Below are 57,023 nucleotides of genomic sequence, written 5' to 3' on the forward strand. Positions count from 1 at the left end.
TTATTTTATTTATTTTATTTTATTTTATTTATTTATTTATGTCATGACTCTTTATTTCCATTTTTACTCTATGTTGTTTAACTTCCTGTTCCTATATTGGTAGTTTAATCTTGCGATACAAAAAGGATAACTTTCGCTATCCAGTTGGCTAGGTTTTCATTACAAAAAGCAGGAGAGTAAAATGCTAAGTTCTTTTAAAAAAACTGGTTCTTATGATTTTCGTCCAAGTAGAGATAATAATCCGGTTCAGGGTATTAAACTTACTCAAGACGCTACACAACAAGTTAGAAATGTAATGCCACCGCGCAATAAGAAAGGAGACGCAAGCGTGGTCACCCCCTCGAGCATGAACAACTCCCATGTAAGGCATACTGCTAGTAGTGTTCAGGCCAACGCTAAAACTCAGACGGAACAACGAAAGTTAGGAGTTAATGCTGAAACTCAGACTAAAAAGACTCCTGAAGAAGATAAAAGATACAAGCAAGAATTACCGTCTAAAAAAACTGAAACTCCCAATACACCTGGCTTAGTGAAACAGTCCCCCTCAGCTCCTGCAGTTGGGTCCGCTCCCTCTAAAATTCTTACTAACACGGCAGATCCAGTTGAGCCTCCCCAAAAACCTGCTGGAACAGATTTTATTGCCAATGGAAAGAAACACACTGATATTCAGAAAGATATAGAACAAAGATTCAAAAATACGCATCAAATCCCACAAAGCAAAGGTGTTATTACAGGCGTGGCACCAGATCAGAGGTTTAATTTTAATTCAGCAAGCAGCGACTCAAATAACCATAGTTGGTCGAGCCAAAATATTGGACATGCCAGCATCCCGAGGGCAGAGATAGCTACAGATAAAACAACGCCGGTTTTTTTTCTAAGTCCAAATGCTTTGGGTGAGGGTATCGCACCCGCTGGATCGGTACACTCATTAGCCGATAAATTTATTCAAGGCGATATAGATCAGAGTAAGCTCCCTACAGAAATACTAAATGATAAAGATAAACTTGCAGCGCTCAACGATATTAGAAGCCGTTTCGATAAAAATTGGACGCTCCAAACATCATTCAACACGAACGGCTATAACTACGTAGATAACGGAAACGAAATATTTGATGGTGAAAGTGACAATTATCACCAAGCGCCGACTCTCCTTAACAATGCAGAGGGGCGAAATTATTCTCGACCAACGGTTGGATCGTATATTCGGACTGAAATTTCAATGCCGAGTAATTGGACAGAATCCGGTAATGAAGCAACCATATATGGTTACAGCAAAGTAACCAATGAAGGAACTGTAGAATTCACTAATGGTCATACTCCCGAAGATGTTCTCATTCGAGCTAACGAGGCAACTACAGTTAACAATACTTCTTCGAGTATAAAGCAAAGCTCTGTAGACACAAATTCAAGTTCCTTTGGCCAAAATCAATCATCGTACGAAAACACATCGAGTCAACAAAGCGTTGGATTTTCGGCTGGTGTTTCTGCTGGCGGTGGTTCACCAACGCGATCAATCAATGGAGAAGCAAGCGTTTCCTATTCCAGTACTAACAGTCAGACAAGTGGTGCACAAACAGATATAAACTCTGGTAATGGTCAACAAAATTCGGTTGGCAGCAATATTGACGTTCAGCCGTTTACAATAAAGGAACGTACAGATTACTACCTTGGAAAAGAAAGAGCCGCAAACATTAAAGATGTAGAATTATCATTACCAAATTGGGATATATTTGATGAATTTCTCGATGATAATCAAGATACAAATCTATATTTTCAGGACTCATTCGATACTTTCAAGCCAAGAGGCGATGAAGGAAGTTGGGTTGGGTTGGGTTGGGTTAGATGGTGTTCGCCGTTACGATGATCGTTCCCATAAATTGAGCGTAGCGGGTGGGAATAAATTTTTCCAAATCGACAGAGATCGTTACCTTGGTCAGGTGTATACAGATACCCCTATAATTTGATGTACAATGAATAATTAGCAAGAAACTTTATTATTAATTGGTTATTGCAAATTGCTAGAGGCTAATGGACCGGGATAAATCCCACCATATTTCGGGAGAAAAGCATCTTTTGTGGTGCTTTTCTTTGTATTTGCTGATGAATTATTGAAGGTCATAAACGAATTTTATCAGGCAAGCAGTATTCCCAGATAGACTGGAATTACCAATCAAAGCAAAGTCAGTGCGCGATTTTACTCTGAGCTATTAACTTTTGACATCCGGATACCTTTACAAATACCTCCTCTTGATTGCTCCCTGATAATCTTTCAAAAAAAGAAACGTCAACAAAATATTTCACTGCGATTAATGGTCTGAAAAACACTGATAATGCCAAAAATACAGCCGTTTATCGCTGTTTTTATAATCTCCATGAAATCCTCATGGTTGAAGGATGAAATGATAATAAATATCATTCTCGAAACGAGTGGAAGAGAAGAGAAGAAAATGGCAGATCAAACAGGGCTTGAGAGCTTTGACCCTAATGCTGCAAATTGGAAAGGTCTGACACTGACGGATAAGGCTGCCAAGCGCATAAAAAAGCTGATTGACGATGACAATCAGATAATAGGGCTCAGGCTGAATGTAAAACCATCTGGCTGCGCAGGCTTTGCCTACGCGCTGTCTTTTGCCAAAGATGAACCGATAAAGGGCGATCTCGAGTTCATCTACCAAGGAGCGAGTATTTTCGTCCCTGAGAAGGCGATGCCGTATCTCGATGGCACAGAAGTGGACTTCATTTCTGAAGGTTTAAATCAGATGTTCAAATACAACAACCCTAATGTGGAGAATGCATGCGGATGCGGTGAAAGCTTCAATGTTCACGACGATTGAGTCGCTGTTTAAAAGACTTTTATCTTCGAACGATCATCTGTCCACATAGCGGTAAATATAATGACACAGAGCAGTACAGAAATTCAGGAAGACGTTAAAGCTTGGGTTGACGACGATAGCTACAAAGAGGGGTTTTATACCGAGGTCTCAAGTGACCGCCTTGGAAAGGGTATTAATGAAGAGGTTGTGAGAGCAATTTCAGCGAAGCGCAATGAGCCAGAGTGGATGCTAGAGTTTCGACTTGAGGCATTTAGAATTTGGCAAACCATGCCAGAGCCCCATTGGTTAAAGGCCCATTACGACCCGCTGAATTATCAAGAGTACAGTTACTATTCAGCCCCAACGTGTAACAGCTGTGAGGGCGAAGGTGACGCAAGTACTGAAGGTAGCCCAGACGATGTTTTTCTTACAGAAGAGGTGGCAAAGGCCTTTGAGCAGCTTGGTGTGCCTGTTGACGAAAAAAGTAACATCGCTGTCGATGCAATTTTCGACTCCGTCTCAGTTAAAACCACTTATAGCGATGAACTGTCAAAACTTGGAATAATCTTCTGCTCATTCAGCGAGGCAATTCACCAATACCCTGATCTTGTTAAGGAGTACCTCGCTCAGTAGTACCGCCCCGTGACAATTTTTTTGCCGCTTTAAATGCCGCTGTGGCCTCAGACGGAACCTTCGTTTATATTCCCAAGGGCGTGACCTGCCCGATGGAGTTGTCGACTTATTTCCGTATAAATGCGTTTAAAACCGGGCAGTTTGAGCGCACGATCTTAATTGCCGATGAAGGCAGTTACGTCAGCTATATTGAAGGCTGCTCTGCGCCTGCGCACAATAGTTATCAACTTCACGCCGCTGTTGTTGAAGTTATCCTGCTCAAAGACGCGCAAGTCAAATACTCCACTGTTCAGAACTGGTTCTCAGGGAAAGATACCGAGGGCGGTATCCTTAATTTTGTCACCAAACGCGCGCATTGCCGTGGTTCTGGGTCAAAAATGTCATGGACCCAATCTGAGACGGGGTCAGCGATTACTTGGAAATACCCCAGTGTCATTCTTCAAGGTGATAACTCTATCGGAGAGTTCTACTCAATCGCCCTGCCTCCGGTAAGCAATTGGCCGATACGGGCACGAAGATGATTCATATCGGTAAAAATACGAAATCAACCATTATTTCAAAGGGCGTGTCTGCGGATAGAAGCGAAAACAGCTATCGCGGGTTAGTCAAAATACTCCCTTCAGCCACCAATGCGAGGAGCTTTACGCAGTGTGACTCGATGTTGATCGGGCCAGACTGTGGCGCTCACACGTTTCCTTATGTCGAGGTACGGAATAGTTCGTCTCAGGTTGAGCATGAGGCAACAACGACAAAAATTGGTGAGGACCAACTTTTTTACTGCTCTCAAAGGGGCATCTCTGAAGATGATGCTATTTCTATGATTGTAAACGGGTTTTGTAAGGACGTGTTTTCTGAACTTCCCCTCGAATTTGCCGTTGAGGCACAAAAACTCTTGGCAATCAGTTTAGAAAACAGTGTGGGATAAAAGTAGATGTTAACGATTAGTAATTTGAAAGCGCAGATTGAAGATAAGCAAATTTTGAATGGCATCAATCTAACCATTAATCCTGGCGAGGTGCATGCCATTATGGGGCCAAATGGCTCTGGAAAAAGTACGTTAGCATCTACACTTGCTGGCCGAGATGATTTCGACGTCACTGAAGGGAGCGTTGTCTTTAAAGACAAAGAAATACTTGAACTCGACCCAGATGAGCGAGCGGGTGAAGGAATTTTCTTGGCCTTTCAATACCCTGTTGAAATACCGGGTGTCAGTAACCATATTTTCCTTCAAGCTTCTGTCAATGCGGTAAGGAAATACCGTGGGCTTCCTGAGTTAGAACGCTTCGAGTTGGCAGACTTAATTGATGAAAAAATCGAGTTGCTGAACATGCCTCAAGATTTATTGTCGCGCTCGGTTAACGTTGGATTCTCTGGCGGTGAGAAAAAACGTAACGATATTCTGCAAATGGCCATTCTTGATCCTTCACTTTGCATTTTGGATGAAACCGATTCAGGGCTCGATATTGATGCGTTGAAAGAGGTCTCAAACGGTGTAAACAGCCTTCGTGACGGCAACCGTTCTTTTATTATCGTGACGCACTATCAGCGGATACTGAATTACATTAAACCCGATTTTGTCCATGTACTTTACGATGGCAAGATTATCAAGTCAGGCGACTTTTCCATGGTGGCAGAACTGGAGGAGAAGGGCTATGGCTGGCTTACTGGTGAAGAGTAACCAAAGCGATCTTCTGAACAGGCTCACATTGGGCAGAGAAGCGGCTCTGGAGAGCCATTCAAGTGAACATTGGTCGCGGGCCGTCTCGTTGGGGCTTCCGGGACCCAAGCACGAAGATTGGAAGTACACACCACTTGATCGTCTTTATTCACTTGATCTTTCCGCGTCAAATTACGCTTCGCTCAGTCAATCGGGTGTCGATAAGCTTAAGTTACCTCTTGATGCTTATGTACTGACGTTTGTTGATGGCGAATTCCGACCATCGCTCAGTCAAATGGATGACATTAACTTCAAGATAACGCCATTAACTGACGAGCATAAACAGGCACTGCCTTTGGCAATTAGTGGTGAGTTTTTTCTGCATTTAACCGAAGCGTTGAACCCATCGGGGGTGCTCGTTGAGATTCCGAGTAATTTAAGTGTCGAAAAACCGATTTACTTGCTGAGTATTGCATCTCAGGGCGAGAGAGGAATGAGCCATGTGCGAAATCATCTTAAGCTGAATACAGGTAGCTCTGCTTGCATCATTGAGCACCATGTTACTCTTGATGAGCCTTACTGTGACAATAATCCTGAGGGGAAAGGGCACCTCGTTGGTTCTCGGCTCACTATGGACGTTGCTGATAATAGTCAACTTGTGCATTACAAAATCATAAATGGCCAAAAAAAGCAGTGCCACTTTGGCCACAATGATATCCATGCTGGGCGCGATACAAGGATTTGCAGTCAAACGTTTTTGCTGTCTGGTGCGTTAACGCGCCATCATACCAGTGCCAGATTAGACGGCGAAAACAGTGACCTCTTCATAAACAGCCTGAGTCTGCCATCTAACGATCAAATCTATGACACGCGCACTTACCTTGAGCACAACGCGAGTCACTGCAATAGTGAGCAGATCCACAAGATTATTGCCCAAGATCAATCAAAAGCTGTGTTCAATGGCCTTATTAAAGTCGCCAAACATGCAATTAAGACAGACGGCCAGATGGACAATCACAACCTCTTGTTAAACGACGGTGCAGAGGTAAATACCAAGCCGCAGCTTGAAATCTACGCTGATGATGTCAAATGTAGTCACGGTACAACAACAGGCTCTCTGAGCAAGGAACAGCTTTTCTATCTCGGTACCCGAGGCATTGATTCTCAAACAGCAGAACAAATGATCACATTGGCATTTGCTGGTGAATTGACTGAGGTCATTGGTATTCCTGAGATTAAGGAAAATGTGTTTAACGCCGTCAGTGAGAAATTGGGAGAACGAAATCAATGAGCCTTGATAACAGCGATATTCGACTCCAATTCCCAACACTTTTGCAAGAAGTTAACCATCGGACGTTGGTGTATTTAGACAGTGCCGCCACCTCGCAGAAGCCAAATCGTGTGATTGAAAGAACAGATGCATTTTATCGTAATCAAAACGCTGCTGTTCACCGAGGTGTTCACCACTTGAGCGCGAAAGCGACGGAAATGATGGAAGATGTCAGGGATCAGGTTAAGACATTTCTCAATGCAGCTAATCGTGAAGAGATTGTTTTTACTCATGGAACAACTCATGCGATTAACCTCGTCGCTAACTCTTTTGGGCAAATGGCGATGGGGCTGGGTGATGAGGTCATTATTACAGAAATGGAGCATCACGCTAACATCGTGCCGTGGCAGTTGTTGGAGAAGTCGATTGGCATAAAGGTGGTTGTTTGGCGAGTCGAGTCAGATGGTACGTTGAACCTCGATACGTTGAGAGACCTCTTGAGCGACAAAACAAAGCTTCTCGCCCTCACTCATATTTCGAATGTTCTCGGCACTGTTAATCCCGTAAAAGAAATCATTGAATTGGCTCAGATCAATGGAACGAAGACACTGATTGATGGTGCGCAGGCAGTGATGCACCAGCGGGTAGACGTTCAGGCACTGGGTTGCGACTTCTATGTGTTCTCGGGCCATAAAATTTATGGTCCCACTGGTATTGGCGTCATGTATGGTCGAAAAGAATTACTCGACATGATGCCTCCTTGGGAAGGTGGTGGCGCGATGATTGAGGAAGTCAGCTTAACAGAGGAAACGACGTTTAACAGCGCACCTTGGCGTTTTGAGGCTGGTTCACCGAATGTCGCAGGCGTGATAGGGCTGGGAGAGGCAATCAGTTTTGTTGAGGAAATAGGCTTCGACTTTATTCAACGCTATGAAAGCAACCTAATGGCCAGTGCTATCCAGCGCTTGTCTCAGGTCCCTGATTTACAAATCTATGGTTCACTGAATAAATCGGGTGTATTGGCCTTCAATCTTGGTGATCTTCATCCCTATGATGTTGGTAGTTTTCTTGATCGCTATGGTGTTGCGATACGGACAGGACACCATTGTGCAATGCCATTGATGAAGCGTTATCGTGTGCCGGGTATGTGTCGTGCCTCATTCGCTATTTACAACAATAAAGAAGATATTAAATCTTTGTGCGAGGGTTTGGAGCGTGTTCATGCACTTTTACTCTCATAAGAGGCAATAAGGAGTTTTGTTTGAATCGAGAAAAACTGGTCAAGAACTTTGGCCGCTGTATTGATTGGGAAGACAAATATCTTTACATCATGTCGTTAGGCGAAAAGTACGCAACGCTTTCTGATGAATATAATACCAAGGAATATCGAATTTCAGGGTGTCAGAGCCAGGTCTGGGTAAAAGTCGAGTTGCAAGATGGCAGGTTGTCAATTGAGGGCAACAGTGATGCTGCGCTTGTAAGAGGCTTGGTTTCAATGGTAATTATTGCGCTTAACGGTCTAATGCCAGAGGAGCTTTTGGCTACAGATATTAAGAAAATGTTTGCTGAGATGGGCTTACAGCAACAACTTACACCTGCCAGAAATCAGGCTTGAATGCCATGATAGCGACCATTTATGAGCGGGTTAAACCAATGACTTAACGTTATAACAAACTCGCTTCCTCGGTTAATAGAGAGAGGATCGTTGCGCAAAATCTGTACACAGTATTTTGGTTCTCTCTTTGATTCCGTAAAGCTCATAGAGGTCACATGTTCGATTAAGTGTTTCTTTTGCGAATTTTCGGCTCAGTATTCTGCATGACAGGGGATTTTGTTTATTGTTGAGCTCCGACATCATCCGGCAATAAACCTTTCTGAGGCCTTCGAGATAGCGAGTATCGTCACCGTTATTTTTACAAAGGTCTGCCAACCTCATACACGTTTCGAAATAATCCATCAACGTCTCTACGCCAGTCCCATGCTTATTGAGCCGGTTTTCAGCATGGAAAAAATCTACTGTCGTATCCTGAAGCTGTACTTTGTAATCTTCAATACTCTGATCAAGCCAATTCATGATATGCAATGTCATAACGCTCCCTCTCAGTTACATTGTTAATGATAATCATTATCATTAACAATGTAAAATGCTTCATTAACGTACTGTGACTTATTCAGAGTTTTCGTGTCACTTTGTTGACATGGTGTGTCTGGCGTCTTTACAGGACGCAGAGCAGAGCAGAGCAGAGCAGAGCAGAGCAGAGCAGAGCAGAGCAAAGCAAAGCAGAGCAAAGCAAAGCAAAGCAAAGCAAAGCAAAGCAAAGCAAAGCAAAGCAAAGCAAAGCAAGTTATGCTCACTGAGAGGGTATTAGGAGATGCTAGGTACGAGTGTCTATTCGTTTTTTGCTCAAGATAAGGAAATGAAGTTGAGTGCAGGTGGCAATCGAAAGAAATAAAAAAAGCACCCGAAGGTGCTTTTATCATGGAGGAGTCGTACGATTAATCGTCGCTACCCATGATACCTAGAATCTGAAGTAAGCTCAGGAACAGGTTATAAATCGCGACATAAAGAGAAACAGTCGCTGAAATGTAATTGGTTTCACCGCCACGGACGATGGATTGCGTGGTAAGCAGAATAACGCCGGTAGAAAACAGAACAAACAAGCCGCTAAGCGCAAGAGACAGCATTGGTAATTGCAGGAAGATGTTAGCAACCATACCTACCAACAACACAACGAAGCCCGCCATAAGCATTCCGCCAAGGAAAGATAAGTCGCGTTTTGTCGTTAGCGCGTAGAATGAACAAGCTAAAAACGTCAGTGCTGTACCGCCCAATGCAGGAGTAATCGCCCACCCCATCCCTGCGCCAATATACATGTTAAGAATCGGACCTAGGGTGTATCCCATGAAGCCTGTCAGCAAGAAGGTGAAGACTAGACCCATTGAGTTGTTTCGGTTTTTCTCCGTGAGGAACAGGAGACCATAAAATCCGACTAGAGTAATGATGATTCCTGGGTGAGGAAGGTTGTAGGCCATTGCAACGCCAGCAACAACTGCGGACCAAAGCAACGTCATTGATAGTAACGCGTAGGTGTTACGCAGTACTTTGTTGGTTGCCAGTACACTCTCTTGTGTCTGATTTCGGGTGACTATACGATCATTCATAGTGTTCTCCGAGAATGGTTTCCTTGTCAGATTAATAATGTCTTATATTACGACAGTTATGGGTGCAAACGTTCACCTTTTCAAGTGTTCAACTCGCAAAATACCACTTTCCTGTCCTCAAAGTAACTTAACGCGCTGATATGACAGACTTTGTTACAAAGTTAGTTTCTGCGAACGAAAAAGCGGCCATTTAAGGCCGCTTCGATAAGTGTATCAATGGTGCAGTATCTGACTGAGGAAGAGCTGAGTTCTGTCAGATTGTGGGTTATTGAAGAATTCATCAGGGACGTTTTCTTCTATAATTTCACCCGCATCCATAAAGATAACCCGGTCAGCAACTTCTTTAGCAAAGCCCATTTCGTGTGTTACACACAGCATGGTCATCCCTTCGTTGGCAAGTTCAACCATCACATCGAGTACTTCGCGAACCATCTCCGGATCGAGCGCAGACGTCGGTTCATCGAACAACATAACGTTTGGATTCATGCACAGAGAACGGGCAATAGCAACACGTTGTTGCTGTCCGCCTGATAGTTGTCCGGGGAACTTGTTTGCCTGCTCGGGGATCTTCACGCGTTCGAGATACTTCATTGCAATTGCTTCAGCTTCTTCTTTGGGCATTTTCTTCACCCAAATTGGCGCAAGTGTGCAATTCTGAAGCACTGTCAGGTGCGGAAAAAGATTGAAGTGTTGGAAGCACATCCCAACTTCTTTTCTCACCAGTTCAATATTTTTGAGGTCATCAGTGAGCTCAGTACCAGAGACGATGATTTGGCCTTTTTGGTGCTCTTCAAGGCGGTTTATACATCGGATCATCGTTGATTTACCTGACCCTGATGGACCACAGATAACTATCTTTTCACCTTTGGTCACGGACAGGTTGATGTTTTTCAGTACGTGAAATTGTCCGTACCACTTGTTTACGTCATTCAGTTCAATAACTGGTGCATTTGGAGACTGCGTCATAATTTCTTCCTTGAACCTGTCCTAGCGTTTATGTCCGGTGTGGAGTTTGTTCTCGAGATAAATACTGTATCGAGACATGCCGAAACAGAAAATCCAGAAAACCAGACCGACAAAAACATAACTTTCGGTCGCGAACCCAAGCCATTTCGGGTCAGTGTTCGCAGATTGGCCAATACCGAGTACATCAAACATCCCGATTATCAGGACCAGACTGGTATCTTTAAATAGGCCAATAAAGGTGTTAACGATCGAGGGAATGGTGATCTTAAGTGCCTGAGGCAGAATGATCAGACCCATCTTCTTCCAATAAGTCAGCCCCAGCGCATCTGCTGCTTCATACTGACCTTTCGGAATCGCTTGTAACCCGCCACGTACCACTTCCGCCATGTAGGCCGCTGAGAACAGCACAACACCTATCAAAGCACGGATAAGTTTGTCAGTTTCAGCTTCCCCTGACATAAATAATGGCAACATGACTGACGCCATAAAGAGGACAGTGATCAGCGGTACACCACGCCAAATTTCAATGTACACAGTACAAAGGCTGCGTATTACTGGCATATCAGAGCGTCGACCCAGTGCCAATACCACACCAATTGGCAAAGAGATGACAATACCAACGATGGCAATGACCAAGGTAATTAATAAGCCACCCCATAGGTGAGTATGAACCTCTTCCAAGCCCAAGACGCCGCCATACAGCAGGTAGGCTGTGAAAATCGGGAAGGGTAGGATGAATACGAGCCATATCAATGTTCGATGTGGTGTCTTCTCATACGCTAACAGGCCGACAAATATGGCGAGCATTGCGTAAAATAGCTGAGGTCGCCACAATTCTGACTCTGGGTAAAAGCCGAACATAAACTGGTTAAATCGGACATTAACAAATACCCAACAGGCCCCCTCTCTGGAACAGTCTGCGCGAGTTGTGCCCGCCCAATCCGCTTTGAGAAATGCCCAATCTACAATGGCGTAGATACCCTGAAATGCCAAGTACATCAGTACCAACGAAATCACGGTGTTTGCTGGAGACGAAAACAGGTTTTGTCTCAGCCAACCTACAACACCGATGGTGTTCGCTGGTGGTGGCAAGTCTGGCTGAAATTCATGTTTATTGGTCATAAATTACCTCTCAACCAAAGCGACTTTCGCATTGTATATGTTCATCAACAGAGACGTCAGTAGACTCAATGTCAGATAAACGGCCATTGTCATTGCGATAATTTCAATCGCCTGACCCGTCTGATTCAATGTCGTGCCTGCAAATACTGATACCAAATCCGGATAACCTATCGCCATGGCGAGCGACGAGTTTTTCGTAAGGTTCAAGTACTGGCTTGTCAGAGGAGGAATGATCACTCTCAGTGCTTGAGGGATAACCACTAAGCTGAGGGTTCGTCCTCTGCTTATTCCCAGCGCCAAAGATGCTTCGGTTTGTCCATGACTCACTGCATTGATACCCGAACGAACAATTTCAGCGATGAACGACGCTGTATAAATTGAGAGCGCAAGTGTCAGCGCTGCAAGCTCTGGAATAATCGTGATACCGCCGCGGAAGTTGAAGCCTTTCAACTCGGGGTAGTCGATTGATATAGGCATACCTGTTGCGAGATAAGCCAGAAGTGGTAAACCAATCAGTACTGCTAACGAGATTGTTACAACTGGTGTTTGCTGCCCCGTAAGGTCCTGTCTATTTTGTGACCACTTTGCAAAGCTAATGCAGAAAATGATTGCAATCACTAGCGCGATCCCAATCCACATTGAACCCTCTTGGAAAGCAGGACTGGCCACGTAAAGGCCACGGACGTTTAGGAACAACCATTCACCAATACTGATACTCTGTCTCGGCGAGGGGAGTGTTTGGAGAACGGCGAAATACCAGAAAAAGATTTGCAGTAGAAGAGGGATGTTTCGGAAAGTTTCGATATAAACGGCTGCGAATCGGTTGACGAGCCAGTTTTTCGATAACCTTGCGATACCAATTATGAATCCGAGGATGGTTGCCAGTGCTATACCAAGCACAGCAACCAATGCGGTATTCAGTAGGCCGACAAAAAACGTACGGCCGTAAGAATGAGTGGAGTCATACTCAATCAGGCTTTGGCCGATACCAAAACCTGCGGTTTCAGTCAGAAAGCCAAATCCCGTCGCGATACCACGTGATTCTAAATTTGTTAATGCGTTATTGACGATGGTGTAAAAAAAGAACACCAGTCCGAGGATGGCAATAATTTGGAACAGAACAGAGCGAAACGTAGGATTGTAGAATAGGTTTTGCTTCTTGCCTTGTTCTTGTTGGATACCAGAGTTTTGAGTTTGCTTTACTCTCATAGAACTACAACCTCTATGCGTTATACCAAAACTGGGCACGTTTCCATGCCCAGTTTGATGTTAGCCGTTAATGAGGCTGCTTAGCGAATTGGTGGCGCATACATGATGCCACCGTCATTCCACAGTGCGTTCAGGCCACGAGAAATCTGTAGTGGCGAGTCTTTACCGACAGTTCGCTCGAAACTTTCACCGTAGTTACCGACTTGCTTGATAACCTGATAACCCCAGTCATCGTTCAGCCCTAGGCCTTTACCTTTAGGTCCATCAAGTCCAAGCAGACGTTTGACGTTAGGATCTTTAGAGCCTTTCATTGAGTCAACGTTGTCAGAGGTCACACCGAATTCTTCTGCGTTGATCATCGTATTAAGTGTCCACTTGGCGATATTAAACCAGTTATCATCGCCTTGACGAACAACAGGCCCCAGTGGCTCTTTCGAGATGACTTCAGGAAGTACAACCGCTGAAGCAGGGTCTGAAAGTTTAACACGTGACGCATAGAGACCTGATTGGTCAGTTGTAAGCGTATCACAACGACCTGCTTCGAAGCCTTTCACCGATGCATCATACGTATCATAAACAACAGGTGAGAACTTCATGTTATTCGCTTTGAAGTAGTCCGCAAGGTTGAGCTCTGTAGTCGTACCTGACTGAACACATACTGCAGCGCCGTCAAGCTCAAGAGCACTTGTAACACCTAGTTTTTTGTTGACCATGAAGCCTTGGCCATCGTAGTAGTTTACACCAGCAAAATTGAGGCCGAGGGTACCGTCACGCTGAAGTGTCCACGTTGTATTACGCGAAAGGACGTCAATTTCGCCCGACTGAAGCGCAGTAAAACGCTCTTTAGGCGTGAGAGGAACATATTTTACTTTGCTCTTGTCACCGAGTGCAGCAGCGGCAAGTGCCTGACAAAACTCGACATCCAAGCCTTCCCATTCGCCTTTAGCATTTGGGTTTGAAAACCCAGGAAGACCAGTACTAACGCCACAGCTAACGTAGCCTTGTTTTTTCACTTTGCCGAGAGTGTCTTCTGCTGCCATGACGCTTGTTGACATCATTGCAGTAGTTGCTGCTATGGCCGCCACTAAGACTTTCATTTTATTTGCCATCGGAACTTCCTTCCTTTTATTCCTTGTGCTCTTTACTTCTTGCATGACTCCCACTATTTGCAGGAGCCAACAAAATAGGCACGATTGTTGTGTTTGCGAAAATTGGTTTATTTAAATATTTTTATGCTTGTTTTTATTTAGCTTCTAAGAGTATAGGGATTGTTTCTTTCGGTTCCATAGGTTTAACACGCCCACGATCACGTTATAAGAAATATGTTATAAAAATGTGAGCTTTATGATGCTATTGATGAGGTTGGCTGGGTATTTCAGTGCTGCCTTTATGTGATTTAAATTCAAAATAATAGCTAATTATTGAATTTATTTTCATTAATATTGACTGCTTATGTTTTTTAGTTGGTTTGCTTGTTGATGTGTTACTTTTCTGATTATGTACACATTTTATTGGCTTGAGAAATGAGGTATCAGCTATATCTATTTCAAAAATGCGGGCTAGAACATAATTTCGTTCTGTTAAGTCCTAAATGTTAGAATAATAAAAAACAGGATATCGATACTATGGTTGCTGACTGTTTGTTTCGTTATTGATTTAATCTGTTGCGGTTTGTTTATAAACCAGTTGAACCAATAATATATTCTCGATTAATTCGAAATGACTGTTTTGTGATGAACAACAAAAAACATATTAAACCGTTTAATATATATACTAAGCAATTAACAATAATTAAGATGCCCAACTTTAAAGTCATGAAATGAATTCCTAGACCAAGTAATAATGTTATAACTTGCGCTGAGTCAAATTTCTATTCCTCATAACAATCTGTTAATGAGATCTACTTCCAGCAAGATGACAGGTTAATATTTCATCATCTGCCCACCTTTTCTTACGTTTTTATCTAAGCGCATTCTAAATCAATAGCTTGTCTCAGCTACGGGCCAAATTCAGGTTCGATTATCCGTGTAATTTGGAATATTCATTTATTACTGACCAGAATTAACCAAAGAACATACATAAAGTTAGGGGCGCTATGGCTGGGGAACGGGCTTTTTATGTTATGGATAATGTTATTCAACATTATGCGTGGGGAAGTAAGACGGCACTGCCCTCTATGCTTGGGGTTGCAAACACCTCAAAGCAACCTCTTGCTGAGATGTGGATGGGTGCACACCCGAAAGGCAGCTCTATGTTAACAGTGGGCCACTCCTACCTTTCTTTGCACGATTTTATCGCTAGCGATAGATATGCTGTGTTGGGAGAGAGCTTGTTGTCTGCTGGGATTGATGATTTGCCGTTTCTATTCAAAATTTTGGCTGCAGAGAACGCGCTTTCTATACAAGTCCACCCTAACAAACGTGATGCAGAGATAGGCTTCAATCAGGAGGAGCAAGCTGGTATTGCATTGAACGATCCTGCGAGGAACTACAAAGATGCTAACCATAAGCCTGAGTTGGTTTATGCATTGACGCCTTATGAGGCAATGAATGGTTTCCGGCCCTTGAGTCAAATCTTTGGACTTTTCAAAATATTGAAGATAAACAGTCTCCAGAATGAGTTATCAGAGTTTGAACAGGCAATGACACCATATGGATTAAAGTCGTTCTTCAAAGCGCTCCTTTCATTACCGTCGAATAGAAAAGAAGCTTCTGTACATGAGCTGATGAGGCGAGTGAAGCAATACCCCAACAATGAAGTCAGCGGGTTAATCAGAAGGTTAGCGGTGCAATACCCTAGTGATGTTGGGCTTTTTGCGCCACTTTTGATGAACGTAGTGAACCTTCGACCTGGTGAGGCTATGTTTCTATCCGCAAACACCCCCCACGCTTATGTGCATGGCGTGGGGCTAGAGATAATGGCGAATTCAGACAATGTTTTGCGCGCGGGTTTGACGTCCAAGCATATTGATGTGAAGGCGCTGATCGATAACACTCACTTCATACCGAAACTTCCTGATTCACTGGTACTTGAGCCCGAGAACCGTGGGAATGTGCTGCATTACCCGGTGCCTGTCAGTGACTTTAAATTCAGTATTTATAGAGAAGGCGAGCATGACCTCCACACCGACAGTGCTGAAATAATACTCGCCGTGGAAGGTGAGCTGTTGCTGACAACGTCTCTTGGCGAAGTTGTCGCCCTGAATAAGGGACAATCAGTCTTTATTCCTGCCTATGTAGCGATTACCGAGCCTCAACGTCAGGCTTTGCTGCCCGAGCCTATCATTGATAGTCTGGGTGCAAAACGAACCGACGGATACACCATAATGAATCCGCCTATAATCGTCGCAAAAACTAATATTGAAAGGTTTTCGATACTATTACCGTTTGTTTTTGTGTACCAAAAAGACACAGCGGCAATGATGGCACTCAAAGACAAACAAGTTGCGGATACAAAAAGCGCCGGTGGACGGCCGAAGACGACGTCGCGTAGTGTTTGTTTGCTGGCTGCCATTACCAGCCCCATGCCAATACATACTGATGAAGCCAATGCGAACATGGGTTGCAACTGAGAGATGGCTATCGGTAACAGGACAAGAAGCATTACCAACCAAGTCAGTGGGTTAAATACAGAACCCACTCGCTCAATACTTACATTCGACATTGTTCGGCTCACGAGAAATATCATGGTACCCAGCACTGCACCGGCGGTAACATCCATAAGGTAATGAACACCAAGATAAATTCGGCTCAGCGCAGTCAGCAATGCAGCACCTAAAGCCAAGCCAAGAATCCATTTTCCTTTCGTATTTCCAGTCCCAAACCAACTTGCCATAGTGAGCCAGATTGCAAAGGCATTTGCGGTGTGTCCACTTGGAAAGGAGAAACCATTGGCAGTGGCTAGGCCTAGTTCTGGGTAGATATAAAATGGGCGAGGGATACCAAAAAAGAGCTTGCTACCGTAAACACTGAGTATTGTCAGAACTGCCATCATCGCCAACCAGACCAGTCTTTTCACGCCGCCCGTTAAGAGTGCCAATGGGACAAGAAGAACATACAGATAAGTACTGCCGAGGCCTGACGCTGCATGAATGAATGCATCAATGAATACAAAAAGCGGGGCTGGTAGTGCTGTGATTGCTTGCTGGAGAGAGCGGTTTATATCGGCATGTTCAGCCAAGAAAGGTGAAGCCATGTCGCTAAAGTCTGACGAGATGTTTAGCTCACTGTTTTCTGATTTCTTGAGCCATTTTGGAAAGTCAGCCACTTGATCTGGGAAACGAAACTCACTTGCACCCATTGTGCTAGTGTCAAGCCAATTGACCGTTTTGATTTCGCGGCCGAAATGTGGGCTAAACCAAGACGCCACATATCCTTTGTTCTCCATTTCATATGTGGGTACGGCACTTAGCGTCTTACAGTTGTATATTGCTGCCGAGCCACCATCGTCAATGCGTCTGATGACTTCAGCTCTTAGACCCGTTTCTTCGAAAAGCTCCCTTAACGCTGCGTTCTCTGGCGATTCGCCATCATCAATACCGCCCCCGGGAAGCGCATAGCGTCCGGACAAATAGTCCTTTACCATTAAGACTCTGCCTTGTTCATCACCAACAAGGCAAACAGCGCCACGGAGAGGTGTATTTTGAGCCGCGTTTACTGTTAGAGAAGCTAAGGCGATGATAAAGAAAAGTGTGCGAAGGAATATGCGATTCATGGCTAGGCATCTATCTGAAAGATGTGTATTTTAACAATGTCGTGACTATTGAGAACCTAAACTACTGATGAATTATCGGAAATGTGGTCCATTTCTAATAACAGAATTACACGAATAAACACATTTTGTTCGCTAAATGCCCACTTAGGTTAAAAGGGGAGCAGTCGATTGTTGAGCGTTGAAAATAGCTTTACAGCCAATGCCCCGGTTAGTAATATTCCGCCCACTTACGGAGAGATGGCTGAGTGGTTGAAAGCACCGGTCTTGAAAACCGGCATACGTTAATAGCGTATCTAGGGTTCAAATCCCTATCTCTCCGCCACATTTGAGAAAGCCGCTGAATATTCAGAGGCTTTTTTGTACTCAGGCTTCCTGACAGACATTTATCTTAGCCACCATCTCGTTTTCCTCATCAATCCCAATCTCTTCGAAACCAAATTTGGCATAAAAATCCTTGGCGATCGGATTTTTCGGTACGTCGCTTATCTCGATGGTCTCAAGATTCTCATTTTGTCTTATTTCATTAAGCGCCAGTGCAAGCGCTTTGGTACCGGTGCCCTGCTGTTGATATTTGCTGTCTACCATGAATCGCCAGATTTCCGTTTTATCTGGGGAAGGCTTTACCCACATAAAGAAGCCGACAGGTTTGTGTTCAAAATAAATCGCCCTTGTCTCGTACCCATCATTGAACACGGACTCAACAATTGACCATGTATTCATGGCAACAAAATCTTGTTGTGCTTCGCTGGCATCAAGGTCGCAGATAGCCTCGTAATTATGTTTGGAGATTGGCTTGAGTCGTATCGTCATATCTCTTATCTTAATTGATGCTGTGAGAGACCGTTAAATGCATCGGCTGGAAATGATTAGCAGTGAAGAACGACATTATCGCTTCTGTCGTGTATGTTAGTTATCGTGCTTCGCTTTTGCGACTCAACCGTCTTACTTTTTGCTGGTTGATTCATTCGCTGTGTGCCTTAATCATATTACGCACAAAAGGCACAGACTTATTCACGCACCTCTTGATACGCTTTTTACAACAAACTATTGAGTGCCCCGGGTTTGCGACTTTGCAGCTCCTGGGGACAAAAAAGAGAGGGATGCGATATGTTAAGACTGTTAGGAAACATTATTTGGTTTTTGTTCGGCGGTATCATCATGGGGTTAGCCTGGTATGCGTTCGGCATATTGGCCTTTATCAGCATTATCGGGATTCCGTGGGGTAGGGCATGCTTCGTGATGGGTACTTTCTCTTTCTTCCCATTTGGTAAGGAAGCTATCAGCGTGATGTGCTGACTGAAAGAGAAGATATTGGCACGGGCACGTTGGGTATTATCGGCAATGTGATCTGGTTTTTTGTCGCTGGGATTTGGCTAGCGTTGGGCCATCTCGCGTCTGCAGTTGCCTGCTTTATTACGATTATTGGTATTCCTTTCGCCATTCAGCACCTTAAGTTGGCTGTTATTTCGCTGTTTCCAATCGGCCAGACAGTGGTAGATAAAGAAGTTGCAGAGGCAGCGAGAAGCAGCCACGCGCGTGACCGCGTAGCTGAAATACGTAAGGGTAATTAATCTAGTTCAGCACGCTGACTTCAATGTCAGCGTGCGTCTGTAATCTATCTAACAATCTGTCTCCCATTAGACTAGATGTTGTCCAGAAACCGCCTTTGGCACCGCATTTCTCTCCAGAATGGTGAAAATCCAGCGCTAACGAGGCGGCAGCCTGCCCTAGCATTTTTCCTGTTGAGCCATATCCCGGATCTCCCTGACCAACGACTTTCGTTGAAATGACGTCACCACTCGCTGTTTTGCCGATGAAGCGAATATCAAAGAATCCCTCTAATTGCTCCTTCGCTGATGGACCTTCACCGGGTTTGGGCAACACAAATTTTTTCAATAGCCACCGCGTGGGCGGCAACGCTGTGAGTGCCATGAACAGGCTCAAACCGACGATAAATGCATTTGATTTAACAGCCCCAGAGAACCCTTTACCTGTAAGCACAGCTTCGTCGTAGCAGAAGTCTCTGCCATATGGGTAGTCGTCCAGTGCGTTGGAGCGAAGCACTATACGACTATTGATTGCTGCCATGATAAAGGGTGATATCCATGCGTTAAAATCTGGATCACGTGCAGCAATGGCATTTGTCGCCTGACGTGTTGAAAGCTCACCGCTTTCGGGACAAATGAGGTATGGGTTAGCAATCTTTTTGAGTAGCGCTGGGTCTTTAACCACTTCTTCAGTGATATTGATGATGCTGGCAATCGTTCCGCCCGAAGCGCCTCCTTTAAGGGTCTTCACGCGCATTTTGATGGAGTCGCAATATTGTCCAAACAAACGCTTTGCTTCTTTCTGCGTGAAATAAACGCCCATATCTGATGGAATAGAATCAAAGCCACAACAATTCACAATACGCGCACCGCTTTTTGTCGCCAAATGTTCATACTTATAAAGCATTCGGTGTATCCACTGCACTTCACCCGTTAAATCACAATAGTCAGTGCCTGTTTCAGCACAGACTTTAATTAATGTTTCGCCATAAAGGGCATAAGGCCCAACCGTTGAAACAACAACCCGGGTGTATTGACACATTGTTGTGAGTGCTTTCTCATCGTGTGAGTCAGCTAAGATGGTGTCTATATCAGGCGTGTTAAGGCCCTGTTTTACCGTATCGAGTTTATGTTGAGATCGTCCTGCTATCGCCCACTCTAGGGCTTCCTGTCCGGGGTGGTTGAATTGCCTGTCGAGATAACGACAGAGAATTTGACCAACAAAGCTGGTGGCCCCAAAAACAATAAGGTCGTAGTGCTTTTCCATAGCGCATCCTTTGCTAGAGAAGTGAACGTTTCAGCTTCAACCGTTAAGAAATAGGTTATTACTCTAATTTCGCATATGTTTGTTAGCCAATACTGAATCAAGTTTGATACTCAGTGCATAGTCTGTCATCGCAGCAGGCCCAAAGATCGATTCATCGTGTTTTATACGCATGTAGATGATCAAGTTAATTATTTAATTTATCGTGTTTTTTTGTTGAGAAAGCGCAAGTAATCACCACATGGCGAAGAGTAATCATGGCAAGATTCATCATGAACGAAAGAAAAAGAAACTAGTATTCTTTTATCTGTGTTTCAGCGTCTCACCACTTGGATTTTGTAGACGCTGAAAGCACCATCATCGAATGGAGGACTGATGGCTGTAACCATTGATTACTATTCTGACGTATTTTGTATCTGGGGTTGGTTTGGTCATTACATCAATCAAAAGTTTGATGGCCGCTGGACTGAGGATCAAGTCACATGGCGTTTTCGTCACGTGGAATTATACGGGGATGTAAGTGCAAGAATCCGAAAACAGGGAACTGGCGAGAGTGCTTTCTCTCGCTATGCTGAACAATCGGAAAAATTTGTCAGCGAGTTTGAGGGTATGACAATCCATCCTGATGTTTGGCGAAAAGTACGCCCGGGTAGTTCATTAATGCCTCATCAAGTGATCAAAGCGGTTGAGCTTCATAAAGGTCAAAATGAGGCAAACCAATTCTCAGATCGAGTGAGAGAAGCTTTCTTCCGTGACGGTCGCAATGTCGGTCAGTTTGGTGTGTTGAAGGATCTTCTGACTGAAAATCACCTAGCGCACAAAGAGATTCTGGACAGCCTGATGGATGGCACAGCACTTGGCGCAACAGTGGCTGAATTTCGGGCTGCGGAATTAGCGAAAATTCCCGGTAGCCCTAGTTGGATTCTCGATAATCAACGATATCGCTTCTTTGGCCGTGTTGAGCCTGAAGCGATTGGAACGACAGTCGATATTCTATTAGACAGGCATTAATTGTTCAGCGGCGTTATGTATTCAGGGCAGGTGACGTAAGGGTTGTCATTTTTATTTCCTGCTCTGAATCGCTAGACAACACCACCTTTAGCGTATCCAAGTCTTGTAACGAAGAGATATGAGTGCCACCACACGGTATTTCGATTTTTTGTTCATCAATCTCACAGCACCAATACCTAGAGTCAGTGAGGTATTCTCCATGGCGTTTCATGATGATTTCAGCACCATAAGCTTTCCATTGAGCGAGTTGTTGATTCACCTTGTCCTCGATATCTGCCAGATTTGCCAACAGCTCGGCACTGTTTAACCCTCGCTTTCTCAGCGTTTTGCCCAGTCGGTAAGTATCCTCGCATCTATCTTCTGTCACAAAACTCGTTTGTTCGGCATAGGCGTGAAAGTCGTGGTGATCGAGAGGGTCTTTTCGCTGTGCTTCCTTACGCCAGTAATCGCTATGAATGACTTTATTCAATGCCAACGCGGCAAAATGCGCCGCACTGTGGCCACGACTGAGTGAAGCTTGGTACGGTTTATCGACGTCCAAGCGAACATGTTCACCAACTTCGAATTCATCCTCTGAATCGATGGTATGGACAACAACAAATAACCACCCTGGTGTATCTCGCTTAACAGGAATGTCTTTATCAACGAATAATTCTGCCGTTTCCGTGTGATAGGCGCCCGTCAGACAATCAGCGATTGCATAGCTTTTTCCTTTGATGTCAACATAGCCCCTGTCTGCGGGGTGATCGGGCCAAATGTGTGACACCGGGTGAAACGGTGTCACTTCGGTAACAAGGCGCACGCCTCGATCACAGCGCTCACAGATCTGCACTTTACTATCGACATCCCACTGTGGGTGGGTAAATGTTATTTTTGTTGCCGTCACCTGCTTCATGCCATTCACTGTTCGAAAACTGAAAGAGAAACATGATAGCAGGACGATACGGACGACAAAATATGTGTCGACTTATGAGCGAGTTAGATCTTGAATTCGAACCCGACCATCAGGCTTTCTATGTCAGTATCAAAATCGGTTTGACGGTCGCTGAATTTACCTCGTCTGAATTCAACTTTTGCGGTCAGGTCGGTGCGAATGTGGTAGCCCACCTGCACGCCGTAGGTCAATACTGTATCTTTGCTTCTGAATTTGTTAATCGTTCCTGCGTCTGTGGCTTCAGCTTTCATGGTGATATGTTCAACGCCAACTTTAGCGCCGACATAGAATTCGTCATTCAAGTAATAATCAGCCTTTAAATTACCGCCCACGCCGTGCGCGCTTACGACGGTCAAGTTCGTACCGGTTTTCGTTTTTAGCCTTCGGCCTTCGTACTTTTTTGCCTCTACCTCAACACCCACCATCCAGTTCTTGTTTGCAAGCGTTTCAAAGCCTATGTGTCCGGACATACCCGCACCGACACTTTCGTCCACACTGTTTTCTTTGTTGAGACGCTGTTGAGCATCACGGATGTCATATTCTGTTTTTACGTAGTTGAGGCCGCCGTAATATTTACCATTGTTGTAAAGCTCAGTAATGGAATAAGACGAGGCTAAAGCGGTTGTAGAGATGATTGCAAGAAGTTGAAATGCAGCTGCTAAAATAAAATTTTTCATAGGTTGAATGCTTCTTATCCAGATTGTTATTAGGCGTTAAAAGCCATGAGTGTGTTCCATACACTTTTCAATGCGCGTGTCTGCACAGACACAGTGTCTGAACATAGTGGTACACCTATGGTCTCTTCAAGATCTGTTTATGAGACTTTGCTGAGAGTGTCATCTTCTAGGCAATGCTTTCGTGCCCAAGTAAAAATGCAGTGTGTGATATATGAGATTAGATGGAATTTCTGCAATGTCCTGTCTTTCAAACTGATACAAATAGTGCAGAAAAAAACAATATAAAAACGACAGTGCAAAGGACGCAATTACGCTTTTTCTCTCAACGTTAAAGAATGAGATATCAAAGGATTGAAACTGTCAGGGCACGATATGGAGGGTTTCAACGTGAAGAAATTTTGGATTTTAGCGACATGTATGATTCTGCCGAGCACGGCATTGGCTGAGGGAAATGTACTTGGCGTCAATGTCGGTGCAGGAAGATGGATCTGAAGATAAACGGGCAGCCGCTCGATGAAGACGGGATCTTTGATGGTGAAATCTATTATCGTCGGATGCTCTTTGAAAACTTTGGCATCGAAGGCGGATGGCGTCAGTCATTTGAAGTGCCCATTTTTACTGCGGTCGAGAGTATTCTGGGGGCTGATATAAAAGGCGTTGAAAATGGCGGCCCCAGGCTCAGTGCGTATGGCGCGTATCCAATGGGCGGTGGTTTCAGTTTATATGGCAAAGGCGGTTTGACCTATTACAAACTCGAGTACTCCTTCAAAGACCAACAACAAGACAAGTCATCACTCGGTGGAGAAGTCGCTGCCGGACTGAACTGGGATCTTGGTTATGTGGGTCTTAACCTTGAAGCCAACTATGCACGGAGCAGCAAAGTGTCGACAACAACAGGGCGTCTCGGTTTGCATATGAATTTCTAAATTCTTTTCTCATCATTTTCTTGAACGGCCCAGTCGTTGGGCCGTTTCGTTACTTACCTTTGAGCGTTTTAACCCGCCCGTATCCCTGCGTTTAGACTCCTGCCTTCACTCCGCAAGCATGAATAAAAAGATTATGTTTGCAGATCGGAAAGAAAACCTCGGTTGTCGGCATTAGGCATTAATCAGACACTTAGCTCAAACCAAAATAACGTAAAGATGCCGCATTGAGGCTCTGGGAGTGAGTATGTTGATAGTTTTAGCTGGCCTCATTATAGGTCTCACGCTCGGACTTCTGGGAGCGGGAGGGGCGATTCTGACGGTACCCGTGATGGTTTTTGTTGTCGGCATGCCAGATAAGGAGGCTATCGCAAGCGCGTTATTCATTGTCGGTACAATCAGTGCGTTACTCAGTGTAAAAAATGTCATTACTGGTGTTATTTCATGGCGGTATGTCTTGTGGTTTGGTTTACCCGGTGTATTCGGTGCTTACGTCGGTGCACTGGCCGGTAGTGAGGTATCGGCGGCCATTCAAATGGCACTGTTTTCAGCATTGATGTTGGTGGCTGGTATGAGAATGTTGCTGGGGATCAGCGGGACGGAAGGGCCTGCTATTGAAACAGGCATGCTGCGTTTAGTGGTTGTGGGCTCCATCACCGGGGTTTTAACAGGCTTCGTGGGTGTTGGAGGGGGATTTATTATTGTTCCTGCTCTGGTACTTCTTGCGGGCGTCACCATGAGCCAAGCGGTTGTAACCAGCCTTGTGATCATCACGTTGAATGCTTACACCGGATTTTTTGCCTACATGAATGCGTTTACAAAAAACGATTCTGTACTGAACTGGGAAGTCATTGCTTGGTAACGACACTCGGTGTCGTTGGAAGTCTTGGCGGATCATTGGCAGGGAAAGCACTGCCACAACAGGCGATATCTCGTGTATTTGCGATATTTTTACTGGGTTTATCTGGAGTGACTGCCATAAATCAGATTGGAGGGTGAGCGATGTTGTTAACGAGCAATGATTTGGTCAAAAAAGCGAAGTTACGAATTACTGAGATTCCAGATAATGTATTTCTGGCAGACAAGGACAGATTCGTGCTTATCGATGTCCGGGAAAAGAATGAAGTGGACGGTGGTATCATTGAGGGGGCGACGCATATCCCAAGGGGAACATTGGAAATGAATATTCACAAACACCTCAAGGAAGTGACCGGGTCGGATTACATCGATAACGTCGCGATAGCGCTTTACTGCCGCTCAGGTGCACGCTCTGCATTGGCTGCTGAATCACTTCAACAAATGGGTTTTGAAGACGTGTATTCGCTTCGTGGCGGCATTACACAATGGAAAGATGACGGGTATCCATTGGTCAATGTCATTAACTAATCACACTAACTCAACGTGCTGAAAATAATAGCCCAGACAAGTTTGTTTTGTCTGGGCAGTGTTACAAACGCTGTCACGCATACGGCTGGTATAGCCCATATCAATTAGTCTGATTCTTGCTCAGCGATATACTTGAAGACCTGCTTACGTCTGACTTTTTTCTTACTGAATATGCCTCTTTCGACCAGCGTATTCAGCGTCTCGTCAGATTCCTCTACTGATATACCACATTGTTCTGAAACGATATCAGCGGTCAAGTCTGGATAATTTTCCGTTTTCGCCAGGTCGATGATGTTTTGCTCGGTCTCTGAGAAAATGCTCTCAACGATTTCAGTCTCGTCGTTTTCCTCGTAATGTTCCGCAGTCAGCTCGGCGTCAGTTTCTGGACTTTGTTCGCTCATCGCTTCCGCATTATCATCGTTTTCAGTCGCTGATTCGACAAAACCCTCAGAGGTTGGGTCATCACTCAAACTCTCGGCTATCTCATCTAGTTTGTCGGTATTATCATCCTGAGGTTCCCCATTCATCGCGGCAAGGCGCTCGGTTGGAATCGTGTCCGTATCTTCGTCTTCCAACTCATCGATGGTTTCAATTTCTTCGGCGGTTTCCAGCAAAGGTTCAGGATCCTCTGCCTCTGCCTCTGCCTCTGCCTCTGCCTCTGCCATGTCAGGTGTATTCGGCTGAACAAGCGTAACGGGCTCTGGCGGATACTTTTCACCAAATGCAACAAATGCAGCTACGGCCCGCTCAATTGCCGCGCATTGCGATTCAGCAAAGTAGGTAAGGTCAGCATCATCATTCTGGGTATGTTGTGCCGTCAGGTGATAGGTTTCAATGTCGTCATGCAGCGCTTCAGACAATGAAATATAGCGAAATGCTTCATAACCATTTTTGTATAGCGACCAGTAAAATAAGGCGCGAGCAAGCAGTTCGTTATTGGTTGAAAGAGGCTGAATGGAACACACCAAATAATGCAATGCAATCGCTTTGATCACCGGGTGAAGTGAGCCTTCACTGTATTCGACAGTCTGCGGCTGGTTTATCCAGGCGAACAACAGCTTGAGCCGCTTTTCAATCTCGCACGGCTGTGAAGCGGTCAAAAATGCGCTCGTACCATGTTGTTCGGATATGTCATCAGTACGGAGGGTGCCTTGTTGCTCCTGAACCTCCTCCTTTTGGTTCTCAGTGTGAGCAAGAAGTGATGCAAATTCGTTAAAAAGCGCTAACGACATGGGCTGTTCACGCACTTCCCACGCGAAGTCATAGAGTGCATTGCTGATGGCCGCGATGGGTGTGTCGCTTGCCTCATTGCCAGACAGGAGTTCTGAAAGCGCCGCATTAACATCGATGGCATTATCTTGAAGTAACAGTGAGTAAACCGCCTCGGTATGGCGCTTTTCTATCAACTCGTTTCTCGCATCGTCAGACTCAATAAAATGACTACTGGTCAGCGCATAATTGAGCGTGGCATGGGTGGTAAAACGGTCAACTACCGAGAGGCAATGCTGAATCCGAGGCGTGATAAGCATTTTATGGTAGGGGCCAGTGTCTGCTCCCTGCTGAATGTCTTCTTCACTCAGACGCCTGTCGTAATACACGGGGAACGTGTTGATGGCGACATGATGGCGTGCTTTACGCATCATTACCCATGCGGTATTAAGGTCGAGATGCTCCGGCACCGAGGCTTTAAAGGCTCATAGGTAAATAGTTACCCTGGCTATCGAGTGGGCTGGCAAATCCAGCGTATTCGTCGCTGACCAACGATTCCCATAGAAAAGTCAGTTCCTCAAGCGAACCGGATTGCACCTCCGGTGGCTGATTTGTCATATATTCCGCCATTATTATTGTTACTCCTTTAATAGCTTAGCCAACCTATTTTAAAATGTTGTCTGTGCGCCATCGCCAGTAAAGATGTATCAGTAATGTATTAGATATGGCATGGCAGTCTTCGCGATGCTCGTCTAGGCTGTTGGCAGATGACACAGGATGTCCATCGATAAAAACCAATGTTCAGGCCGTTTATAGCAGCAGATCATTGAATAAAAGACAATAAATGGAAGGTGAGTTTGATGGGTGTTGCACCTTACTTTGCGCGGATTTTTCTCAGTGATACAGGGTTACAGTTAACAAGAAAATTTCATGAAGTAAAACGTAAACTACGAAAAGAAAATCATCGTTTTACCGTCTTTCTGGCAATTGATGACCCGCATAGCTATCTGTTGTTGCAGGTATTGCCCGAATTACAGAAACGCTTTGGCGTTGAGCTGGAGTTTCGCACTGTTCTGAATCGTCAGGAAGAGATGTTCCCAGCGCCTGAATTGTGGGATGCAAACGCATTCAAAGATTGTCAGTTCACGGCGAAACTCTACGGCCTATCATTTCCGGATCAGCCACCTTCCTCTGATGAATTACTGAAACTTCACGCTACAGCGCAGCTACTTCACAATGAACTTCAGCCCGAATATCTTGAAAATGCGTTATCAATTTTTGAGAGCTACTGGTTTGGTCGACACCAACAGCTTGATGCCGAAATTGAACCTGTGATCAAGCAGCGTGTAGAGTGCTACCGTCATCATTTAAAAAATAACGAAGACGTATTAAAAAAGCTTCACCATTATCTAAGCGGCACTATCTTCTATGGGGGCGAGTGGTATTGGAGTATCGACAGATTGTTCTTTCTTGAACAAAGACTGAATGTGTTACTGAATACGTCACCCGAGTCGCAGACCCTTCTGTTTGACCGAACCTTTGCAGACTTTCCTGATATCGCTGAAACAAAGGCTGATGCTGGAAGATCGAGTGCCTCTTCACCTAAGGCAATACAAGTATATTGGTCGCTACGAAGCCCATACTCTTACATTGGTCTTGTCAGAGTTCGAAAACTGGCCGAGAAATACGGTGTTGAGGTCGAGATAAAACCCGTATTGCCTATGGTGATGCGACGAATGCAGGTGCCACCTACCAAAAAGTTCTACATCATTAAAGATGTGAAGAGGGAAGCGAATCGCTACGGCATCGAGTTTGGGTTTATTTCCGATCCACTAGGTGCAGGCGTTGAGCGCTGTTACGCGCTTTATCAGTTCGCCAAAGACCAAGGGAAAGGTAATCAATACCTAGAGGCATGCGCGCGTGCTGCGTGGGCAGAAGGGACAGACCTATCGACTAATAAAGGCTTAAAGCGGGTAGTTGAATCGGTTGAGCTTGATTGGCGTGGTGCGTCAACGCAGGTGAATGATCAACGCTGGCGCTTTTGGGCGCAGGAGAACCTGCTTGAACTCTATTCAAAGGGGTTGTGGGGCGTACCTTCCTTTAGCTACGGCGATACATCTGTATTTGGACAGGATAAGTTGATTCGCATCGAAAGCATTGTTCAGTCAACTCGCGTGAACGGCCAATAACGCCGTTAAGGCTGACGCGTTTCTTATTGTTAATGAATAATGAGTGGCAACATCTCATTGAATTTGAGAGTACTCAGTCCCTAACTATTTCCCGTAGTTTGGAAGCGTCTCGATAATTCAACCTCCTGATCCCGCCACTCAGTACTTTTCTTGATGTGTCTGAAATAAGGTACTTCTGCTAATTCAAATAAGTAGGAACCTTACATGGAAGACATCATTCAAAGCGCCATTGCACTTAAACGTGCTGATAAGGCTGACGAGGCAATATCGTTACTCAGTCAGTATCTCGACGACCCTGAAGTCAGTGCATTAGCACATTTCCACATTGCGTGCTGCTATGACTGGCAGGGGAAAGAGAAAGAAGCTATTCCGCACTATCGGGTTTCGCTGACCAACGATGATGAGAGGATTGACCTTGAAGAAAAACTGAGATTCGACGCCTTACTGGGGTTGGGTAGCAGCCTTCGTTGTCTTGGTGAGTACCAAGCCGCCACGGACACCTTTGAAACGCTCTTTGAGGAGTTTCCTGATGCAGACGCCGCTGAACCTTTCTATGCCATGTGCCTTTACAACGTTGGCCGACATAAAGAAGCCTGCCAGCGTTTAATGGCGTTGTTGTTAAAGACGACTAAGAGTGAAGACATCGCTTTGTATCGAGAAGCGCTGTCGCTGTACGCGCAAGATCTTGATCGTACTTGGTAATTTATAAGGGTTGGTATGCAATTTGATAAAAGCTATCACATAGAGGTAGCAGCGAAGGCTGCAGGAACAGTGGTGTTTGATGCTGAAGGGCGTATTTTGCTGGTGCGCGAAAGGTTGAGCGAAAAAGCAGGCTATTGGCACATCCCTTCGGGCAGTGTCGAAAACGGGGAATCGTTGGAAAATGCTGCACTGAGAGAGTGCAAAGAAGAGACAGGACTGGATGTGACACTCGCGCACTACCTCGATACTTATGTCGGTAAATTTGACGATGGTGAACTGGTATTGCGTCATGTTTGGCTTGCTGAATTCGATGACTCTCAGCCTCTAAAGCCTAAACTGGAACACGAGATCGCCGAGGCGATATTTTTCAGCATTGACGAGATTCGTGCGATGTATGAAAAGCGCCAGCTCCGAATGCATCACACTTTGTTGATGTGTGAGCAAGCTGCGCAACTTAGGGCGGATTTGTCACACTAGACCAGTAAAAAAGCCGCAGCTTGAATGCACTTACCTTACTTTCTTTGCTACCAAAAGCCGTCAATTCAAAAGGAAATAACGTTTATGGAAATGCTGATCGATGACCTCTCAGGCCATGAGGTAAAAGCGCTGCTTGAGGAACATTTAGCAGATATGCATGCTACTTCGCCTGCAGAAAGCGTTCACGCATTGGATTTAAGTGGGTTGCTTGAACCTTCGGTTACTTTTTGGACATGCCATTCAGCCGACGGGCTTCTCGGGTGTGCGGCGTTGAAATCGATTGATGCTGATAGCGCTGAAATCAAATCAATGCGAACGGCCTCCAACGCCAGAGGAAAAGGCGTTGCCAGCTTTATGCTGTCTCATATACTTCGGGAAGCAAAAAACCGGAGCATCAGTACGCTCAGCCTAGAGACCGGCACGCAGCCTTTTTTCATGCCCGCTCACAAGCTTTATGAAAAATTTGGATTTACGGATTGCGGTCCGTTCGCTGATTACAAACCCGTTCCGCACAGCCGTTTTATGCGTTTGACGCTGAGCGAGATGGAAACGAAGGATAGAACAATATAATGATCGAACGAAGACAAGGCATTTATCAGGGAAGAAACAAATCATCCGCTTACAAAGATCTGGTTTGGACTGTCGCCACATCATCTGACACAAGTTTGAATATTGCAGGGCAGACCGCGCTGACACTGGAAACGATTCAGGAGAACCTCAGAGAAATCGGTAGTGACAAGTCACTGATTGTCTCTGCTCAAGTTTACATTGCCAATATAGCTGATAAACCCGTCATGGATGCGATCTGGTGTGAGTGGATTGGCACAGTACCTGAACATTGGCCGCAACGTGCCTGTTTGGGTGTCGCTCTAGAGGGGGATGTGTTGATTGAGGTGACGGTAACGGCAGTAAGACCTGAGTAATCAACACAGGCTTCCATCGTTATACGCGTAACTTTTCGAAGTTCATTCGGTTATGTTTTAGTCAGCACGTTTGGCGTTCTTTTCTTCTTTAATGACATGAAGAGAAATAAGACCGCCTCCCAGGCCGCCGCTCAGCATCATCATTTGGAACAATGATTCGATGATTTCATAACTGTCAGACACCACAACGGGATCGACAGTGGCTAATATGAGCGCTTTGCCTGCAACGGCAATGATAGCTCCTGAAAAAATCACCATTACCCCTTTATCAAGCATCGTTTTTTGCGTTTTTACAAACGCCCAGATGACCACGCCGTATACAGAAGCCCAAAGAAATGAAAGGGGAAACAGCAACAGAAATGCTGCCACGGTAAGAACGATAACCAGCCAACCAATAATGCCGACATTGATTTTTTTATTCATTGATACCTCTTGAATAGATTAATAGCTCTGAGCTTGCACTCATAACGATATTGTATCCATTCTTCCTACTACCTTCGGTGTATCGATTGCTGGTATTTAACTATGCAATTCAAACCTAGTGCATTCCCGGATTTGTTAGATAGTGATGATTGCTGTGTATGAGAAGACCTAAGTTGGTGATGTATTAAATCAGATAGGCCGTTGTTGTGGCGTTGTTCGGAAAGTAAAAAACGTCTAGTCTTCCTGTTTTCAAAAGCTCTGGCTCGTATCCTTTAGCTGTTTGCAATCTTTGCTATTGTGGAACCTATATTTATTCCCGCATGAAGGAGGTAGGCACCGATGAGAATGCCTGCCAAAGAAAATAGGGCATACTGGTACACCTTGGGTAGAGCATTCCACCAATTTTTTAATTGATTCATACTGTTATCCTTCTCGAATAATCTAAGACTGCCTATAAGTGCCGATCTAAACAGCTACTACTTCCAGTCTGCCTTAGTTAAGAACGTGGAGTAGTTATCAGCGAAAGGTTTCCAATGAAAAGTCTTTAAACCGGTTTCAACGTTGGAAATAACCATAATGGAGAAAGTGAGTGACCTGTGAAATGACACCATCGTTTCGCATCATGAACGTATGAGTAACTGGTAGAGAAATATGGTCCGCCATTCCTTCTACTTTTGTACTTTCTACAGAGACCTTTCCATCATCAGGGTTGGGGAGATATGTTGAAAGTAACGGGTTCATAGTGCTGGTGCCAGCAATAACGCCAAGGTGAAAATTCACTTTACCCAGTGAGTTAGGCACGCTGGTGGAGTCAGTTCCCAACTGGGAGCCGGCTGGTCCATTAATCATTGAGAAACCAGGCACTGACTTTAATGCATCAACCACTTCGCTGCCTTTGTTTGGAGGGCCGAGCATTACAACGTTTTTCAGGTTGTCTATCTCATTGTGTTTGAGGTACTGCCTGACCAGAATACCGCCCATGGAATGGGTGACGAAATGGATATCTTTTCCTTCGTCGCATTGAGATAGGGCTTTTTTGATTGATGTTGCCGCCAACTTCTCTACGGGGAACTGAGTGGAGGGATAGTTGTAGTTTATAGCTTGGTAACCCTCGCGCTCGAGGTGTTGTTCAAGTTTTTCCATTGAGCTGCTGCTGCGAGCCAAGCCATGGAGGAGAACAACACAATCTTGCGCCAATACGGATGTCGACAACAACATAGTTAAAAGACTAACTGACACGCTCCACTTCATTGAACTTCCCTGTTTTGTGGCTGATGGGTTCAGACTATTGCATCAGCACGTATTCGCCAACAGGCTTTTTATTTGTTGCTCGTACAGACGGTAGTCATAATTGCGAGTAGGTTAATTGCGCACTAAAAGGTTTCGCGGCGCAGGCAGCATTCCCGCTCTTAATTCAGCTATTTCGGCATTTGCTTGTTTGGCATTGTGTTGCAGCACATCAAGTCGTGTTTTTAATGCATCGACCTCAGTTTTTAGCAAACTATTTTGTGCGGCCATTTCTTTATTGGTGTGAAATTGAAGTGCGATGAATACCAATAATAGTGAAATGCCCAATACTCTAAAGTTCAATATTTTTTTCATGTCAGCCTCTGAATGCCAATATAATTCAAATGTTTATAGCATAGCTGTGGTTTGCCGAGAGGGTGATATTGTTAACATGAGTGTCGTATCAAAAAAATTGCTGAGTAATTTTCGTTAGTTAAGACGCGTTAAATACAGCGATGAAGCAGCCCGAAGATGCCGGACTGCATGCATATTAGTCTTTGTAACTTATGCGTGGCTGATTTTGCTTTTACTCAGTGGTTCCCATCGATAGCCTGCCAAGATTAGAAGCCCGGCGAGAATGCCAAGGTTTTTGACAAAATTCTGTGTTTCATGTGCCTGAACTATTCCGCTGTAATTCCAGAAATCGTGTAGGTTAAGGTTGATCAGTACCACCATGGCCGCAAGAACAATGGCCATAATCGCGGTGTAACGGTCAACAATGATAAGGATAGCTGCGCCAATCTGTATTAAACCAGCTAGGGGCAACAGGATGCTCGCCATTGGCATGCCATGCTCTTCCATCATTGCAATGTGTTGGTCCCACGCAGCGAACTTCATAATACCCGGCAACAAAAAGTACAATGCAATCAAACACCGCCCTAAATTGTAAAGATTTTGTTTCATTCTAATTTCCTCTGATAAAAAATCGACAGAGATTATATCGCTAGCGATTTAAATTGCTATCTCGTTTGGGTATTTAGAAGGTATTTATTGTTGAGTTGTTGCAGTGGGTCACTGTTCGGCCAGTAAAGGTTTCATTGCGGTTGAAAGAGTGAAGACTTTTAGGGCTGAAAATAAAAAGGGAGGCACACGGGTGCCTCCAAAATTTCAAGGGATAATTTTCTGCTTTACTGCATTTTGAACCAGACGTCGTTGACTGCTTGGTTTTCTTGCCCATTGCGGGTGAAACCTACGCCGACTTGTCTGTGTTCATTGCCGTTCTCATCACGGTTGAGACCAGCTTCCGTGTAGCCGAGGTTAATCTCGGTGATGCCAAGGTCGGCAAGCGACTTATTTTCACCATCAACAATCATGGTTAAACCCGCTTTACGCTCGAGTTCAGCCAACTCGGCTGCACCTAACTTGCCATCAGCCACTGCGGCTTCACCCAAGTGGTGGATAGCAAGAGCACGTAACGCATCGAATCCGTTGGCGAGTTTGTCTCGTATGCCGTCTCCGTCTACGTCAGTGTTGTTACCAAAGAGTTCTTTACCGTTTGCACCAGCAATACCATCGCCATTTGCATCAAAGGCCAGAACACCGTCGCCTTTACCTGCCCATGCCGTGCGGTCAAGTTTACCGTCGCCATCAAGATCGAAGGTTTTACCTATACCTGTGGTATCCACTTTACCGTTACCATTGAGGTCGAACGTCAGTGGCGAGTTGGTTTTGATCTTGTCAAACTCAACAGTTGGGCAGCTTGCGTCACCGCTTGTTTTCGGCTTATACCACCAGTTGAGTGGGTTACCCGATTGCGTACCCGGGTTTGATACTGCACCACCAAAGATCCAACCTTTTTCTAGATAGTTGTTCTTCTGGTTTGAGCGGCTTCCTTTGGCCATTTCCTGCTGTAAGTATTCCCAATCTTTCTTGAAGTTAGCCATACCTTCAGTTGTTTTCAGCTTCTCTTGAAGCTCTGGCGGCAGCTCATGCCACTCAAAATCAAACCCTTCAGGAAGTGGCGGGTGTGCAGGCGTTGTGTTTACGTTGCCAAAAGGCATACCCATACCAAAGTTACCACCAAACAGAGGGTTAAACCCACCCCCATAGGAGGCATACCCATACCTGGGTTAAAGCCTGCCAGCATTGACATTGGCCCCAGTTCATGTGCGAAATCATGGGATTTTGCATCATTGGGTTTTGACCCATCGCACCGCTCTGACCTTGCATGTTCAGGCCTTGTAAGCTTGATAGAAGTTCGCGCCACCCATCAATGCCCATACATCAGGGCCAGTGACTGCTGATTGCTGTGGGAATTGCATTCCCGGCTGTGCAAATTGCTGCATCTGGTTATAGAACACAGGTGTACATGGGTGACAGCCTGGCATTGGCCATTGTACGCAAGGGTTAAAATTACCCACACCGCATGAGTTACCGAACATATGGCAGATTTGATCAAACCAACATTTGATGAGCCAATCACAGAATTGGTTACAGTGATCGGGTTTGATACAGCCCCAAATATCTGCCGCGCCGTTGTAGCCATGCTGTTTCAGTTGAGCTTCAATTTGCTGGATAATGGCAGTATTATCTGCGGCTGTGCTGTCTGTTTTTATCTGATGGTAGCCGCCATCCGGCTTATGAATGAACAGACCGTCTTTTTCGCCAAAGGCTTCTTTAAAACGCAGTGCCTGATTGTAATCTACACCTGTTTTATTGATGTATTCGTGAAGGCTGCCCTTGTTGATGTGCAAGTCGTTTTCGTTTGAAAGCAGACCGCAAATTTGTGTTGCTTTGTTATGACAAGGTTCGAAAATCGTAACGGTGTCGAGGAATGTCTGTCCGCCAGCACTCTTTTCTTTGGTATCCATGTGAATTTGCGTACCGTCGTCAAGGATCAGAACGCTGTCGTGCTTGAATTCGCCTTTGTGAGCAATACCGCCACCGTTATCTTTGTCACCAAGACCAATGTATGGGTCGTTGTATACCCGATAGATTTCACCCGTATGTTTGTTGGTGATTTTCATTGCGCTTTGCGCGTCGGTAAATTCGATTTCGTAGTTGTCGTTTTCCCAGCTAGCTTTGCTTTTGTTATCACTCACTTCACAGTTGCTGCTGTCGCAGTAGTATTGCTGGAATAAATTAACGCCATGGTGACCACCAATGGGCGGATAAACGCTTAGATGACTGGGCGTTGAGCCAAAGGGATTATTACCAAACATATAAAACTCCTGATTATCGATGCTTCTTCCTACTATTCTTATGGACGCAAAGTCAGGATGTTCTGTATCTGCGTCTTCTGTCTTTCATCAATTGAGAAGTGACGTCTCTGAATTGTCACTGATTCGCAACTTTGGAATGCGTAATTGGCGCACCGTTCCAGTATGCTCTCTATTTAATATTCAATGTGATGAATATGTATGAGTGCGGAAAATGAGGTAGGAGTTCCATAAATTTTCAAGTGATTGAAAAGACGAATTAAACGGTTATCTATAGAGTGGCGTTTTAATCTTAATGTGAATAAGAATTCACTAAATTAGAATATCGCATTGATTGATTACTCTAAAAACAGCAAAAAGACCTTCTTTTTATGACATTTAGAACGTTGAGAGAGGCACCTAAAGCTCATTTTCAGGTGCGATATTCAGGTGGAATTCTGTAGGAAAATACTGTGAAGTTGGCTTTCGTGTATTTAATCGCCAGCGCTTGCCGATGAGGCGTTATTGTTCTCAGAACGTCTATCCATGAGCAGGATCACCATAATCACAGCAGTAAACAATTCGTCATCATCGTTTTCTTCCGTGACTTCGACACTGTGCATATCTCGTATAGAGAAAACCTTACCGCATGCTGAGGCTATTCGCCGTTGCTGTGAAGAGATGTTGAATTCATTGGTCCAGAATTTACCGACGGCTGTGACGCCATCATATTGTCCCCCAAAGACAAAAAAAGTCCTCATCCATGACCAGACTTTTCGTTTTACGCGAAAGTTATCGCTATTTGTCGAGACAAGCCAAGTGGGGGACCAAGACCATACCTTACGGGAAACGACAGCAACCTCTTCACCGTTTTGATAGACGCGCCAGGTAAAGCTGAACAAGCTGTCTCCTTTTGCTTCGTAACGAAGTTCGCCATTTTCATCGCTTATTGTCATCTGCCTTTAAGGCTCAGTAATTTATTGCTGATGGTTAACAGCCTTGGCATAGCATAATCCTTTTGCTTGCTTTCGCGCCTTTCTAAATACTGAGGCATTTCATGATATGAATCGATTTCTTCTGACGTTAGTCTCGCAAATTCCCACCCAAAACACGGGGGATCCCGAAGGCGAGCAGCATACTGTCAAAGTCGCTCATTGGCGTTAATCCTTGCTTTACTCCGGCTTGCTTTTTTTTGTGTTGAGGAAGAATAAAGCGGCCAACCCCATTGGCATCGAGTACCACATCGATTCGATGCGTCTTGTTTCTCAACAACAAGTAGGTGGCTGTTGCATCTTCTATAGCAATCAGTTCAAGCACAGAGTCTGTGGCTGTATTCGCCATGGTTATCGTTTTAGTGTCATCGGTCAATTGTTCAGCCTCGATAACCTTGAGAGTGAGGTTTTGACCGAGAAAAGGAAAGGAAACGTGGTTGCCAACTGCAAGTGTTGTTAAGTATCCAAGGTCGAGGCTAATTTCACCGCTTGTCTCGCCAGTAAAGCTGAAGGGATTGAGTGCAATGGTGTGGCTGTTGGGTAGTGTGTTGTTTGAGGCTTCAGCTTGAATGACGTCGGACGCTTGCCCGCTCTCCGTGCCCTTGGCTTGGTATTTTTGAACAACAGAGTGGCTTTCTAAAGTTAACGTTTGTTTTTCGTCAGGTATCGCTTGATGCTGAACTTCAATATGCCGCATAACTTCAGGAGCATAAAAAAATGGGTCGGTATTCCAGAGTAAGAACGTGAAAATTGCCATACTGCATAGCCAGAAGGTATTTCTCACGTTCTCTTCCTCATATTGCCAAATATCTTTGAGGTTTTATTGACGACGTAAAATGGGTAACCAATGCAGGAACCCAAAAATCATCGTCTGGACAAAGCTGGTTTCTTTGTTGGAGTTATATTTGACAGCCACATGTTCGAGAAAATGAATGACCAGCAGCGCGATACCGATAAGGGTGACAGGTATATTCCAACCTTCCGGCAAAAATGAAAATATACTGAGAATAAAAACGGCCCAAAACGCGATTAAACCCAATTTCATTCCCTGAAAAGCCAGTTGCAACATAGTTATTCCTTAAACATTTCTGATGGAATTTGCCGACATAAACCGTGAATGTCGCCGATTTGTTGCCATAGAGAGTAAGGCACTGGCTCCGTTTGAAATGTCTCGACTATGAGACAAGGCATTTGTTAAACACAGGGCTGGTTATTTCAGCCCTGTGGCATTGCGAGTGTCGGTTAGAAAACCATTGAAAGTTGATGATGTGTTATTTCGCCATCAAGTACTCAGCAACAGCCTGGTAAGCGGGCAGGGATGTTGGGTCAATTTTACTGTTACTGGCGACAGGAAAAGACGCCACACGAACCAAAACCATTTCTGCTGCCGGGTCAATGTAAATGGTTTGCCCGTGAACACCGCGCGCGGCATAGGCTCCATGGCTGTTGTGAAATACCCACCACATACTCTTGTAGCTGCCGCCAGCCAATGCGGTATAGCCCGCCTTCGCAAAGGCGTTTTTGTTACCGCCTTTTTCAATACTCTCTACCACTTTTACAGGGAATAACTGAAGCCCGTTGTACTCACCTTTATCCAGCATGATCTGACCAATGCGTGCCATATCGCGTAATCCAGCTGTAAGACCGCCGCCAGCGAAGGGTGTTCCAATTGCATCGACTGTCATATAGGCGTCCAACTCTGCGCCCATTTTTTGCCAAATTCGCTCAGAAAGAAATTCGGTGACTTTTTTGCCTGTGACCCGCGAGATTATCCAACCAAGCGTGTCACTGTTGATCGTCTTATAGCCAAATGCCTCGCCGTGTTTTCCTTCTTGTTTGACTGTCTCCAAGTACTCAAAATAGCCTATTGGGCCTTGGTATTCCTTTGACTTTGGCAGTGGGTCGGCGGCGGATGTGTAAGCCCAGATATCAGCATTTGGGTCTGCGTAGTTTTCGCTGTAGGCGAGGGAGGTGGTCATATTCATCACCTGTCGCACGGTCGCGCTTCCAAATGCGCTGTCTTTGAGCTCCGGAATAATAGTGCTGACCAACGATTTTTCATCCAGCTTTCCTTCAGCAACCAGAATTTCTGCGAGCAAGCCTGTTAACGATTTAGTCATCGACATTGCCGTGTGCTTACCCAACTGATTGAGGCAGCCGAAATATTTTTCATAAACGACTTTACCTTTATGCATGATCAACATGCCGTCGGTGTAGTTTGCAGAGAGTGACTCCTCCCATGTCATGCGTTGGTCTGAGCCGGTTGGCGTAAATGTCAAACGGTCAATGGCATCGTCTAATGCGTAATCCAATGGTAGCGGGGCACTGAGTCCTCGGCTGACTTGCTGTGTGGGCATTAGTTCCCGAATATGGCAGAGCGTCCAGCGCAATTTGGGGAAGCTGAAATAATCTGACTGGGGCTGCATGATACGTTTGTCTGCTGGTGGTGGAGTGCCTACCATCCAGTCAAGCTTTCTGGGTTCAGAGGCTTCTGCGCTGAGATAATTTTCATATTGAGCAAAAGTTGGCGTGCCGATAATCGACAATCCAAAAGCAAGAAAGGCCACTGGCATAGAGCCAATAAAACGTTGTGACATGATGTAATCCTTGTTCTTATTTTGAATGTTTGTAACCTGCGCTTACCCGTTATTAGAACACCTTGAAGTCGCTGAAAAGGCGGTGCTGAAAGCGTTTGGCTCAATAGCGTTACTTTCAGACCAGAGTCTATGCGTAAGTCGAGATTATCTTCTATTTAAGTATTGAGATTTTCAGCAGCATAGTGGTTGGCGTGCCCATTAGTCGGAACAAGAGTGAGAAAATCGTCTCAAATACCACTGCGACGTTTTTGAAGTAGCGCGCAGCCCAGACTCACGTTTATAAATTTATTTCGGAAGTGTGTTTTCCTGACTGCTTGTTTCTCATCATATATGGGCTGTAATTTATGGAAAACACACTTTCTTTCCCGACCCTTTCAGCACTCATTGCACATCTGAAAAATATCTCTGACGTGCTGGGTATTTTTGAATATGGTGGACGATCCCACGAAGATATGTTGTTAGGTGGGGATTATGACCTGACGCTGGTAACGGAAAGTAGTGTGTCCGACAACGTAAACGGTATCCATTTCCATGTTCAAGGCATTCCAGTCGATTGCATGATGGTGACGCTTGACGAGCTATCAACAGAAAAGCCTGCTCACAGTCTTCTTCTCGCCCATATGGACGCAAGAATATTGCATGATCCATTTGGAAAGTTGGAACACGCACAAAAGAACATGCAGTCATGTTGGAAGAAAACCGCACCCGTGACGGATTCAGACATTAACTTTTATCGTTTTGTGCTGAAACACAACATCGACAAGCTGGAACATCGCTTAACGGATGACCTTGTTTTTTCGAGGTATACGATCCATCTCAATTCTCAGTTTTTGCTCAGTATCTATGAGAAGCTCAACGAGCTGGAGCCCGGGCATCCCCGGAAAGTCATTGCACATATGGCAGAACATGAGCCGACATTTTACGCGCTGTACGATGAACTTCTCGCCGAGAGTGAACTCAGCAGACAATATGACTTACTTTCTGAAGCAGCAGAGCGTTTGATGCGCCACCATGGCGGGTTATGGAAAGATGAAGAGGTATTGTTCCAGTTAAAGCCGGTTGGGGTAAATGACAGGGCGGAACAAAAAAGACTTATCAATACCTTCTTATTGCCTTGATGAACGTTTAATGGCGCTGATTTTTGAATGAGCTAAAGGAAAAAAGGCCGTAGTCATTACGACGACGGCCTTCTTTTATAGGTTTCTCAGGAGTGTCGCTTTAGTCAGAGAGAGGCTGACTTTTCCTGCCAATGACTAATCCATGATTGCTGGCACCCAGTAATGATGGCTCTTCACAGGTCGCCAGATGATAGTTCAGCCAGCACTGATACTGCTCTGGTGTAAACTCATTCACACCTGCTGAGATCAGGCGACCAATACCATCCGTGGCGGCGTGTCTGAGTTGAGTGAAGCTTCCTTCTTGAAGCAGGGCTTCCATTTCGTTTGGTGTTGAAAAGTAACCGACACGAAAAAACCGGTCTGCCTCGGGTGAGGAAACACAGCCTGTTTCTAACAGCTCAGTCATTACCTCTGGCGTCACCAACTCAGGAAACGTCTTGGCAAAAAGGCCTGCTACGAAAAAGCGAGAAATGTAGCGATAGCGACGATACCACCGGGCTTGACGATTCGCTCTGCCTCCTGAATGACCTGAAGCCGCTCACTCTCAGTTTTCAAATGATAAAGTGGGCCAAGAATGACACACAGATCCTGCGAGTTATCATCAATAAACGGGACTTCACAGGCACTGCCTTGGTGAATGGCTACATCAAGGCTGCGTGCTCTGGCCTTGCGGGTCAAAATATCAACCTGATCTGGCACCAATTCAACAGAAGTGACATTACACCCCATTTCTGCAAATATTAGAGAATAACGCCCTGTCGCAGCGCCCAGTTCGCAAACCTTTTTACCCGGTTTAATATATTCACTCAAAAGATGCATCGTCGTGTCATATTCCATCTGGGTGATGTATTGACGCGTCAGGCGTGAATCTTCGTCTGCATGGGTATATTGGGCGATAAGGTCTTTCATAAGCATCTCCGACATAAACAAAGGGCTACATTTGGTGCAGCCCTTGGAAATATGGCCAAAATTCTTAGTGAATTTAAGCTATTTCTGGTTTTTCTTCGAACTGGTTCAAATCACCAGAAATTTTTATCCAAGGTGCCTTCGAAGCAGTAAATATGTGAAAAGAAGGTTTGTTTTGAGGAAGGGTAACTAAGAACCCAGCCTTTCGTTTAATTAGATGATCGTATTGTATTCGGCTTGATTTTATCTCAATCAAAAACGGGTCAGCATACAAACAGGGGTTTTAGGCCAACATCTTAAATAAAATGTTTTTAGTGTGCTGAGTGAGAGCGCAATCGCAATGAGAGTGATTTGCTACTTTTCATTATCTGGTCAACCTCTTAGCCTGTTCTCCCCTTTGCTAATATCTAAAGATTCCATGCAAAAACTCAGATCAACATTTAGTTCACTCAGCTTTGCGATACAGGTTGTGTACGCATCATCCCCTTTAATCACATTGGCGTTTCTCCTACTCCTAGTCCTTCAGGGAGTTATGCCTGCTATAAACGTTATCTTTAGTATTGAACTTGTTGATACTATGACGTCGGGAGAAGCCGTTTCATTTGTGTTGATTTTTTGCTGGGCGCTGACTTTCTCTCTTCCTCACATCCTTGCCCCCATTAACAGCGTTTTACAGGGCACGCTTAATGACAAGGTTACCAGAAATGTACAGGTCAGCATCATTGAGATGATGTCGAATATAAAAGATTTGGGCACCCTTCATGATGAAAAACTTCATGACACCATAGAGCTGTTATCAAAAGAGTCATCCCATCGTCCATTAAATACTCTGGTGAATTTGGTCGATATTTTTAGAGGCTTTATCACTCTGAGCTCACTGGCTTTTATATTGTCCATGTTTACCTGGTGGTTACCCTTATTGTTACTGGCTCCCATGCTGCCTGTGGGCTTGGCGATGCGAAATGCTCAGACTAAGGTGTATAAAGTGATGCTATCTTCTGGCAAGGAGCCTCGTTTTTTTAAGTACTTTTTCCAGACAGTGCTCAGCCCAAAAAATGCTGAAGACATTCGATTGTATAATCTCTTTCCCTTCTTTAGCCAAAAATACCAGCACCATTACGATCGTTACCTGTCAGCGATGAAGGGCAAGCGGTTAGGCGCTGCTTTAACGCCCCAACCTTGGAACTTGCTTTACTTGCTCTGTCTTACTGGCACAGTGTATTGGCTGAGTCTGGGGGCTACTTCATCGGTTACTGGTGGGCAAATGGTGGGCTTAATCCAATCACTGGCAATCTTTGGGGCAACGAGTCAGGCTATCACATGGAGTTTTTCGGCATTGACGGCCTGTGTGGAATACTTCCGTCACATGAAAAGTTTGTCAGAGATAACACCCAGCATTGATGTTAGTAAAAGCGCATTACCATTGCCAAATGATAAAACTATTGTGTTTGATAATGTAAGTTTCAGCTACCCAGATGGACGATGTGCATTATCGAATATTTCCTTGACGATAGCTGCTGGTGAGAAAGTCGCGTTAGTGGGTGAAAATGGTGCAGGAAAAACAACGTTAGTTAAACTGCTATGCCGTTTTTACGATCCGACAGAGGGTCGGATTACCGTTGGTGGTAATGATTTGAAACGTCTAAATCTCGATGAGTGGCGTGCCTATATTGGTGCGCTTTTTCAGGACTTTGGAAGATATAATCTGACGGTTGGAGAGAACATCTCACTTGGGCATTCACAAGGTGATGTCAACGAAGAACAGCTTAGAGGTGCAGCTGAAAAAGCGAGATTTTCACTCGAAACGTTGAATCTATCTTCTCAACTGGGTACTGAATTCGGTGGTACTAACCTTTCCGGGGGACAATGGCAACGTTTGGCATTGGCCCGTACCGTGAATAGAAAATGCGGATTAGTCATGCTGGATGAGCCAACCAGTGCGATGGACCCGCGGGTTGAGGCTGAACTTTTCGAACAGTTTACGTCAATCATGACAGATAGAACGGCACTTATGGTGACTCACCGGTTAGGTTCTGTGGCATTGCTGGAGCGTGTTTTGGTACTTAAATCAGGCAAGCTTATTGAGGATGGTTCTCCCGCTTATTTGGAAAGTATAGGCGGCGAGTATGCTCAGCTTTGGAAACTCCAGTCTGAGCAATATAAGAAGCAGCCTGAAGCTGTATAAACGTAAAAAAACACCCGCATAATGACGGGTGTTTTTTATGTTAAGTTCAGATTACAAACGAATTCCATTCCATTCTGCTTCAATGGCAGAAACGGTGGTAGTGCTGCCCCGTTCGGTAATACTGCTCTTGAGCCTCATCCCATAGCTATCCGCATACCAGGTGGTTTGGCGAAAACTTTGGCTGATGCCATCTTCATCCATTTTACTGCCGTAAGTTTCGAATTTACATGCTTTCACCAAGTGACCATTGACAGTAAGAAGCTCTTTACCTTGATACTTTGATTTCAATGTGAGCACTGCTTCAATATTGTTATCTGCATCTAACGCTGTGATTGTTCCATGATCTTCCTCAAACCCTCTGGGACGGAAGTAGAAATAGTCTATTGTTGGCTCAAATCTTGTTTTTTTTATCTCGCCATTAGACTTGATAAAGCCTGTTCCTAAATAGCTTACCGAAGGACCGTAAGGATCGTACTCCGCGTACTCAATCATTCCTGAGGAATTGAGCGTTTCCGCAATGTCGTCCTCTTTGTTTATGACTTTAGATTGAACAATTTCAGACCCAGTGTGGGTACCATCTTCGGACACTACATAAAGCGCCCAGTACTGGGTGTCTTTCGCTCCCATACCAGCGTTAAAACATGACTCGGCAGTATCATTGAGGTCGACGACATTACCATTTATCGTTGTTTGATCTGACTGACTGCAGGCATTACATGCTGAGAGAGTCAGCACTGCTATAAAAGCAAAAGGGTGTGTTGTTGAGCGCATTTTAAACCTTGATAAAAAAGGGGGTATTAATGGTTCGCAATGCTACGTGATGTTTTGGCGGATATTTAAACCGTTTTCTTTTATCTTCTTCACTCTTTACATAAAAAACACATCATATTGATCTGATTAAACTTTATTTCGATATATTTCTTCACAATGCAGGCAGCGCATGATGCGGTGTCGGTGGTAAAGTGGTTGAAATTACCTCTCCCGTGCTGACAGAACCTCCTTTTGTTACTACTGCCATGACGCCACAGACAAAATGTGCTTGCTCTCCCTCTTTTTTACTGACGGCTTTCATCAACCCTTTGCGATACTTGTTTAGCTGTGAACACGGTGTCCGTATTCCTGTCAGTTTCAGCGTTGCACCATCGGCAAAATGAAGCTCTGTATGTAGGGGTAACGCAAGTAAATTGATGTCTTGGGTGGTGATGTTTTCTCCCATCTCTCCTGCTGAGATATTGAAGCCTTGAAGGTTCAAATCATCAATCACTTCTTGTTGGATGAGGTGGACTTGTCTGAGATTAGGCGCTGATGGGTCCAAACGCTTTAGGTAGCGGCTTTGAACAGTTACACCACAGTGGGCGTCGCCCGCTACACCCTGGCCTTCCAAGAGTTCAATGAACAAGGTTGGCTGCTTAGTAAAGGTATGTTTGCCATTCAACTGTACTGAAACGACTTTTGCCATAATAGATCCACTTTTCAACCTGATAGAAGCCACACAGCTCCGGCATTACTTTAGCGTGTCGCAAAGACACAGTTCAAATATTCACTCAATGAAACGCTCTTAAATTATCTCTTCTCTGACATGGCTATCTCATAGGTGGTACCTGTGCTTGTGTCTCATCGAAACATTGTTGACCAAATAGTTTTGACTCGATACATTTAGTTTCGAGTCAAAACTAAAGATGAGGAGGCAAACTATGGGTAAACCTATTTTCTATCACGCGGGCTGTTCGGTATGTGTTGACGCAGAAGAAGCACTGGCAAAGGCGGTTGATGCAGAGGTTGTTCACTTGGGAGAGCAAAAACAACGTGTGTCTGAAGCTGAAAAAGCGGGCGTTAAATCGGTACCTGCTTTGTTAATGAACGGCTCTGTGCTTCATATTAATTTCGGCGCGCCGTTAAGTGACCTGCAGTAAAAACAAATAACAACAATAAGGAGATACGATATGGCTGTTCATGTTTACGATACTTATGCCACATCCAAAGAAGGGAAAATTCTGCATTTTGATGTGTTGATGCCAGTGAAAGATGACGATTTGGCAGTGAAGTACGCCAAAAACTGGTTGTCTGAGATTGGACTAGAGGGGGCAACCGTAAAATCAGGCAACTGCGCGTTTTGCCATACTCGAAATAGTGTGCCGCAGTATGATGAAGAAATAAGCTCTAAAGGGTATGCAATCTATAAGCTCGAAGGGTGTCCTGAGTAAATCCGATGGAGAGCCATGCTTAACAAAAGAGGTACGCTGAAAGGCGTACCTCTTTACTTTTGGCTCACACTAATTTTTTGGCTTTAGTGAGTGCCAAGGGTTGTTGTCATTAGGTGTTGTATTTTCCGCTGGCGTATTTCGGTTATTGCCTTTTGATGCGAGCTTTGGTTTTCGGTTATCAAGGTTTTCTTTATCAGCGTGTCGTTTGGTATCTTTCTTCGAGTCTTTTCGTTTGGTGTTGGCTGTTTTCTTGTTCTTCGGCACGTAATTCAAGATCGATATTGGCACAGCCTTTCGTGGTGCGAAGCCTTCAATGTCTCTGCGTTCAATGATATAGCCCAAACGACTCTCTATCTTACACAAGTTTTTGAAATCATCTTTAGATACGAAAGAAATTGCTTCACCTTCAGCCCCTGCTCGACCAGTTCGGCCAATCCTATGGACATAATCATCAGGTTGGAAGGGCAGGTCATAGTTAACCACACGGACCAGATTTTCTATATCGATACCCCTTGCAGCAATACCTGTTGCAACAATGAACTTTACTTTTTCTTGCTTGAAATCTTCGAGCAGTTGTTCACGTACCGCCTGACTGCGACCACTGTGAAAAGATTCCGCATGGATCCCTCTTTTTTCCAGTTGAGTTACCAGCTTGGCAGCCCCGTGTTTAGTTTCAATAAAGATTAGCGCCTGTTTCCAATAATTATCGTTAATCATCTGACTGAGTAATGCAGACTTTTTGTCCTTATCGACGGTCGTTAGCCATTGCTCAATCTTTGGCTCTGCGCTTTTTTCTTCTGTTACCGAGATTTCGATGGGGTTATCGATAGCTGTTTTTGCCAGAAAGCGCACTTGCTTTGAGAGAGTGGCTGAAAACAATAGGTTTTGCCTTTCAGATGGCAGTCTCTCAATAATTTTGTTGATGTCATCGATAAAGCCCATGTCGAGCATGCGGTCTGCTTCATCAAGCACCAATGTTTCAAGTTCATCGAAATGCACAGCACGTTGGAACATCATATCCAGCAGCCGACCTGGGGTGGCGACCAGAATATCGACTCCATCAATCAGTTTTTGTTTTTGAGCATCTATCCGGGTTCCGCCATACATCGCCAAAGAGGTTAGCGGAAGATGTTTCGCGTAAAGGTCGATGTTTTCCTGAACTTGCAAGGCAAGCTCGCGGGTTGGCGTCAGTATTAATGCTCTTACTCGTTTTTTTCGTATCGTTTTGCCATCGCTGAGCTGCTCAAGTATTGGCAGTACAAAGCTGGCTGTCTTACCTGTCCCAGTTTGCGCTGCCGCGAGTATGTTTTTCCCCGCAAGTACAGCTGGTATTGCTTTTTCCTGAATGGGAGTCGGTGAGTTGTAGCCAAGCTCAGATACAGCTTGAGTAATGGGTTTACGTAACCCGAGTTTAGAAAATGGCATGGCAGGCCTCAGCGAGTAAGTAGTGCACAGCGAGTGATAGTAGACAATTAACAAAGCAGACACTCGCCCTTAAGGGCGCGAATTCTAGCACGTATTGCCGTTGACTCAGAAGTGATAGCAGAGAGTAATACTACAAGAAGACCGCATTGCGCATTTCAAAGGAAACAAACAAATGCGGTGCTTCCTTTCAAGCGCCTTGTACTGAAGGTTCTTGTTCCGTTTCCTGAGTGCGTTTTTCTACCTGAAGATATAACCAAATCATGGTCAAACAAAGTAAACCGCAACCTGCAAATAACCAAGCAGGAGACAAGTTGTCAATGGCTGCACCGCCGACAATGGGGCCTGCGGCGAAGCCCAATGCGCAAAGACCTGTAGCGCCGAAATAAGAGCCTCTTAGGTGAGGGGGCGCAAGTTGATCAATTTGAACACCTAACGTGGGAAACGCTATCACTTCACCGATACTCAATACGAAGCACGCGATTAACCAGCCTGTGGGCCAGTCGGCTGGCGTTAGAATGAAACCAATCTGAGCGAGCCCCATGAGTGCCATGCCAATCCGCGTTCGCTTGAACAAGGGGATATGTTCCATTTTCTTCAGCAATGGGAATTGAAAAACGATGATGGTAATGGCATTGACGAGAACAAGCCCTGCAATGAGAGAAGCTGCATCAGGGATATCTAACCGAACAATAACTTGAGGTAATGATGACTCCAGTTGCGAATAGACAAACATCATCAAAAAGTTGGCGAAAAGCAAACGTGTGAAAATCTTATCCTCACTGATTACTTTTACCGTGTCTTTAAAGTTTGGTAACTGTGATGATGCGTTTTTATCAACTGCAGGCTTTCCCTTGATGCATGTAAATATCCAAATGGCATAGACAAAGTACGTAGCACCCGTGAGATGAAAAAGATGTTGAGGCTCCGCCAATGCTAAGGTGATGCCAATTAAGGGGCCAAGTGCGCCGCCAAGATTTAAAAGGAAGTAGCGAATATTCATCGCTAATTCGCGGTCTTTTCGGTCTTCTAAGTTGTCGCCGAGCACAGCTTTTGCAGGTGCCTCGATCATCGGACGCATTAAACCGGTAAAAATAAGTAAAAGTGGAAATTGCCAAAGTTCGTTTGCAGAGCCAATTCCTGCGTAGGACAACATCGCGATGGCTGCACCGAGAGTCATGATCCCCCGACGCCCAAACTTGTCAGATAAGTAACCGGAATATAGCCCGGTGATTGATCCTACAACAGCCGATGTCGCCAGCATAGCACCCACCTGAAAGGCTGTTGCTCCATAATCATTGTAAAGAAACACGACAAGGAAGGGCCAAGCCATAAAGTACGATGTTCGAGCAAGTAATGTACCAATCAGTACGGCCCAAATAGATAAGTTAAATCTCTTAACCCTGGCAATTTCGAATAAACTTTCTTGTTTTTTCAATAGTTATATCTCCAAATGACGTTGTTTTGGTTATTTTTATATATTTAGGAATATATGTGTGATTTTTGGCTTTTGATAGGGGGCTGGGCATCGATTTAATACCAAGGCGATAAAGTGCGTAACACATCAATGATTTTGTGTTTGATCACATAAATTTGTATTAGGTGAGGTATTTACTCCCATTACCTGAACTTATGAAACACATGCTTGAGTACCTAAGGGAGGTTGACCAGCAATGATCAATTTAACTAAATGCCTATAAATCCATATATTTCATGATGTAATGTTAGAAAATATGACATCAAACTTATCAATAGAAAATTGACTGAAAACCAGAGAGTTAAACATCTCACTGTGTCGCAAAATGAAATCGTTCACTGTCCGATACGGCTTAGCTACTGTAACTTTTGTCGTGTGAACACTTACTTAATCTTTTATTTATCAATAGATTGATAATAACCCGGTGGCCGGTTTCCTCCTTTTCCGGCGCGTCGAAGTGTGAGCCGTAGCCTTTCCCTAAGCCGGTTACGATTCTCTGACGCCGGGCTCTTTTCTTGACCGCTAACTTTCTCTCGTACTCATCAGGAAATTAATGAAGACTTGCATGCGCTTAGCCAGGTTTTGTCTGCTCGGGTAGAGTAAATAGCAACTGATGTCTCTTGCTGACCAACCTGGCAACAGCTTTACGATGTTTCCAGTCTCTACGCAATCGCGAGTGATATTGTTAATCAATAAACCGATGCCCTGGCCAGACACAATCAGCTCTTTTGCGTAGGCGGGAGAGTTTGTCTCGATATAAGAAGTGGGCACAAATCTGATTTTTTCTGTGCCCTTTTCCATCGTGACTTCGCCGTTAGACAAGCCATTAATGAGCACCCAGCGCTGGCTTATCAGATTTTGCGTGGTAATCGGTTCTTTAAGACGGGAAAGATACTGTTGGGAGGCAAATAACTCCAGCTTATCGTCAAACAGTTTTCTTGCCACAAAGCCCATTTCATCCATAGCAGCGACCCGTATTGCAATATCAATTCTGCTTTTTATCAGGTCGACACGTTCGTCTTTTACAACAAAGTCAAATTCAATGTTTGGATATTTTCATAGAATACATCCAGCTTTGGCAGCAGCCAGCGCGTCGCAATATCGTAAGTGGCAGTGAGTTTGATTTTTCCACAGAGTTCATCCTGTGTGAGGACTTTATCTGTCATCACCAACGAATCGAGAATGGTTTGAGCCAGAGGCAGGATCTTTTCACCTTCGGCGGTCATGCTCAATGTTCTGGTTGAGCGGTGCAGTACTCTTATCTTGAGGAGTTCTTCGAGTTTTTTTATTTGTTCACTTACAGCAGGGCGGCTAATACCGAGCAATGCAGCAGCTTTATTGAAGCTGCCGGTTTTTACCACAGCCGCAAAAACCGCCATTGCTTTAAGTCTCATAAGTTGCATGCATTATTCCGTTTTCCATACCAGTTAAATATGAATTTAGCCCCTTACTAATAATTTTGACAGTAATTACTATGACGGCGAACAACAACAAATAACCGTTACAAGAAAAGAGAAATAAATATAAAATTTAGGAGAATTATAATGACAGTAGTAGACGCTCAATTAAAAAATATTGCGATTATCGATACTTATTTTAACAGCTTGGCGACAGGTGATATGGAAACTTTCGCTAGCCTATTTTCGGCAAATGTTGTTTGGCATCAGCCGGGTAATAATAAGTTTTCTGGTGAAAAACACGGTATGGCCGGTATTGGTGGTATGGTTGCAGGAATGATGGAAGAAAGCCAAGGTACCTTCGTCGTTCAGCCTGATGGTAGGGCTATGGCGAATGGCGAGTACGTTGCAGCACCCGTTAAATTCAGTGGCTCCAAGACTATTAGTGGGACAAGCCATGAAATTGATATGAAGGGCAAAGACCTTTTCCGTCTGAATAATGGAAAGATAGCAGAAGTCTGGCTTTTCTCTGATGACCAAGAAGCTGAAGATAATTTTTGGGATCTGTAAATACTCGCTATAAAATGAACGCTCATTCTTATTAAAGCCTGAGCGTTTTTATTTAAAGAATCTCTAAATAAGATGTTTAATTTTCTAATTATATATAAATGAATAAACAATATTGTTTACATTTGTACAGGAAATAACCCTGCATTGTTTTGAAAATCGTACTCAATACGCACATGTGACTTCATTCTCAAGTCATCATTCGTATGATTGTTGAATAAACTCACACTGGTAAGTTGGCCTTTGTATGCAGTATCTATGAGGTCACTATGGAAACGATTCTCCCTCCACCGTTAAAGTTTGGCGACACTATTGGCTTTTTCTCACCATCATTTCCTATAACTGCGAATATGCCTGAGAGAACAGCGAGAGGAATTGCTTACCTGAAAGAAAAAGGGTTTAACATCAAAGCAGGGCAGTTGACTGGGATAAGTGATCAGTATCGCTCAGGCTCTATTCAACAAAGAGCGGACGAACTTAATGCACTTATCCGAGACCCAAGTGTACGTTGTATCATGTCGACTATCGGAGGGTTTAACAGCAATGCTTTGCTCCCTTACATTGATTACGATGCACTGCTGAAAGATCCGAAAATCATTATTGGCTACTCAGACGTTACTGCGCTTCTACTGGGCATCTATGCGAAAACAGGTTTGGTTACCTTCTATGGTCCTGCGCTGCTGGCGTCATTTGGTGAATATCCTCCTTTGGTCGATGAGACGTTCAGCAGCTTTAAACAACTTGTTGTCGATTCTATTGGTGATGCTCATGCGTACATGATGCCAGAGCGATGGACGGATGAAATGGTTGACTGGCAACAGCAATCAGGCCCCAAAAACACGTTTCCAAACGCATGGTATTTTCACGGTGAGGGAGTGTTCACCGGGCGTCTCATTGGTGGCAATCCAAATACCATGGCTGGTATCTGGGGCAGTGAGTTTATGCCAGAGGTTCAGCGGGGTGATATTTTGTTGATTGAAGACAGTCTCATGGGTATCGACGCTGTCGAGCGAAGTTTTGCTCATCTCAAAGTTTGTGGTGTGTTTGACAAATTGTCTGCGATTCTTTTAGGAAAGCATGAGCTATTTGATCACAAAGGTACAGGCCGACAGCCGCTTGAAGTCTTGCGTGAGGTGCTCAATGGTCAACAAGTCCCTGTCGTTTCTGACTTTGACTCATGCCATACACACCCAATGCTGACTTTGCCTTTGGGGGCAAAGGTGACTGTCGATTTCGAACAAAAATCGATCTCATTAGTGGATGGTTGGCAGTAAATTCTTCATTTTTGTCACTCTGTAGTCAGAACCTAAGTGTTTATTCAGTGTCTTTAATATGAGACTGGTAGGTCAAACCTGTCAGTCTCTGTCATACTATCTGGTAGAATCTCAACGCAATATTATGAATAAAATAAAGAATACGATCGAGAGGGTGTGAAATGAGCGCTAAGAAAACAGTATTGATTGGACTTCTGTTTAGTGTGTCCTTCATGGCTAATGCTGAAGAAAGTAGTTGGGACAAAGCGAAGTCTTCTGCTTCCAGTGCTTGGGATTCAGTGCTTGGTGCTGGCGAAGATCTTTGGGACGCAACCAAAGAGACCAGTGAAGATGCGTGGGACAGCACAAAGCATAAAAGCAGCGAGCTTTGGGATAAAACCAAAGAGAAAGGAACTGACGCTTGGGATACGACTAAGGAAAAAAGCACCGATGTCTGGGATGCTACCAAAGAGAAAAGTGGCGACCTTTGGGATGACGCGAAAGAAAAAGGTGGCGATTTCTTAGAGAGCGGTAAAGAAAAAGCGGGCGAGATTTTGATTCCCGAAGATCAAGCCGAAACTGAAAAACCCGCTGATGTTGAAGACCTGAATATGTTCGACCAATCAGCCTGATTTATTATTACTGTTGCCCATAATTGCACCACCTAGTCTTCTAAATAAGGTGGTGCAACGTATGATAACTCGCCTTCACGAGTTTGCCCCCCATGAGCAAAAAAGTGTCCCAGACGTTTTTGGCACGCCTCAGTTTTTACCACGTTGTTAAATAACTCTCTTTCGACTTTCCATGCTTCTTTTTTATGATTAATGTTAATTGCTTTCTTTGCTGAGGCGATTGACGCTTTTGGGTGATGTGCAATGGTTTTAGCTGTTTTGTCAACAAAGCTTTGTAATACGCTTGGCATAACGGCACGATTGATCAAGCCGAACCGCTCTGCAATATCAGCATCAATAAATGACCCGGTCAGGATCATCTCCATGGCTCGTTTTTTTCCGATAATTTGCGGCAACATTTGGGTTCCGCCTTTGCATGGCATTAAACCAAGACTGACTTCCGGATGCCTGAAAAACGCTTTACCGATTGCCGCGAAGCTCATGTCGAGAGCCTCGATGAACTCGCAGCCCGCTCCACTGGTTCTCCCCGCTATTTCAGCAATGAATATAATGGAACTTTGCCTGATTTTATGTGCGAAAAGTTCACACATATCGAGGAGCTTTTTGGCTTCTGGGGAATCGTGATTTTGGAAGAGTGTCAAATCAGCATGACTGATAAAGAATTCGGGGTCCGAACTTCTGATAATAATGACTTTAATTTCTTCATCGCCCTCGCTCAGGTCAATCAGCGATAACATGTCTTCCATCAACGGTACATCCAACATATTGAGCGGAGGATTATTAATGGCAACATTCAGAACATTCCCTATTTTCTCGCTTTTTAACAAGGCGAGAGTACTCAGTGTTTGTATCACTCAAAGAGCCCTCATTTCAAAACGGTAGAGATCGAGGTTCCCCGTCTGAAACCCAATATATGAGTATTGTAAGTACTGGACGAAGTTGGCGTATTGTTGTTCGCCTACGAGTTGAATAGCCTCGTTTCTGCGAGATTTCAGGTTTCTAAGCCAAAACTTGAGAGTACGAGCATAGTCAAACCTGTCATTTCGAAAAGAGACGATTTCAAATTCACCACGACTTGCAGCAAAAATGTCAGTGAGGTGTGGAGGATCAGTCTCCCGGAAAATTTCATCAGACAGGAACTGTGTTGATGCTTTTTGTTTTGCCTGTTGACGGTCGACATGATTGCCATAAGCAAACGTCTGAAGTGAAAGCTTACCATTTGGCTTCAAGAAACGTTCTCTGCAGCGTGTAAAAAAGTGTTTATAGGCGGTGCGCTTTTCTTCTTGCGTATCCTCTAGTTTGGCAAAGTGCTCGAAGGCCCCAATAGAAATGATGCCATCAAATTTTTCTCTAGGTGTGAAATCTTGCCAGTTCTCAAGCCTCACATCGCAGTGGGGCAACGCCATTCGGTTAACATATTTTTGTTGTTCTTTGCTTAAGGTTAGGCCTGTTGTTTTATGCCCTAACGCAGATAAACGGCTTAGAACTGTTCCCCAGCCGCATCCAATGTCAAGGACCTGACAAGGAGACTGAAGAGCAATGTTTTCTATGTGGTAGTCAACTTTATTTATTTGCCCTTCTTCGAGAGACTCATTGTCATGACGGAATAATGCAGCGGAATAGAGCATGTGACGGTCCAGAAATAACTCATAGAACGCATTGCTGAGGTCATAATGGTGACTTATGGCTTCTTGTGATGCGCCAAACTTTTCAGTGACATGATTCATTCAATTACCTCACTGTGACGACTGACTGACAACATGTTCAGTAAGGTACTCAGCTAATCTCTTAATTGTTGAATACTCGTACAATACAGTGGCATCTAAGTCGACCCCCAACCAGTCGGACAGATCATTTGTTAGCATCACGGCTTGGGTCGATTCGAGTCCGTATCTATCAAAGGCGATGTCATCAGAAATATCTACTGTTGAGATACCTATATATTCAGCAAGTTTTTCCGTAACAAAATGAGAAATTTTAGCGTTGGTGTGCATTTCTAAACGTCCTTGTTTTTTTATGTTTAATTTGTAGTTGAGTTGGCGTTGAACGAAGCTCTACGCAACCAGCACGGCTAAGTAACCATAGACATGCATATCCGATATCGAACTCCCACCACGTATAAGACATTTTGGGAGAACGAGGGAAAGCATGATGGTTGTTGTGATAACTTTGCCCAAATGTCGGCAGGGCAAAGATCAAAGGAATTGAGTTTGTACTTTTGTCTTTCGTTTTGAATGGACGCGAACCTATTGAGTGCGACAGGGTATTGATAGACCAATAGAAAAGGTGATTTACTGTAAATACTCGAACCAGCCCTCCCCACAAAAAGCCAACGATAAAGCCTTTTACAATTTGTGTTTCGTTATGACTGATACCATAGTAAGTCGCGCCCGCGAGAGCTGGAATTACAAAACCAGCGGCGAGGAAATACAGATAATTGACATGAATAAATAGTATTTCTTTATCACGATAAAGATCATTCACGTAGTGTGTCCAGCCAGAAAAGCGAATGCTTTGCGCCGTCCATATCCATCCGACATGTGAGTGAATGAAACCAAACAGATGCTGCCAAAAGCCGGAGCGATATTCGGTTGTACCAGAGGGAGCAATATAGATTGAATGTGGATCGTTGGGCCTGTCACTGTATTTGTGATGTTTTCTATGAACGGCTGACCACCAGATTGCAGGACCTTGAACAGCTGTTGAGCCCATGGCAAGCAAGACGATTTTAGTCCATTTTGATGCTTCGAATGAACGATGTGCACAATAACGATGAAAGCCTAATTCAACACCAGCAACAGCAATAATGTGTGTGACAACAAGCAACGAAATTTCAAAGGCACTGATTTGGTACCAGCCTGTTGCGGCAAGATAGAGCGCAACCAACACCCCGACAGGTGGGCTGAACGTGACAAAAAATGCCAACAGCTTATCGACTCGACGCGTTTTAACATCTTGCCTATAAAGGTTACTTAATTGATTGTCGTCGATGTCATATCCTGGCGTGTCCATTTCTATATTCTGATGCTTAGTCGATTTTTTCAACATGTTCAGGATTTCCTATTCGACTGTCTGGCGTGAGTGAAAATGGCCATTGAGGTACATGGTTTTTGCTTTTGAACGTTGGATTTTCCCACTTGATGTTCTCGGTAAACCGCGGCCTTTGATAATGAGTATTTCGTGAGGGCAAACACCAAATGAGCCGACAATACACTCTTTGATGTCACTCTTTATTTTCTCGATGGACGTAGTTTGGGTGTTTTTCCCAACCTCTTGTACGACGATTAACTTTTCATCAGATTCGATGTCGCATGAGAAGGCAGAAGTGCCCTGCAAACCGGTTCTTTGGTGAGGGCAAATATCAATACATGACTCAATGTCTTCCGGGTAGACATTTTTGCCGTTGATGATCATCATATCTTTAAGCCTGCCCACGACGTAAAGCTCTCCTTCAGAAAGGTACCCATAGTCACCCGTTCTTAGAAACTTACTTTCGGATTGAAGATCCTCTAATTGAGCCGAAAAAACCTGTTCGTTAAGTTTTGGCTTATTAAAGTAACCTTCAGAAATAGAAGAGCCTGAAAGCCATACTTCGCCAACTTCCCTTGGAGGACATAATTGTCTTGTCAGAGGATCAACGATAATCAGTTCAATGCCATTTGCAGGCTTACCGCAGGACACCTGCTCAGGAGTTTTGAATTTTTCTGGATGTTCGTGAGGCGTTGTATCGTTGGAATAGAATCCGCCGCTTACGAAAAGGCTCGCCTCGGCCAGCCCGTAACAAGGGTATAGCGCATTCTTGTTGAAGCGATAACGGGCGGCAGCCTCTGAGAAAGCTACAAGCGTATCCTTTCTGACGGTTTCCGAGCCTACGAAAGCGAGACTCCATGATGACAAGTCTAGTTCCAAATCATCATGGGATAACAAGGCTTCAGTACACAATTTATAGGCGAAATTTGGTCCGCCACTTGTGGTGGCTTGGTACTGAGAAATCAGAGAAAGCCAGCGAAGCGGTTTGAGCACAAATGACATTGGGTCCATTAATACACATGTACCTCCCATGAAAACAGGTTGAAGAATGTTCCAATCAGCCCCATGTCATGGAAGTGAGGTAACCAGCCTACAACGACACTTTCATTGCTATGGCCAAAGTTTTCGAGGATCATTTGTTGGTTTGCAATGATGTTATCTTGAGATAGGACGACACCTTTCGGTTCACCCGTTGAACCTGAGGTATATTGCAGCAATGCAGTACTTTCGTTAGAATAGTAACCTGAATATCGCTTTGCGCCGCGAAGGTGGTAAGGTTCGAAAAAGTAGTCACTTTAGCGCCAGAAATTTTCTCAATATCATCCAGTTTTCTCGAATGAAGATTTTTATAGTTATCTGATGTGAGTATCAGAGGAGATTTGCAATCAGTAATAATATTAGAAAGAGCCTGACTGTTATTTCGCAAATATGTCGTAGCTAATGGAACGGGAGTTACCCCCGCATATAGACAAGAAAAATAGGCAATAATAAATTCAATACCAGCAGGAAATAATAGGCATACATTCTGGTTATTGTATGTCTTTAAGCTTATTGAACCTTCAATAGATTTTCTATACAGATCTTCATAATTTATTTCAGTGGTATCATT

Annotated in this window: 58 protein-coding genes, 1 tRNA gene and 5 pseudogenes (1 of these 64 running past the window's edge); 27 read left to right on the forward strand and 37 right to left on the reverse strand. The window is 44.4% G+C overall.

Annotation, left to right across the window (positions count from 1 at the left end; genetic code table 11):
* Positions 1–181: 181 nt before the first annotated feature.
* The 7 genes and pseudogenes from CS022_RS19705 (at position 182) to CS022_RS19735 (ending at position 7,988) form a co-directional block, all read left to right on the forward strand.
* A complete protein-coding gene (locus CS022_RS19705; protein ID WP_129123677.1) occupies positions 182–1,864 on the forward strand; it encodes a hypothetical protein in 1,683 nt (560 codons plus the stop codon).
* A 583-nt stretch (positions 1,865–2,447) separates the two neighbouring features.
* Positions 2,448–2,834, forward strand: a complete 387-nt coding sequence (locus CS022_RS19710; protein ID WP_129123732.1) for an iron-sulfur cluster assembly accessory protein — start codon at positions 2,448–2,450, stop codon at positions 2,832–2,834.
* Positions 2,835–2,894: 60 nt separating this feature from the next.
* A pseudogene (gene sufB, locus CS022_RS19715) lies at positions 2,895–4,371 on the forward strand (Fe-S cluster assembly protein SufB).
* 6 nt (positions 4,372–4,377) lie between these two features.
* Positions 4,378–5,124, forward strand: coding sequence for a Fe-S cluster assembly ATPase SufC (sufC, locus tag CS022_RS19720; protein WP_129123678.1), 747 nt, complete (start codon positions 4,378–4,380; stop codon positions 5,122–5,124).
* On the forward strand, positions 5,099–6,394 hold the full coding sequence (gene sufD / locus CS022_RS19725; RefSeq protein ID WP_129123679.1) for a Fe-S cluster assembly protein SufD: 1,296 nt from the start codon (positions 5,099–5,101) through the stop codon (positions 6,392–6,394). Before sufC ends, sufD begins: the two co-directional genes overlap by 26 nt.
* A complete protein-coding gene (locus CS022_RS19730) occupies positions 6,391–7,614 on the forward strand; it encodes a SufS family cysteine desulfurase (RefSeq protein ID WP_129123680.1) in 1,224 nt (407 codons plus the stop codon). Before sufD ends, CS022_RS19730 begins: the two co-directional genes overlap by 4 nt.
* 20 nt (positions 7,615–7,634) lie before the next feature.
* Positions 7,635–7,988: a SufE family protein gene (locus tag CS022_RS19735; RefSeq protein ID WP_235869813.1), complete on the forward strand. Its 354-nt coding sequence runs from the start codon at positions 7,635–7,637 to the stop codon at positions 7,986–7,988.
* A gap of 72 nt (positions 7,989–8,060) precedes the next feature.
* Here the strand turns inward: CS022_RS19735 and CS022_RS19740 are convergent, their stop codons facing one another.
* From CS022_RS19740 to CS022_RS19770, 6 genes are all read right to left on the reverse strand, one after another.
* Positions 8,061–8,462: a hypothetical protein gene (locus tag CS022_RS19740; RefSeq protein ID WP_129123681.1), complete on the reverse strand. Its 402-nt coding sequence runs from the start codon at positions 8,460–8,462 to the stop codon at positions 8,061–8,063.
* Positions 8,463–8,869: 407 nt separating this feature from the next.
* Positions 8,870–9,535: a Bax inhibitor-1/YccA family protein gene (locus tag CS022_RS19750; protein ID WP_129123683.1), complete on the reverse strand. Its 666-nt coding sequence runs from the start codon at positions 9,533–9,535 to the stop codon at positions 8,870–8,872.
* A gap of 213 nt (positions 9,536–9,748) precedes the next feature.
* Positions 9,749–10,501, reverse strand: coding sequence for an amino acid ABC transporter ATP-binding protein (locus CS022_RS19755; RefSeq protein WP_129123684.1), 753 nt, complete (start codon positions 10,499–10,501; stop codon positions 9,749–9,751).
* Positions 10,502–10,522: 21 nt separating this feature from the next.
* The gene (locus tag CS022_RS19760) at positions 10,523–11,623 is read right to left on the reverse strand and encodes an amino acid ABC transporter permease (RefSeq protein WP_129123685.1); all 1,101 of its coding nucleotides are present in this window, start codon (positions 11,621–11,623) and stop codon (positions 10,523–10,525) included.
* Between the two features lie 3 nt (positions 11,624–11,626).
* Entirely contained in the window at positions 11,627–12,832 is a 1,206-nt protein-coding gene (locus tag CS022_RS19765) for an amino acid ABC transporter permease (protein WP_129123686.1), read from the reverse strand.
* A gap of 80 nt (positions 12,833–12,912) precedes the next feature.
* A complete protein-coding gene (locus CS022_RS19770) occupies positions 12,913–13,890 on the reverse strand; it encodes an amino acid ABC transporter substrate-binding protein (protein WP_408057276.1) in 978 nt (325 codons plus the stop codon).
* Positions 13,891–14,927: 1,037 nt separating this feature from the next.
* On the opposite strand from CS022_RS19770, the gene manA reads away from it, so the two are divergent.
* Positions 14,928–16,403 (forward strand): mannose-6-phosphate isomerase, class I, encoded by a 1,476-nt coding sequence (gene manA, locus CS022_RS19775; RefSeq protein WP_328590415.1) that lies wholly within the window; start codon positions 14,928–14,930, stop codon positions 16,401–16,403.
* 98 nt (positions 16,404–16,501) lie between these two features.
* Here manA and CS022_RS19780 read toward each other — a convergent pair.
* Positions 16,502–17,545 (reverse strand): annotated as a pseudogene (locus CS022_RS19780) (bifunctional NUDIX hydrolase/phosphatase PAP2 family protein); the annotation flags it as partial.
* 231 nt (positions 17,546–17,776) lie between these two features.
* On the opposite strand from CS022_RS19780, the gene CS022_RS19785 reads away from it, so the two are divergent.
* A tRNA-Ser gene (locus CS022_RS19785) sits at positions 17,777–17,867 on the forward strand.
* Positions 17,868–17,908: 41 nt separating this feature from the next.
* On the opposite strand, the gene CS022_RS19790 is transcribed toward CS022_RS19785, so the two are convergent.
* Positions 17,909–18,355 carry a GNAT family N-acetyltransferase gene (locus tag CS022_RS19790; protein ID WP_129123689.1) on the reverse strand — a complete coding sequence of 149 codons (447 nt, stop codon included), beginning with the start codon at positions 18,353–18,355 and terminating at the stop codon, positions 17,909–17,911.
* Between the two features lie 297 nt (positions 18,356–18,652).
* On the opposite strand from CS022_RS19790, the pseudogene CS022_RS19795 reads away from it, so the two are divergent.
* Positions 18,653–19,116, forward strand: a pseudogene (locus CS022_RS19795) (YccF domain-containing protein).
* Between the two features lies 1 nt (position 19,117).
* Here CS022_RS19795 and CS022_RS19800 read toward each other — a convergent pair.
* On the reverse strand, positions 19,118–20,359 hold the full coding sequence (locus CS022_RS19800) for a saccharopine dehydrogenase family protein (protein WP_129123690.1): 1,242 nt from the start codon (positions 20,357–20,359) through the stop codon (positions 19,118–19,120).
* Positions 20,360–20,731: 372 nt separating this feature from the next.
* Between CS022_RS19800 and CS022_RS19805 the strand changes: the two genes are divergently transcribed.
* Positions 20,732–21,367 carry a DsbA family oxidoreductase gene (locus CS022_RS19805; protein WP_129123691.1) on the forward strand — a complete coding sequence of 212 codons (636 nt, stop codon included), beginning with the start codon at positions 20,732–20,734 and terminating at the stop codon, positions 21,365–21,367.
* Between the two features lie 13 nt (positions 21,368–21,380).
* Here CS022_RS19805 and CS022_RS19810 read toward each other — a convergent pair whose 3' ends face one another.
* Positions 21,381–22,262, reverse strand: coding sequence for an alanyl-tRNA editing protein (locus tag CS022_RS19810; protein WP_129123692.1), 882 nt, complete (start codon positions 22,260–22,262; stop codon positions 21,381–21,383).
* An 83-nt stretch (positions 22,263–22,345) separates the two neighbouring features.
* Entirely contained in the window at positions 22,346–22,978 is a 633-nt protein-coding gene (locus tag CS022_RS19815) for an outer membrane beta-barrel protein (RefSeq protein WP_129123693.1), read from the reverse strand.
* 482 nt (positions 22,979–23,460) lie between these two features.
* Here CS022_RS19815 and CS022_RS19820 point away from each other — a divergent pair, with 482 nt between their 5' ends.
* From CS022_RS19820 to CS022_RS19830, 4 genes are all read left to right on the forward strand, one after another.
* On the forward strand, positions 23,461–23,904 hold the full coding sequence (locus CS022_RS19820) for an outer membrane beta-barrel protein (RefSeq protein WP_129123694.1): 444 nt from the start codon (positions 23,461–23,463) through the stop codon (positions 23,902–23,904).
* Between the two features lie 244 nt (positions 23,905–24,148).
* Positions 24,149–24,763: a sulfite exporter TauE/SafE family protein gene (locus CS022_RS19825; protein ID WP_129123695.1), complete on the forward strand. Its 615-nt coding sequence runs from the start codon at positions 24,149–24,151 to the stop codon at positions 24,761–24,763.
* Complete coding sequence (locus CS022_RS24960; protein ID WP_161569688.1) at positions 24,757–24,900, forward strand: hypothetical protein; 144 nt, start codon at positions 24,757–24,759, stop codon at positions 24,898–24,900. The genes CS022_RS19825 and CS022_RS24960 overlap by 7 nt, the downstream gene beginning before the upstream one ends.
* A 3-nt stretch (positions 24,901–24,903) precedes the next feature.
* Entirely contained in the window at positions 24,904–25,287 is a 384-nt protein-coding gene (locus tag CS022_RS19830) for a rhodanese-like domain-containing protein (protein WP_129123696.1), read from the forward strand.
* A gap of 104 nt (positions 25,288–25,391) precedes the next feature.
* On the opposite strand, the gene CS022_RS19835 is transcribed toward CS022_RS19830, so the two are convergent.
* Together CS022_RS19835 and CS022_RS24965 are read right to left on the reverse strand one after the other, a co-directional pair.
* Positions 25,392–26,966 (reverse strand): Fic family protein, encoded by a 1,575-nt coding sequence (locus tag CS022_RS19835; protein WP_129123697.1) that lies wholly within the window; start codon positions 26,964–26,966, stop codon positions 25,392–25,394.
* Positions 26,967–26,973: 7 nt separating this feature from the next.
* Complete coding sequence (locus CS022_RS24965; protein WP_161569689.1) at positions 26,974–27,126, reverse strand: hypothetical protein; 153 nt, start codon at positions 27,124–27,126, stop codon at positions 26,974–26,976.
* A 230-nt stretch (positions 27,127–27,356) separates the two neighbouring features.
* Here CS022_RS24965 and CS022_RS19840 point away from each other — a divergent pair, with 230 nt between their 5' ends.
* The 5 genes from CS022_RS19840 (at position 27,357) to CS022_RS19860 (ending at position 30,787) form a co-directional block, all read left to right on the forward strand.
* Positions 27,357–28,685, forward strand: a complete 1,329-nt coding sequence (locus tag CS022_RS19840) for a DsbA family protein (protein ID WP_129123698.1) — start codon at positions 27,357–27,359, stop codon at positions 28,683–28,685.
* 204 nt (positions 28,686–28,889) lie between these two features.
* Entirely contained in the window at positions 28,890–29,387 is a 498-nt protein-coding gene (locus CS022_RS19845; RefSeq protein ID WP_129123699.1) for a tetratricopeptide repeat protein, read from the forward strand.
* A 15-nt stretch (positions 29,388–29,402) separates the two neighbouring features.
* Entirely contained in the window at positions 29,403–29,864 is a 462-nt protein-coding gene (locus tag CS022_RS19850; protein WP_129123700.1) for an NUDIX domain-containing protein, read from the forward strand.
* An 84-nt stretch (positions 29,865–29,948) separates the two neighbouring features.
* Positions 29,949–30,434, forward strand: coding sequence for a GNAT family N-acetyltransferase (locus tag CS022_RS19855; protein ID WP_129123701.1), 486 nt, complete (start codon positions 29,949–29,951; stop codon positions 30,432–30,434).
* Positions 30,434–30,787, forward strand: a complete 354-nt coding sequence (locus tag CS022_RS19860) for a RidA family protein (protein WP_129123702.1) — start codon at positions 30,434–30,436, stop codon at positions 30,785–30,787. The genes CS022_RS19855 and CS022_RS19860 overlap by 1 nt, the downstream gene beginning before the upstream one ends.
* A 57-nt stretch (positions 30,788–30,844) precedes the next feature.
* On the opposite strand, the gene CS022_RS19865 is transcribed toward CS022_RS19860, so the two are convergent.
* From CS022_RS19865 to CS022_RS19910, 10 genes are all read right to left on the reverse strand, one after another.
* Positions 30,845–31,210, reverse strand: a complete 366-nt coding sequence (locus CS022_RS19865; protein WP_129123703.1) for a hypothetical protein — start codon at positions 31,208–31,210, stop codon at positions 30,845–30,847.
* A gap of 555 nt (positions 31,211–31,765) precedes the next feature.
* Positions 31,766–32,461, reverse strand: coding sequence for an esterase/lipase family protein (locus CS022_RS19870; protein WP_161569690.1), 696 nt, complete (start codon positions 32,459–32,461; stop codon positions 31,766–31,768).
* 111 nt (positions 32,462–32,572) lie between these two features.
* The gene (locus CS022_RS19875; RefSeq protein ID WP_129123704.1) at positions 32,573–32,812 is read right to left on the reverse strand and encodes a hypothetical protein; all 240 of its coding nucleotides are present in this window, start codon (positions 32,810–32,812) and stop codon (positions 32,573–32,575) included.
* A 189-nt stretch (positions 32,813–33,001) separates the two neighbouring features.
* Positions 33,002–33,400 carry a DoxX family protein gene (locus CS022_RS19880; RefSeq protein WP_129123705.1) on the reverse strand — a complete coding sequence of 133 codons (399 nt, stop codon included), beginning with the start codon at positions 33,398–33,400 and terminating at the stop codon, positions 33,002–33,004.
* A gap of 224 nt (positions 33,401–33,624) precedes the next feature.
* Complete coding sequence (locus tag CS022_RS19885; RefSeq protein ID WP_129123706.1) at positions 33,625–34,503, reverse strand: hypothetical protein; 879 nt, start codon at positions 34,501–34,503, stop codon at positions 33,625–33,627.
* A 165-nt stretch (positions 34,504–34,668) separates the two neighbouring features.
* Positions 34,669–35,658 (reverse strand): DUF1521 domain-containing protein, encoded by a 990-nt coding sequence (locus CS022_RS19890; protein WP_129123707.1) that lies wholly within the window; start codon positions 35,656–35,658, stop codon positions 34,669–34,671.
* A 470-nt stretch (positions 35,659–36,128) separates the two neighbouring features.
* Entirely contained in the window at positions 36,129–36,590 is a 462-nt protein-coding gene (locus tag CS022_RS19895; protein ID WP_129123708.1) for an LURP-one-related/scramblase family protein, read from the reverse strand.
* Positions 36,591–36,717: 127 nt separating this feature from the next.
* The gene (locus CS022_RS19900) at positions 36,718–37,410 is read right to left on the reverse strand and encodes a hypothetical protein (protein ID WP_129123709.1); all 693 of its coding nucleotides are present in this window, start codon (positions 37,408–37,410) and stop codon (positions 36,718–36,720) included.
* 36 nt (positions 37,411–37,446) lie between these two features.
* Entirely contained in the window at positions 37,447–37,695 is a 249-nt protein-coding gene (locus tag CS022_RS19905) for a DUF1145 domain-containing protein (protein WP_129123710.1), read from the reverse strand.
* 202 nt (positions 37,696–37,897) lie between these two features.
* Positions 37,898–39,223 (reverse strand): serine hydrolase domain-containing protein, encoded by a 1,326-nt coding sequence (locus CS022_RS19910; RefSeq protein WP_129123711.1) that lies wholly within the window; start codon positions 39,221–39,223, stop codon positions 37,898–37,900.
* 344 nt (positions 39,224–39,567) lie between these two features.
* Here CS022_RS19910 and CS022_RS19915 point away from each other — a divergent pair, with 344 nt between their 5' ends.
* Positions 39,568–40,341 (forward strand): hypothetical protein, encoded by a 774-nt coding sequence (locus CS022_RS19915; protein ID WP_129123712.1) that lies wholly within the window; start codon positions 39,568–39,570, stop codon positions 40,339–40,341.
* A 100-nt stretch (positions 40,342–40,441) separates the two neighbouring features.
* On the opposite strand, the pseudogene CS022_RS19920 reads toward CS022_RS19915, so the two are convergent.
* Positions 40,442–41,250: pseudogene (locus tag CS022_RS19920) on the reverse strand (class I SAM-dependent methyltransferase).
* 529 nt (positions 41,251–41,779) lie between these two features.
* Between CS022_RS19920 and CS022_RS19930 the strand changes: the two are divergent.
* The gene (locus tag CS022_RS19930) at positions 41,780–43,432 is read left to right on the forward strand and encodes an ABC transporter ATP-binding protein (protein WP_161569691.1); all 1,653 of its coding nucleotides are present in this window, start codon (positions 41,780–41,782) and stop codon (positions 43,430–43,432) included.
* Between the two features lie 51 nt (positions 43,433–43,483).
* On the opposite strand, the gene CS022_RS25525 is transcribed toward CS022_RS19930, so the two are convergent.
* Both CS022_RS25525 and CS022_RS19940 read right to left on the reverse strand, forming a co-directional pair.
* On the reverse strand, positions 43,484–44,203 hold the full coding sequence (locus CS022_RS25525; protein ID WP_201746328.1) for a hypothetical protein: 720 nt from the start codon (positions 44,201–44,203) through the stop codon (positions 43,484–43,486).
* A gap of 151 nt (positions 44,204–44,354) precedes the next feature.
* Positions 44,355–44,891, reverse strand: coding sequence for an MOSC domain-containing protein (locus CS022_RS19940; protein ID WP_129123714.1), 537 nt, complete (start codon positions 44,889–44,891; stop codon positions 44,355–44,357).
* Positions 44,892–45,126: 235 nt separating this feature from the next.
* Between CS022_RS19940 and CS022_RS19945 the strand changes: the two genes are divergently transcribed.
* Positions 45,127–45,345: a thioredoxin family protein gene (locus CS022_RS19945; RefSeq protein ID WP_129123715.1), complete on the forward strand. Its 219-nt coding sequence runs from the start codon at positions 45,127–45,129 to the stop codon at positions 45,343–45,345.
* A 30-nt stretch (positions 45,346–45,375) separates the two neighbouring features.
* Entirely contained in the window at positions 45,376–45,636 is a 261-nt protein-coding gene (locus CS022_RS19950) for a DUF2024 family protein (protein ID WP_129123716.1), read from the forward strand.
* A 69-nt stretch (positions 45,637–45,705) separates the two neighbouring features.
* On the opposite strand, the gene CS022_RS19955 is transcribed toward CS022_RS19950, so the two are convergent.
* From CS022_RS19955 to CS022_RS26760, 4 genes are all read right to left on the reverse strand, one after another.
* Positions 45,706–47,061, reverse strand: a complete 1,356-nt coding sequence (locus CS022_RS19955; RefSeq protein ID WP_129123717.1) for a DEAD/DEAH box helicase — start codon at positions 47,059–47,061, stop codon at positions 45,706–45,708.
* Positions 47,062–47,248: 187 nt separating this feature from the next.
* Positions 47,249–48,496 (reverse strand): MDR family MFS transporter, encoded by a 1,248-nt coding sequence (locus tag CS022_RS19960; protein ID WP_129123718.1) that lies wholly within the window; start codon positions 48,494–48,496, stop codon positions 47,249–47,251.
* Positions 48,497–49,057: 561 nt separating this feature from the next.
* A complete protein-coding gene (locus CS022_RS26755) occupies positions 49,058–49,579 on the reverse strand; it encodes a LysR substrate-binding domain-containing protein (protein ID WP_328590417.1) in 522 nt (173 codons plus the stop codon).
* Positions 49,558–49,938 carry a LysR family transcriptional regulator gene (locus CS022_RS26760; protein ID WP_235869814.1) on the reverse strand — a complete coding sequence of 127 codons (381 nt, stop codon included), beginning with the start codon at positions 49,936–49,938 and terminating at the stop codon, positions 49,558–49,560. Before CS022_RS26760 ends, CS022_RS26755 begins: the two co-directional genes overlap by 22 nt.
* A 141-nt stretch (positions 49,939–50,079) precedes the next feature.
* Between CS022_RS26760 and CS022_RS19970 the strand changes: the two genes are divergently transcribed.
* The 3 genes from CS022_RS19970 (at position 50,080) to CS022_RS19980 (ending at position 52,384) form a co-directional block, all read left to right on the forward strand.
* Entirely contained in the window at positions 50,080–50,502 is a 423-nt protein-coding gene (locus CS022_RS19970) for a nuclear transport factor 2 family protein (protein WP_129123719.1), read from the forward strand.
* A gap of 266 nt (positions 50,503–50,768) precedes the next feature.
* On the forward strand, positions 50,769–51,773 hold the full coding sequence (locus tag CS022_RS19975) for a S66 family peptidase (protein WP_129123720.1): 1,005 nt from the start codon (positions 50,769–50,771) through the stop codon (positions 51,771–51,773).
* Positions 51,774–51,934: 161 nt separating this feature from the next.
* A complete protein-coding gene (locus CS022_RS19980; protein ID WP_129123721.1) occupies positions 51,935–52,384 on the forward strand; it encodes a hypothetical protein in 450 nt (149 codons plus the stop codon).
* Between the two features lie 32 nt (positions 52,385–52,416).
* Here CS022_RS19980 and CS022_RS19985 read toward each other — a convergent pair whose 3' ends face one another.
* The 7 genes and pseudogenes from CS022_RS19985 to CS022_RS28260 form a co-directional block, all read right to left on the reverse strand.
* On the reverse strand, positions 52,417–53,238 hold the full coding sequence (locus tag CS022_RS19985) for an enoyl-CoA hydratase/isomerase family protein (RefSeq protein ID WP_129123722.1): 822 nt from the start codon (positions 53,236–53,238) through the stop codon (positions 52,417–52,419).
* Entirely contained in the window at positions 53,239–54,111 is an 873-nt protein-coding gene (locus tag CS022_RS19990) for a class I SAM-dependent methyltransferase (RefSeq protein WP_129123723.1), read from the reverse strand.
* A 9-nt stretch (positions 54,112–54,120) separates the two neighbouring features.
* Positions 54,121–54,378: an acyl carrier protein gene (locus CS022_RS19995; RefSeq protein ID WP_129123724.1), complete on the reverse strand. Its 258-nt coding sequence runs from the start codon at positions 54,376–54,378 to the stop codon at positions 54,121–54,123.
* Complete coding sequence (locus CS022_RS20000) at positions 54,362–55,432, reverse strand: acyl-CoA desaturase (RefSeq protein WP_129123725.1); 1,071 nt, start codon at positions 55,430–55,432, stop codon at positions 54,362–54,364. Before CS022_RS20000 ends, CS022_RS19995 begins: the two co-directional genes overlap by 17 nt.
* A gap of 12 nt (positions 55,433–55,444) precedes the next feature.
* Positions 55,445–56,425, reverse strand: a complete 981-nt coding sequence (locus tag CS022_RS20005) for an AMP-binding protein (protein WP_235869815.1) — start codon at positions 56,423–56,425, stop codon at positions 55,445–55,447.
* Positions 56,425–56,637: pseudogene (locus CS022_RS20010) on the reverse strand (AMP-binding protein); the annotation flags it as partial. The pseudogene CS022_RS20010 and the gene CS022_RS20005, both read right to left, overlap by 1 nt.
* Positions 56,547–57,023, reverse strand: partial view of an AMP-binding protein gene (locus tag CS022_RS28260; RefSeq protein WP_129123728.1) — the 3' portion only. 84 nt of this gene lie beyond the right edge of the window; 477 of the gene's 561 nt are visible here — the last part of the coding sequence; its start codon lies off the right edge, out of view — the gene reads right to left on this strand; the stop codon is at positions 56,547–56,549. The pseudogene CS022_RS20010 and the gene CS022_RS28260, both read right to left, overlap by 91 nt.

The sequence above is a fragment of the Veronia nyctiphanis genome (assembly GCF_004116385.1).
Lineage (GTDB): Bacteria > Pseudomonadota > Gammaproteobacteria > Enterobacterales > Vibrionaceae > Veronia > Veronia nyctiphanis.

Bases quoted from the DNA above. Each gene is read 5' to 3' on its own strand.
- CS022_RS19765 (WP_129123686.1), bottom strand. From the start codon at position 12,832: ATGAGAGTAAAGCAAACTCAAAACTCTGGTATCCAACAAGAACAAGGC.
- CS022_RS19910 (WP_129123711.1), bottom strand. From the start codon at position 39,223: ATGTCACAACGTTTTATTGGCTCTATGCCAGTGGCCTTTCTTGCTTTT.
- CS022_RS19970 (WP_129123719.1), top strand. From the start codon at position 50,080: ATGACAGTAGTAGACGCTCAATTAAAAAATATTGCGATTATCGATACT.
- CS022_RS19790 (WP_129123689.1), bottom strand. From the start codon at position 18,355: ATGACGATACGACTCAAGCCAATCTCCAAACATAATTACGAGGCTATC.
- CS022_RS19855 (WP_129123701.1), top strand. From the start codon at position 29,949: ATGGAAATGCTGATCGATGACCTCTCAGGCCATGAGGTAAAAGCGCTG.
- CS022_RS19825 (WP_129123695.1), top strand. From the start codon at position 24,149: ATGTTGATAGTTTTAGCTGGCCTCATTATAGGTCTCACGCTCGGACTT.
- CS022_RS19800 (WP_129123690.1), bottom strand. From the start codon at position 20,359: ATGGAAAAGCACTACGACCTTATTGTTTTTGGGGCCACCAGCTTTGTT.
- CS022_RS26760 (WP_235869814.1), bottom strand. From the start codon at position 49,938: ATGCAACTTATGAGACTTAAAGCAATGGCGGTTTTTGCGGCTGTGGTA.
- CS022_RS20005 (WP_235869815.1), bottom strand. From the start codon at position 56,425: ATGGACCCAATGTCATTTGTGCTCAAACCGCTTCGCTGGCTTTCTCTG.
- CS022_RS25525 (WP_201746328.1), bottom strand. From the start codon at position 44,203: ATGCGCTCAACAACACACCCTTTTGCTTTTATAGCAGTGCTGACTCTC.
- CS022_RS19840 (WP_129123698.1), top strand. From the start codon at position 27,357: ATGGGTGTTGCACCTTACTTTGCGCGGATTTTTCTCAGTGATACAGGG.
- CS022_RS19980 (WP_129123721.1), top strand. From the start codon at position 51,935: ATGAGCGCTAAGAAAACAGTATTGATTGGACTTCTGTTTAGTGTGTCC.
- CS022_RS19845 (WP_129123699.1), top strand. From the start codon at position 28,890: ATGGAAGACATCATTCAAAGCGCCATTGCACTTAAACGTGCTGATAAG.
- sufD (WP_129123679.1), top strand. From the start codon at position 5,099: ATGGCTGGCTTACTGGTGAAGAGTAACCAAAGCGATCTTCTGAACAGG.
- CS022_RS19945 (WP_129123715.1), top strand. From the start codon at position 45,127: ATGGGTAAACCTATTTTCTATCACGCGGGCTGTTCGGTATGTGTTGAC.
- CS022_RS19770 (WP_408057276.1), bottom strand. From the start codon at position 13,890: ATGATGTCAACAAGCGTCATGGCAGCAGAAGACACTCTCGGCAAAGTG.
- CS022_RS19975 (WP_129123720.1), top strand. From the start codon at position 50,769: ATGGAAACGATTCTCCCTCCACCGTTAAAGTTTGGCGACACTATTGGC.
- CS022_RS19990 (WP_129123723.1), bottom strand. From the start codon at position 54,111: ATGAATCATGTCACTGAAAAGTTTGGCGCATCACAAGAAGCCATAAGT.
- CS022_RS20000 (WP_129123725.1), bottom strand. From the start codon at position 55,432: ATGTTGAAAAAATCGACTAAGCATCAGAATATAGAAATGGACACGCCA.
- CS022_RS19850 (WP_129123700.1), top strand. From the start codon at position 29,403: ATGCAATTTGATAAAAGCTATCACATAGAGGTAGCAGCGAAGGCTGCA.
- CS022_RS19880 (WP_129123705.1), bottom strand. From the start codon at position 33,400: ATGAAACAAAATCTTTACAATTTAGGGCGGTGTTTGATTGCATTGTAC.
- CS022_RS19905 (WP_129123710.1), bottom strand. From the start codon at position 37,695: ATGTTGCAACTGGCTTTTCAGGGAATGAAATTGGGTTTAATCGCGTTT.
- CS022_RS19865 (WP_129123703.1), bottom strand. From the start codon at position 31,210: ATGAATAAAAAAATCAATGTCGGCATTATTGGTTGGCTGGTTATCGTT.
- CS022_RS19750 (WP_129123683.1), bottom strand. From the start codon at position 9,535: ATGAATGATCGTATAGTCACCCGAAATCAGACACAAGAGAGTGTACTG.
- CS022_RS19740 (WP_129123681.1), bottom strand. From the start codon at position 8,462: ATGACATTGCATATCATGAATTGGCTTGATCAGAGTATTGAAGATTAC.
- CS022_RS19995 (WP_129123724.1), bottom strand. From the start codon at position 54,378: ATGCACACCAACGCTAAAATTTCTCATTTTGTTACGGAAAAACTTGCT.
- CS022_RS19815 (WP_129123693.1), bottom strand. From the start codon at position 22,978: ATGAAAAATTTTATTTTAGCAGCTGCATTTCAACTTCTTGCAATCATC.
- CS022_RS19930 (WP_161569691.1), top strand. From the start codon at position 41,780: ATGCCTGCTATAAACGTTATCTTTAGTATTGAACTTGTTGATACTATG.
- CS022_RS19870 (WP_161569690.1), bottom strand. From the start codon at position 32,461: ATGAAGTGGAGCGTGTCAGTTAGTCTTTTAACTATGTTGTTGTCGACA.
- CS022_RS19805 (WP_129123691.1), top strand. From the start codon at position 20,732: ATGGCTGTAACCATTGATTACTATTCTGACGTATTTTGTATCTGGGGT.
- CS022_RS19875 (WP_129123704.1), bottom strand. From the start codon at position 32,812: ATGAAAAAAATATTGAACTTTAGAGTATTGGGCATTTCACTATTATTG.
- CS022_RS19885 (WP_129123706.1), bottom strand. From the start codon at position 34,503: ATGGGTATGCCTTTTGGCAACGTAAACACAACGCCTGCACACCCGCCA.
- CS022_RS19950 (WP_129123716.1), top strand. From the start codon at position 45,376: ATGGCTGTTCATGTTTACGATACTTATGCCACATCCAAAGAAGGGAAA.
- CS022_RS24965 (WP_161569689.1), bottom strand. From the start codon at position 27,126: ATGGCGGAATATATGACAAATCAGCCACCGGAGGTGCAATCCGGTTCG.
- CS022_RS19940 (WP_129123714.1), bottom strand. From the start codon at position 44,891: ATGGCAAAAGTCGTTTCAGTACAGTTGAATGGCAAACATACCTTTACT.
- CS022_RS19730 (WP_129123680.1), top strand. From the start codon at position 6,391: ATGAGCCTTGATAACAGCGATATTCGACTCCAATTCCCAACACTTTTG.
- CS022_RS19895 (WP_129123708.1), bottom strand. From the start codon at position 36,590: ATGACAATAAGCGATGAAAATGGCGAACTTCGTTACGAAGCAAAAGGA.
- CS022_RS19955 (WP_129123717.1), bottom strand. From the start codon at position 47,061: ATGCCATTTTCTAAACTCGGGTTACGTAAACCCATTACTCAAGCTGTA.
- CS022_RS19860 (WP_129123702.1), top strand. From the start codon at position 30,434: ATGATCGAACGAAGACAAGGCATTTATCAGGGAAGAAACAAATCATCC.
- sufC (WP_129123678.1), top strand. From the start codon at position 4,378: ATGTTAACGATTAGTAATTTGAAAGCGCAGATTGAAGATAAGCAAATT.
- CS022_RS19820 (WP_129123694.1), top strand. From the start codon at position 23,461: ATGGATCTGAAGATAAACGGGCAGCCGCTCGATGAAGACGGGATCTTT.
- CS022_RS19755 (WP_129123684.1), bottom strand. From the start codon at position 10,501: ATGACGCAGTCTCCAAATGCACCAGTTATTGAACTGAATGACGTAAAC.
- manA (WP_328590415.1), top strand. From the start codon at position 14,928: ATGGCTGGGGAACGGGCTTTTTATGTTATGGATAATGTTATTCAACAT.
- CS022_RS19915 (WP_129123712.1), top strand. From the start codon at position 39,568: ATGGAAAACACACTTTCTTTCCCGACCCTTTCAGCACTCATTGCACAT.
- CS022_RS19830 (WP_129123696.1), top strand. From the start codon at position 24,904: ATGTTGTTAACGAGCAATGATTTGGTCAAAAAAGCGAAGTTACGAATT.
- CS022_RS19705 (WP_129123677.1), top strand. From the start codon at position 182: ATGCTAAGTTCTTTTAAAAAAACTGGTTCTTATGATTTTCGTCCAAGT.
- CS022_RS19890 (WP_129123707.1), bottom strand. From the start codon at position 35,658: ATGTTTGGTAATAATCCCTTTGGCTCAACGCCCAGTCATCTAAGCGTT.
- CS022_RS19710 (WP_129123732.1), top strand. From the start codon at position 2,448: ATGGCAGATCAAACAGGGCTTGAGAGCTTTGACCCTAATGCTGCAAAT.
- CS022_RS19760 (WP_129123685.1), bottom strand. From the start codon at position 11,623: ATGACCAATAAACATGAATTTCAGCCAGACTTGCCACCACCAGCGAAC.
- CS022_RS19810 (WP_129123692.1), bottom strand. From the start codon at position 22,262: ATGAAGCAGGTGACGGCAACAAAAATAACATTTACCCACCCACAGTGG.